Origin of the sequence: Gordonia sp. SL306, from assembly GCF_026625785.1 — a bacterium.
Taxonomy (GTDB): domain Bacteria; phylum Actinomycetota; class Actinomycetes; order Mycobacteriales; family Mycobacteriaceae; genus Gordonia.
Window position 1 is genome coordinate 5103950 of the sequence record NZ_CP113063.1, and the last position, 57671, is coordinate 5161620.

Sequence of the window (57671 nt, forward strand, 5' to 3'; positions counted from 1 at the left end):
TGAGGAGTCCCCGGCCGCGCTCGACGTGCTCGCACCCGAAGCGTTCCGGCAGGAATTGATGAAGGCAGTCGTGAAGGACCGCGACCGGATGCGGTCGGACGCCCGCCGTTCACGAGACGAACTCGGCCGGATCCTCGACAGCTACGACGAAGAGTTCCCCGACGCGATCCCGAACGACAGCGACGACTTCGATGAGCGCGTGCACGACTACGTCGCGTTGAGCCGCCGGATCGATGAACGCGAACTTCCCGCCGCCTACGAGCGCATGCGACGTCTGATCACCGAGCAGGCGCCCGGGGCGATCCTCAACCTGCACATGACCGCCGACGCAGAGGAACGACGCATCGTCGACCAGATCGAGCGGGTCAACACCGGTCTGGCCGCGGTGGCGTTCAACCGCGGCACCCGACTTCGGCTCCATCCCGGACGAAAGAACCTTGCCGCGGTCGCGGACCTCACCGAGAAGGCGCGGCAGATCTCGCAGCGAACCACAGCCGTCAGCTTCGGCGACGAGCAGGCGATCCTCGAGCAGTACGCCGACATCCTGCTGCTGCGCGAACGACTCGGAGGCACCACACCCGAAGATCGGCAATGGACCCGCGACGCGCTCGACGTACGTAACCGCTTCGATTTCTACTGCGAAGAACATGACGCCGTCACCGGGGAGACGATCCGCACCTACAGCAACGCCGGCGACAATTCCGGCGGTGAGCAGGAGAAGCTGATGGCCTTCTGCCTTGCCGGCGCCCTCAGCTTCAATCTCGCGAGCCCCCAGGGCGACGACAACCGACCGATCTTCGCTCAACTCATGCTCGACGAAGCCTTCTCCAAGTCGGATCCACAGTTCGCGCAGCAGGCACTGTCGGCGTTCCGCAAGTTCGGTTTCCAACTGATCATCGTCGCAACAGTGCAGAACACCAGCACCATTCAGCCGTACATCGACAACGTGATCATGGTGTCCAAGACCGAGGGGGCCGGCGCCCGACCCGTCGCCACCGCCATGTCGACGTCGATCCAGGCCTTCTCGGACCTGCGCAGATCGACAGGGGGACAGCTACCGGTGTGAGCTTCTACAGGCGAGCGGCGACGTATCGCGCGGCGTCGAAGGTCATGCCGTTCACCGTGTAGAGAACATGTAGACCGTTCGGCTGCCCGACCGGGGCACCGTTGCAGATGGTGTCGCCCGGGATGCAGTAGCGGATCGTCCGGTTCGCGAGTCGCGGATCGATCGTGATCGGAGGCGCCCCGACATCGCGGAGGAAGCGATCCGACGGCGGTCCGAACATGACGATGGCCGCCACCTTGCTCGCGGCCGCCGCGGGCAAGGGCGGCGGGATCTTGGACGTGTACTGCGCATATCGCGCCGGCAGCGAGATACCTGCATTGGCTGCGTAGCCGGCCACCACGGCGCCCTGCGAATAGCCGCCGAGCACGATCTTGGTTCGCGGGCACCTCGACGCCATGTACTTGACGCGTGCCTGTGCGTTGTTCACCCCGTTCACAACCGTCTGGGCGAACGCGAGTCGATTGTTGAAGTTGCTGCTCGCCGGGTAGTTCACCCCGTACACGGCGACCGATTTGCCTGCCAGCTGGGCCCGGAGGGCCGCGTCGAAAGCAAGACCGGTCAATCCGACCGGCGGCGCGGGTTCAGCGGTACCGCGCGCGAACACGACCTCCACGTCGGGACACGTCTGGGCCTCCGCTCGCGGGGCCTGCGCCGTCAGGGTCGCGGCGCCGACCATGGCCACGCCGAGGAGAACCAGGAGCGAGCGTTTGATCATGCTGTTGGATGCTACGGCGTTCTGACCGGCACGTCTGCGGTTCGTCGCACCCTGGAGGCGGAGTAACGGTAAGCGGATACTTACCGTTCGTGGAGACGAACGGACCGATGGCCGAGCCCTGGGCCATCCTCGCCGATGCGTCACGCAGGCAGATCCTGGTTGCGCTCGCGGTGCGACCCGTATCGGTCGGTGAGCTGGCAGACCAGCTGCCCATCAGTAGACCCGCAGTCTCCCAACACTTTCGAGTACTCAAGCAGACCGGCGTCGTGGTCGACGTCGAGCACGGAACGCGGCGGGTCTACCACGTGGATCCGGTGGCCCTGACGGCATTGAAAGATCAACTCGACACTTTCTGGCAGCGCACGTTGACCGGTTTCGCCGACAGTCGACGCGTTGTCGAACGACGCGGAAAAGGAGAGCGACGATGAGTGAGATGGACTCGAGCATCGCCACCTCAACCGCCATGGGACGGGCTGGGAATCACTCCGCAACGGAAGACAGCGACCAGGATGGCCTCTCTACCTTCGCAGATACCGCCGGCTGGTCACGACGTAGCCGTCGCGAACCCACGCCTCATCGCGTCGCCTCCGACGACCTCGAAATCTCTTGTCGCCGAAGCGTCTTTCATCTCGCCGAGCTCCGGGATCGTGATCACACGATCCTCCAGAGCGTCCGGCCCGACCAGATCGACCCACCAGGAGACGTTCTGCGCCTGCTTCGCGCGTGTGGGCTGCTCGTGCCACCTCTGGCGGGCAGGCGCCGCGATGTACAGGGGAGTCGCTGGATCCTTCGCGACCTCGAGCAACCGCGATTGGCCCTTGTGCCGCTTCACCTGTACGCCACCCCGCTTGATGCCGAAGCAGAGCCTGACCACGTTGACGAATCGATACGCCCACGTCAACGAGTCGTGTGGTGCGTAGCACGCATCCTCCACAGCCGGCCTCTCTGCCTGGGCGCCGGGTAGGCGTCCGCGATCGAACCGGAGTCCCTGCCCCTCTGCTTCGGAGACCATCCACGCGAGCGTGAGATCCGAGGGCGCCGATCGATCGAGGCCCCCACCGATGTCCGAATGCACGCCTTCGAACCAGACCTGCTGCAGATCGGTGTCGGGGTCGGCCTTCTTCTCCCACACACAGGGCTCGAAGGTGAGCCGCCGTTCGTCGATCGCCAGCGCCTGGCGCGCGCAATCGACCTGATCACTCAGTTCGACGTCGTGGAATGCGTAGTTCGATCGAGTCAAGCCCGGGATTCCCAGGGCTCCCACCGTGTCGAACACCCCGATGAAGGTGATGCGGGGGAGTTTCTCAGGTGATGTGAATCCATACGTGTACTTCTGGACGGCTCGCTGCTGTGCCCCACGGGTGGCGCCCTGGGCCCGGTAGGCCTGCAGCGCATCGTCCAGGAGATTCGACGAGGTCGAGGGCGGGCACGCGAGATTGTCGGCCGTCAGCAATCCGACCCTCGAGATCATGCCGACCAGACTGCGAGCGGTGTAAGCACCGCGGCTGAATCCGAAGACGTAGATCTCATCACCCGGCTCGTAGTTCAAGGCGAGGTAGCGATAGGCGTCGAGGAGGCTGATGTCCAGACCGCGGCCGAGCGCACCGCCGAGCACACGGTCATACCAGCTCCCGGCGGTACCGACGCCGCTGCAGTAGTGCACCAACTGAATCGTGTCGTCGTGAGTTCGGGTCGTGATGGCTCGCGCGATCTTCTCGATGTTGGAGATCCGGGGGTCCTTCGATGATTTCCACGTGCCGTCACAGCACACAACCAGACGCTTCAACGGACTTCTCCTCCTGCATTTGCCTCGTTGTCGGACACGATCACCATGACAACCCGGCCGAGTTCGGACATGAGTAGCGCGCTACCCGAGTGCCGTGCGGTTTACTACTCAGATGCCGATGCACACCTGTTCACGGCCGAAGCGCGCGATTCTGTCGGCGGTGATCGTCGGGGCGATCGGACTGTTCTCGGTCGTGTCCGGGTCCGATGCGAATGCCGCGACCGACACGGCGGGACTGGATCCGGTGCTCGCAACGTCATACACCCACGCGGCGGATTCGGCCCACAGGCAGGGCATCCCGCTGTCGATCACCTCAGGGAGGCGGACCGTCGGCGAGCAGGAGCGGCTCTGGCGGAACGGGATCGCCACCTACGGCAGTCCGCGGGCCGCGCGCCGTTGGGTACTCCCGCCACGGGAGTCCACACACGTGACCGGTCACGCGATCGACGTCGGACCTCGTTCCGGGGCGGCGTGGCTGGCGGCACGCGGCTGGCGCTGGGGCCTGTGCCGCACGTTCGTCAACGAGTGGTGGCATTTCGAGGTGGCCACGGTGCCGGGCACGCGCTGCCCACCGATGTGGCCCGATGCCGCTGCACGCAGACGCTGACCGCCGCTACGGAAACGGCACTCAGAGCGCTTCCGCCCATCGAATCGGCACCCAGGCGTTGTGGACCGGGTGGTCGGCGTGAACGGTCTGCAGATGGGTGACAAGTGCATGCAGCGACGCGTTGGGATTGTCGCGCGCCCAGACGATCGACATCGGATAAACGGGCGTCGGATCGACGATGGGGATTCGCCGGAGGTCATAGTGCGCCGGCCAGAGATAGCGTGAACCTTCGCCGACGAAGGTACAGAGATCCGGTGAGTCGGCGATCTCAGCGAGCAGCACCTCGCCGCCGAAGTTCGGGCCGAGCACGTCGATCCGGAGTCCGAAAGTGGTCGCGAGTTCCGCATAGTACGCACCCCAGTCGGTCGTCGAGGGCAGACCGGGCATCCAGACCGGATGCCGTTCCAGCTCGGCCAACGCGATGACATCGTTGTCGGCCAACGGATGTCGGGGCCCGACGAGTAGCTGATGCGCGTCGTCGATGACATGAGCCGAACGGAGCGCTCGTGGTAATCGCTTCGTGTTCCGCACGGTTCGGAACGTTGCGTCCACGGCTCCGTTGGCGACAGATTCGAAGGCCGCGTCGGTGTCGATGTCCGGGAGGGCGACCACGTCCAGCGTGATATCGGGATGCTGCCGATAGAAGGCGTGTACCCGAACGGCCGGTGCGATGCGTCGGTTGATCACGTCGATGCGCAGGGGACGCCGCTGCGGTGTCACCGACGCCAGCGCGCGGTCCTCGGCCCGGAGCAACTCACGGGCGTGGGGGAGCAGGGCCTGCCCGTCGACGCTGAGCGCGACACCGCGAGCGTTGCGCGTGAGCAGTTGCACTCCCAGGCCGCGCTCGAGCGCCGCCATGCGTTTCGACACCGCCTGCTGAGTGATGGAGAGACGGTCGGCGGCCGCCTGGAACTGTCCGCCATCGACGATCGCGACGAAGGTGCGCACCCCGTCAAGGTCCATGCGACCCACCGTAATGAACAACCAATGGTTGTGCCGCGCCGCTCGCCCAGTTGTTTGTGAGTCCGCTTGTATCGGCGTTTCATCGGTCGTGGTTCGAACCTGTTTGCAGCGGAGGGGGGCGGCGTGGGCGTCAGGCGCGCTCTCGGGCGACCGTTCGAGTGGCTGTGGGCGGCCTATGCGGTGAGCACCTTCGGCACCTGGATCGGATTCGGTGCACTGTCGGTTGTCGCGATCACGGTCTTGGACGCGGGACCGGCCGAGGTTGCGGCGTTGTCTGCGGCGGGCCTCGCGGTGGGCGCGGTGGTCGCCGTGCCCCTGGGGCCCTGGGTGGAGTTTCGTCGCAAGCGGCCCGTGATGATCGCCACGGATCTGATCCGGTTGTGTGCATTCGCGTCGCTGCCGCTCGCATACGCGCTCGACGTGTTGACGATCGGCCAACTGATCGCGGTCTCCGTGGTCGCGACGGCGTCGAAGATCGCCTTCGACGCGGCGAGCGCACCTCTGGTCAAGACGCTTGTCCATCCCGACGACCTGCTGACCGCGAACAGCCGATTCGAGTCGACCAGGTGGTCGGCGACCGTCGTCGGCCCCACGCTCGGGGGCGCCCTGATCGGACTGTTCGGGCCATTCGTGACCATCTGCGTCGACGCGACGAGCTACCTGCTCTCGGCGCTGGGAGTCTCTGGCATGCGCGTGTCGGAGGAAACGCGGAGAAGAGCGAACCCGCCACGGTTGTCCGATCTCGTCGACGGATGGCGGATCATCATCGGCCACCGCACCCTGCGCCGGTTGTTCGCCAACACCGTGCTGGTCAACGGTCTCATCATGGCGGGGGAACCCGTCCTCGCCGTTCTGATGCTCGGCCACCTGGGTTTCCCGACATGGCAATACGGTCTGGCGTTCTCGTTGCCGTGCATCGGCGGACTGATCGGGTCGCGACTGGCGGGCGCCGTCGTCAACCGGCTGGGCCGATCCACGGCGTTGCTCGTCACCGGCGTACTGCGCGCATGCTGGCCGATCGGCCTGGCGTTGGTGGGACCCGGCATCGGCGGCCTGGCGGTCGTCATGGTCATCGAGCTGGGCCTGATCTTCTGCTGCAGCGTGTTCAACCCCGTATACGTGACCTACCGACAGCAACTGATCGAGACGGAGCAACTCTCTCGGGTCATCGCGGCCTGGTCGATCAGTACCAGCCTGTGCATCGCGGCGCTCACCGCAGCCGGTGGCCTTCTCGCGGCGATCACCACTCCGCGCACCGCCTTGGTGGTGGCGGGAGTCGTCCTGCTCACCACTCCCGCCCTGCTGATCCGACGCCCCGCCGACGTCGCCGTCTCACCCGAGGCGCGGTCGGCCGACGCCTCCGGAGTCCACTGACGGGATCCACGCCTCAGCTACGGCGAAATGCGAGGACCGGAATCGTCCGGACCCCGGCGGTCTTCTTCTCGTAGTCGGCAAATCCCGGGTAGCGCCGGGCCTGCTCCCCGTAGATGCGATCGCGGTCTTCGCCGGTCACCTCGCTCACCGTGACCGTCTGGGTCTCGGTGCCGAGTTCGATCTGGGCCTGCCCAGCCGTGGTGGCGTTGTAGTACCACGCCGGGTTGCTCGGCGCGCCCGCCTTCGATGCGAAGACGTACATGGTGGCGTCGTCTTTCTCGTCGGGCAGGTACATCATCGGCGTGACGGTCTCGCGACCCGACTTGCGGCCGACGTGGTGGAGCAACAGCATGGGAGCTCCCTCGAAGTTGCCGCCGACCTTGCCTTCGTTCGCGCGGAACTCGTTGATTATCTGGGTGTTCCAGTCGTCGTATTCGCTCATGCCCACAATCTCCTGTCGAAGGTCTGGTGCCCTCGAGCCTACGGCCCGTGCCCGCTCGGCGGGTGAACTCCGCGAGCCGTGGTAACGTACTGAAACACTCGTTTCAGTGACGACGGTGCGCACGTCCGCTCCAGTTCAGAAAGGGCGACGATGAGTGATACACGATCGGGTCAGGCCACGAGCGTTTCGACGGACGCAGACGCGGTCACCATCCGAGCGATGGACCACCCCGGGGACCTCGGTTGGGTGATCCAGACTCACGGTGAGGTCTACGCACGGGAGTACGGCTGGGATGCCACCTTCGAAGGCCTCGTCGCCACGATCGCCGCCGACTATGCGACCGGGCACGACCCACGGCGCGAAGCCGCCTGGATCGCCGAACTCGAGGGCAGGCGTGCCGGCTGTGTCCTCTGTGTGGCCGGTGACGCCGCCGACACCGCACAGTTGCGCGTACTCCTCGTGGACCCTGCCGCTCGCGGACACGCACTGGGAACTCGACTCGTCGACACCTGCCTCGATTTCGCCCGCGCCGCCGGATACCGTCGGATCACGTTGTGGACCAACGACGTCCTGACATCGGCTCGCCGCATATACCAGGCCGCCGGCTTCACCCTCGTCGACGAGGAGCGCCACCACAGTTTCGGTCACGACCTGCTGGGCCAGAACTGGGCACGAGACCTCTGACTTGTCCACCAACGCCACGCCGTCGGCCCGCGAGTCCGAGCTTCTCGAAGCGGCATACGACTACGTCCTCCAGCACGGACTGACCGACTTCTCGCTTCGCCCGCTGGCCGCCGCCATCGGCTCCAGTCCGCGAGTGCTGCTCTATCTCTTCGACAGCAAAGACGGCCTCATCCGGGCGATCCTCACGCGTGCGCGCCGCGACGAACTCGAACTCCTCGCCGGACTCCGCGATCACGAACCCACCGACGAGACCCTCACCGAGGTCGCCCGCCAGATCTGGTCCTGGCTCGCCGCCCCGGAGCATCGCCCCGTGCTGGCGCTCTGGGTGGAGGCGTATGCGCGATCCCTGATCGACCCGGACGGGCCCTGGGCGCGATTCGCCGCGGACACCGTCGACGACTGGCTCACCGTCCTCGCATCCGCACAGCCGGTCCCTGGCACCCGCGAGGCGGAGAATCGACGGACCGGCGTCCTCGCGGTGCTACGGGGCGCCCTGTTGGACCTGTTGGCAACCGGAGACGCCGAACGAACCACGGCAGCAGCACATGCCACTCTCGATCGCATCGCCGCGCCCTCAGGCAGGTCCATCAACCGTTCACGCCATCGGGGCCCGTGACCGGTCGGCCGTCGCGATCGCGACGGTCGACCGGTACGAACATCAGCCTCGTGCCGACTCCAGCGCCTCGTTGAACGTCTTGCTCGGTCGCATCACCGCAGCGGTCATCTCGGGGTCGGGTGCGTAGTAGCCCCCGATGTCCACCGCGCTGCCCTGCACCTCGTTCAGTTCTGCGACGATGGCGTCCTCGTTCTCGGCCAGCGTCTCGGCCAGCGGGCCGAAGCGCTTCTGCAGTTCCTCATCGTCGGTCTGCGCGGCCAACTCCTGCGCCCAGTACATCGCGAGGTAGTACTGGCTCCCACGATTGTCGAGTTCACCGGAGGTGCGCGACGGACCCTTGTCGTTCTCCAGCAGCTTGCCGGTCGCCGCGTCGAGAGTCCTCGCCAGGATCTCGGCGCGCTTGTCCCCGGTCTTCTTCCCGAGATCCTCCAGACTGACGGCCAACGCCAGGAACTCGCCGAGCGAATCCCAACGCAGGTGATTCTCCTCGATGAGCTGCTTGACGTGCTTGGGTGCGGAACCACCCGCTCCGGTCTCGTACAGACCGCCACCGGCCATCAGCGGCACGATCGAGAGCATCTTCGCGCTGGTGCCCAGTTCGAGGATCGGGAACAGGTCGGTCAGGTAGTCGCGCAAGATGTTTCCGGTCGCGGCGATGGTGTCCATCCCGCGGATCACCCGTTCGAGCGTGTACCGCATCGCTCGGACCTGCGACATGATCTGGATGTCGAGACCGTCGGTGTCGTGATCCTTCAGATACGTGTTGACCTTCGTGATCAACTCGTTCTCGTGCGGGCGGTAGGGGTCGAGCCAGAACAGCACCGGCATCCCCGAATCCCGTGCGCGCGTGACAGCGAGTTTGACCCAATCGCGGATAGGCGCATCCTTGACGATGCACAACCGCCAGATGTCACCCTCCTCGACGTTCTGCGTCAGGAGGACCTCACCGGTCGCGATGTCGGTGATGTTCGCGACGCCCGTCTGCGGGACCTCGAACGTCTTGTCGTGCGAGCCGTACTCCTCGGCCTTCTGCGCCATGAGGCCCACGTTGGGCACGGTCCCCATGGTCGTCGGATCGAACGCACCGTTGGTCTTGCAGAAGTTGATCATCTCCTGGTAGATGCGCGAGAAGGTCGACTCGGGATTGACTGCCTTGGTGTCCTTCATCCGGCCGTCCGCGCCGTACATCTTTCCGCCCGCGCGGATCATCGCCGGCATCGATGCGTCGACGATGACATCACTGGGGGAGTGGAAGTTCGAGATGCCCCGCGCCGAGTCGACCATCGCCAGCTCGGGACGGTGCTCGTGGCACTTGTGCAGGTCGTCGATGATCTCCTCGCGTTGCGCGCTCGGCAGCGACTCGATCTTGCTGTACAGATCCGACAAACCGTTGTTGACGTTCACGCCCAGTTCGTCGAACAGTTCACCGTGCTTGGCGAAGGCGTCCTTGTAGAAGACCTTCACGGCGTGGCCGAACACGATCGGGTGCGACACGCGCATCATGGTCGCCTTGACGTGCAGGGAGAACATCACGCCGGTCTTGTAGGCGTCCTCGATCTGCTCTTCGTAGAACTCGACCAGCGCCTTCTTGCTCATGAACATGCTGTCGATCACGTCGCCGTCGTCGAGTGTCACCTTCGGCTTGAGCACGAGTGTCTCGCCGCTCTCGGTGATCAGCTCCATCTTGACCTCACGGTCGCCGTCGACCGTCATCGACTTCTCGCCGTGGTAGAAGTCGCCCTCCGTCATGTGCGCGACATGTGTCCGCGATGCCATCGACCACTCGCCCATGCTGTGGGGATGCTTACGCGCGTACGCCTTGACGGCCTTGGGTGCGCGGCGATCGGAATTGCCCTCACGCAGCACCGGATTCACGGCACTGCCCAAACACTTGGTGTATCGATCCCGGATGGTTGCCTCGTCGTCGGTTTTGGGATTCCCGGTGTAGTCGGGGATCGCGTACCCCTTCTCCTGGAGTTCCTTGATCGCGGCGAGCAACTGCGGAACCGACGCGCTGATGTTCGGCAGCTTGATGATGTTGGTGGCCGGGTCCTGCGTGAGGCGCCCGAGCTCGGCCAGGTTGTCCGGCAGCCGCTGTTCCTCGGTGAGGTAGTCGGAGAACTCGGCGAGGATCCGTGCCGCCACCGAGATGTCACTGGTCTCGACGTTGATGTCGGCCGCATCGGCGAACGCGCGGATGACCGGCAGAAAAGCCTGCGTCGCGAGCATCGGCGCCTCGTCGGTCAGTGTGTAGATGATGGTCGGCTGCTCCGCGCTCATAATCCTGCCTTCGTCTTCAGTTTCGGTCACGCAACACATCGGTCTGCTTGCCTCAGCTTTACCAGTATCACGCCGGAGGACGCTGGGTGCCCACCAATGAGAGCGATGGCGGTCATCGCTCGGTGATAGATCACCTACGGTCTTACAAGAACCGACAATCGCTTCGACACCCGGGGGAACAATGGCGCGTGATGACGAGGTGAACCCACCGACGATCGCAGAGCTACTCAAGCGGGCCGCGCGGGAGTTCGGGGACGTCGCCTACACCGTCTCACCCAGTGACCGCATGACCTATGTCGAGGCAGAGGAGCGCTCCGCGCTGGTTGCCCGGTGGCTGCTCACCCAGCATGTCGGCAAGGGGTGCCGGGTCGGTCTGTTCTTCACCAGCGGCGTCGAATGGACCGTCTGGTGGCTGGCCGTGAGCCGGATCGGCGCGGTCGCCGTTCCGCTGAGCACGCTGTATCCGCCGGCCGAGCTGGCGCGGGTGCTCCGCCTCGCGGACGTGCAGGTGTTGGTCGCGCCGACCGCGATCCTCGGCGTCGACATCCCCGACAAGTTCGAGGCAGCACTGCCCGGCCTCGACGATCAGAGCCGCGGTCGGATCCAGCTCACCGCCACCCCCTTCCTGCGTGACATCGTGCTCACCGGCCCGTCCGAACGGTCCTGGGCGACCCGTTGGCAGCGCGACGACACGTCGTTGGTCGCCCAGGCGCTCCTCGACTCCGTCGAGAGCGAGGTCTCGCCCGCAGACGTCGCGCTGATGATCCACACCTCGGGCTCCACGGCCCTCCCCAAAGGAGTGGTGCACACCCACGGCACCGTGGTCCGGCAGACCTCGCAGTGGGCCAGATGCTGCAGGCGAGCAACGGCGGTGCAGCGATGCCGGTTGTGCTGTGCGCGATGCCGGTGTTCTGGATCGGCGGCATCCTGGCCGCCGCCGGCGCACTGCACGCCCCTGCGACGGTGCTGACCGTTCCGCGTCACGATCCCGGTCCGGCACTCGACCTCATCGAGCGTGAACGCGCCACCGGGTACGTCGGGTGGCCGGCGTTCATCCAGCAATTGCGGGGCGATCCGTCCTTCGCCGAGCGTGACCTGTCGCGCGCCCCGCTCCTGCGCGACGGCCCGGCCGACATCGCCATGATCAACTCACCGCTCGGTCATCCGATCCACCGCACCATGACCGAGACGGCAGGCGGTTGGGCGGCCACCGAGAAGCGGATCGTCGACGACGACGGTGCTGTCGTGCCCGTGGGCGAGATCGGGGAGCTCTGGATCCGTGGCACCGGCGTCATGGCCGGATACAACAAGCGCGAGCGGTCGGAGGTCTTCGATCCCGACGGGTGGTTCCACACCGGCGATCAGGTCTATGAACTGCCCGACGACCCACGGCTGTTCTACGTGGGACGCGACACCGAGATGATCAAGGCGGCGGGTTCGAACGTCTCACCTCGGGAGGTCGAGGCCGTCATCGAAGAGTTCCCGGATGTGGCTCATTGCCTCGTCGTCGGAATCGATCATCCGACCCGGGGCGAGGAGGTGGTCGCTGTCGTGGTGCCGGCGGGCGGCGACGTCGATGCCGCCGACCTCGATCGCCGCACCCGCGACCAACTGTCCCGGTACAAGGTGCCGACCACGTGGTTCACGGCGTACCTCGACGAACTCCCTTTGTTCCCGACCGGGAAGCCGGATCGGCGCGCCCTCCGGGAGAGAATGATGGCGGGCGTTCTGGGCCGTCGGCTCGAGCGGTGATCGGCCCCCAGCCGCGACGGTTCCCGTCATCCGCGACCCGGAAATGGCGTCGCGGATGACGGGAACCGTCGCGGCTGGGTAACCTACCGCAATGCGTCGGCGATCCGCCGCCACTGCGCGCGCGGGACCGCACGCTGGTCTGCCTGCAGCACCTGCAGGCAGACATGGTCGGCGCCCGCGGCGCGATGTTGGTCGATCCGGGCGAGCACGGCCGACTCGTCTCCCCACGCGATGGTCGCGTCGAAGAGCCGGTCGCTGACGGAATCCAGATCGTCGTCGGAGAACCCGAGGCGGCGTAGGTTGTTCGCATAATTCGGCATTGCCAGGTAGCCGCGCAGCCATGGGGTGCCGATCGAGCGGGCCTCGTCGCGGTCGGTGGTCAGGACCACGGTCTGTTCCGGCGCGAGCAGGGGACCGTCGCCGAGAGCCGATCGAGCGACCGCGGTGTGCTCCGGTGTCACCAGGTACGGGTGCGCGCCGCGGCTGCGTTCCGCTGACAAGGCCAGCATCTTGGGGCCGAGCGCCGCCAGCACCCGACTGTCGGTCGGCACCGGTTCCTCGGCACTATCGAGACCGTCCAAGAAGGTCTTGGTGGTCGCCAACGGCTTTCGGTAACGCCCGGCTTCCTGCGCGTCGATCAGGGGAGCGTGACTGATCCCGAGACCGAGCAGGAACCGCGGGCCGTGCTCGGCCGTCAGTCGCGCATGCGCCGCAGCCACATCGTGCGGCTCGTGCATCCACATGTTGAGAATCCCGGTCGCGACCACGACATTCGACGTCGCACCGAGCAGATTGGCGACCGAGTCCAGCACCGGTCCGCCGACATCGGGGATCCACAGGGCCGTGAAGCCCAGCTCATCCAGTTCCGATGCAGCGTCTGCGGCCTCGCTCGGATCTCCGTAGCGCAATGGCGAACTCCAGATACCTACCCCGTTGAGATTCACGTACCCGACCCTACTGGTCGACGGAGCCCGATTCCGGGCGGAATCTCCTATCCCGATCTGACGAAAGACTTGAAGATGAAGCCGACTTCAACTATACCTCGATAGGACTCCGATCACAGTCACTGATTCCTCCGCAATGCGTCACACCGAGCGCGCTGGCGGTCATGGCGCACTCATCAACGAAAGTGGTGTCCCACGTGAGCTGTTCACGGCCCGGTGCGCGACCGCACCGTCGAGTCCTCGATCGCGTGACGACTCGTGTTGGAGTGTCGAGGTGACCCCGCCCCAGGAGCCCGGGCAGGCCATGTCGCTTTTCGACGTCGCCGGGAAGTCAGTCGTCGTCACCGGCGGGACCCGCGGCATCGGGCTGATGATCGCGCGGGGCTTCCTGCAGGCAGGCGCGCGTGTGATCATCTGCTCCCGCAAGGCTGAAGCCTGCGAGCGGGCGCGCGCCGAATTGTCCGACTCGGGCGATGTGGCTGCACTGGCCGCCGATCTGTCCACCCCGGCCGGGGTCGAAGCGTTGTCCCGGTTCGTGGCAGACGAATTCGATCGCGTCGACGTGCTCGTCAACAATGCGGGCGCCACCTGGGGAGCACCAGTCGACGAGTTCCCACAGTCGGGCTTCGACAAGGTCCTCAATCTCAACATCACGTCCGTGTTCGAGGTGACGCAGGCACTACTGCCGATGCTCCGTGCCGCCCCTTCCGACGGCCCGGCACGGGTGATCAACATCGGATCCATCGACGGCATGGTTGTCTCGCACACCGACAACTTCTCCTACGGAGCGTCAAAGGCGGCCGTCCACGGGCTCACCCGCAAGCTGGCGGCCGCTCTGGCGCCGGAGCAGATAACCGTCAACGCGATTGCGCCAGGACCGTTTCCGTCGAAGATGACGGCGTTCATGCTCGACGACCCCGACATGCGGTCCCAGGTGGAAGCCGGTGTCCCGCTCGGACGCGTCGGCACGCCCGACGACATCGCAGGTACGGCGATCTTCTTGTCGTCACGGGCCGGGGCTTACCTCACCGGCGTGGTCATACCGGTCGACGGAGGAATGAGCGGCACCCGATGACCACGTGAGTCGCACCGACTCGAACATCCCGACAACGACTTCCGGAGAACAGGTTTCGCGAACCTGTCGGATAAGCCCCGACCCCAATTCGATCCTTGCAGACGGGAAAACGCGTGACACAGACCAACGCAGAACGAGATGCGGCACAAATCGCGGGCTCGCCGAAAGGCGGCCTGCACTCGCTCTGGGACCGCAAGCTCGATCACTATCCACTGCCTGCGGCACGATACCGATACCTCGCCATCACGGTGCTGGCGACAGTCATCTTGTACTACCAGCTCTACATCCAGGGCGCCGTGGCAACCAAGATCATCACGTCGTTCGGCATGACCTTCACCCAGTTCGTCGTGGTGTCGATCGTCGGCAACCTCCTGGGCGCCTTCGCTTCTTTGGCAGCCGGGCTGGCGGACCGCTGGGGCCGCGCCAACCTGGTGGTCATCGGCCTGTTCATCACCGGCCTGCTGGTGCTGTTCGCGCTCCCGCATGCGCCGAACACCTTGTGGTACATCATCTTCTTCGCAGTCTTGAGCATTGTCGAGGGCATGATCCTGGTGGCGACACCTGCGTTGATCCGTGACTTCTCGCCACAGGTCGGACGTGCTCAGGCGATGGGATTCTGGACGATGGGCCCGGTACTCGGCAGCCTCGTCGTGACCATGGTGTCGAGCAATACACTCGACAGCCACCCGGATTGGCGGTTCCAGTTCTATGTCTGCGGGATCGCGGGTCTGGTCGTCGCGGTCATCGCGCTGGTCGGCCTCCGCGAGTTGTCGCCAGGGCTTCGTGACCAGCTGATGGTCAGCCTGAACGAACGGGCGTTGATCGAGGCGCGGGCCGGTGGTCTCGACACCGAGACCGCCCTGCACGGGCATTGGCGCCAGATGATGAGGTTCGACATCGTCGGACCGGCCATCGCGATCAGCCTGTTCCTCATGTTCTATTACATCGCGGTCGGGTTCTTCGTCGTCTACTTCGCCACCACATTCGGCTACTCGGAGGCTCGTGCCAACGCCTTGGCGAACTGGTATTGGATCGCCAACGCGATCGCCCTCATCGTCGCCGGCGTGGTCTCCGACAAGATCCGGGTCCGCAAGCCGCTCATGGCCATCGGGACCGTGATCTCCGTGATCGGCACCGCGATCTTCGCGATGCTCAGCACCCGTCCCGATACGGGCTACTACACCTTCGCGCTCGTGCTCGTGGTCATCGCCGTGGGTGGCGGCATCGCCTACTGCGCATGGATGGCCAGTTTCACCGAGACCGTCGAGCGCCACAATCCGGCCGCCACCGCGACCGGTCTGGCGATCTGGGGGTGGACTGTCCGCATCACGGTGACGCTGGCACTCATCGTGCTGACCTTCGTGGTGCCGGCCACCTCGACCCTGGTCGACCAGGGCACGCGCGTTTCCCACATCGTCGCCGAGTATCCCGAACAGGTCGCGACCGCGAGTGCTGTCGAGCCGGCTACCCTGAGCGCGCTGGCCGCGAATCCACGCGATGCGCGGGCCGGCGTGGCCGCCGTCGGACAGTTGATGGGTGCGGGCCTCGCGGCGACCCCGCGGGAGGCAGCTGCTCGACTGCAGCAGTTGAGCACCGATCCGATTCCGCCGGGGGACCAGGCGTTCCTGGCCGAACATGCGGCCGATGTCGAGCAGGCGCAGTCGGACAATCCGGGTCAGTGGAAGATCTGGTGGTGGATCTGCGTCGTCGCCCAGATCCTGTTCGTGCCGTTCATCTTTGTGCTGAGCGGGCGATGGAATCCACGCCGGGCTCGGGAGGACGCACTTGCCCACGAATCGATGATCCAACGCGAACTCGCCGCGCTGCACCACGACTGACCACGACGACGCGAGATCACCGGAGGGTCTCGAGCAGTGCGGTCCGGAACTCCGGGGTCCCGACCGCACCCAGGTGGTTCCCGGGCACTCGGATCAGTGTGGCCGACAACTCTTTCGCGAGGACCTCGGGTCGGTACGCGAGATCGTCGTCGACACCGGCGATGACCACGGCGACCTCGGCGGAGATCTTTTCGAAGGCGATGGGTTCGGTGTTGACCGCCTCGGCCTGCGCCGCCAGCGCGAGCCGGTCGTTGTCGGATGCGTCGGCGAACAGCCGGAATCGGCGGGCGGCCGGGTCGGTCACGGTCGCCGGGTCTTCGGCACGCAGAGCGTCGGCCAGAGCGCGCTGGTCGATCACCCGGGTGTCGACACCACCGAGGTCCACCACGCCCGCACCGACACCGCCGATGACGAGCCGGCGGATCCGATTGTCGTGCACCGCGGTCAGCAACGAGACGATCGCACCCATCGAATAACCGACCAGATCCACTTCCGCGATGTCCAGCGAGTCGAACAACTCCACGAGGTCCCGCGCCATGCGGCCCTCACCGTAACGGCCGGGATCATGGGGTTTGTCCGATTCGCCGTGCCCGCGCGCGTCGACCACGATCACCCGATGACCCTCGGCGACAAGAGCATCCACCAGTCCGGCTGCCATCCAGTTCTGTGCACCACTGGACGCGAAGCCGTGCTGCAGGACAACCGGTGGTCGGCCGGAAGCGTCCCCGCCAGAACCGTCCCCGAACGTGCGATAGGAGATGGCGATCTGGTCGCCGGCAATGAGTCGATGCGGTGACGTGTTCACGCATCGCACCTTAGCGATGGTTCTCGGTCTGAACCATCGTCGGCGTCGCCACCCCTCCCGCCCGCGTAGGCTCGGATCATGATGCGCGCCGTCGTACTCGATGCACCGGGCCCGCCGGAATCCATGACCATCCGCTCGGTTCCGACTCCCACACCCACCGTCGGCTGGGTTCTCATCCGGGTCAAGGCATTTGGCTTGAACCGATCAGAGTTGCATTTTCGGCGGGGGATGGGATCGTTCGGATCCTTCCCCCGTATTCCCGGGCTCGAGGCGGTGGGGGTGGTTGTCGAATGCCCCGGTGGTGAGCTTGCGCCCGAGACCCAGGTGGCGGCGTTGATGGGCGGCATGGGCCGCACCATCGACGGCGGGTACGCGCAGTTCGTGTGCGTACCGGTGTCCTCGGTGGTGCCCTTCGCCAGCGAGCTGCCGTGGGACGTGCTGGGCGCAGTGCCGGAGATGGTGCAGACCGCTCATGGCTCGCTCACGATCGGTGCCGGTGTTGCCGCAGGCGAGTCATTGCTCATCCGCGGGGGCACCTCATCGGTCGGCCTGGCCCTGGCCGTCCTCGCCCGGCGCGCGGGTTGCGTGGTCGTGTCGACAACGCGCAACGAGGCCCGGGTGGACTTCCTCCGCGAGTTCGCCGATCACGTTGTCGTCGACGACGGCGCGATCAGCGAGGCGGTCCGCGATATCGTGCCGGACGGGGTGCACGGAGCCGTCGAACTCGTTGGAGTCAACACACTGCCGGACACCTTGCGTGCCACGCGCGCCAAGGGGACCGTGTGCTTCACCGGTATGTTGTCCGACCAATGGACCATCGCCGAGTTCTATCCGATGGACTATCTGCCCACTGGAGTCCGACTGACCGCCTACTCGGGTGGATCCAGCGATTTGCCGCCGCGAGTCCTGCAGCAGTTTCTCGACGACGTCGCGGCCGGCAGTGCCACCGTCCCGATCGGTCACGTCTATCAACTCGATGAGATCGCCTCGGCGCACCGCGACATGGAAGACGGCACGCTCCTCGGCAAGGGCGTTGTCCTGACGGAATGACCGACAGACCGGGGCGCGAGCCGGCGCGTCGCGGTGGGCCGGCCGGCCCCTCAGTCGGTGAGAGAGACCCGGGCGATCTCGGAGAGCGCGCGGTCTTCGCGTGGCTGTTCGAAGACGACGCGGGCGGTGCGCCCGTCCGTCATCAGTGTGGCAATGGTGTTGCCGAACAACGGACCGCCGACGTCGGACCAGTTGATCGGCAACGGGGGAGATCCCAGATGCCGGGCCCACGCGCGGGTCACACGTGCGGCCCGCGGCGACCACGCATACTCCAGTACCGGCTTGACGTACCCGGGGACATGATTGTGAACGGGCGAGCACACCAGCTGATGAACTGCGGTCGCCGTCGTACCCGGGTGGTCGGCCCGTGCCACATAGCTGTGATGGACGTCGCCGGAGAGCACGGAGACGGTGGCGGGCGCACGGCCGGGCCGCGTGGCCACACCGATGATCAGGTCACTGAGCTTCCGGAACGATTCCATGAACGCAGGCCAGTGCTCGAAATCGGTCGCCTGACGGATCTTTTCGGCGAGTCGCCCGCGGAAGCCGGTCCGGTTGGCCGCGATCTCGTTGATCGTCTGCAGGTCACCGAGCGCAGGCGGAAGCAGCCAGGGCAGCGATGACCCCAGGATCAAGTGGTCGACGCGGTCGACGCCGTCTGTCATCTGCTCCTCGAGCCAGTCGAACTCCCGGTCACTCAACATCTTTCGAGAACCCCCGGACAGAATTCGACCGTTGCGCGAGTCGATCATGACGAGTCTGGCCGTTCCCATGTCCCATCGGTAGCTGAACCGCAGACCCTTCTCTCCGTCGGCGTCGTCATCGGCGCGGTCGGCGAGATCAACCAGCAATGGCCAGCAGTCGCCGGTGGAGTCGATCACCTTTCGATAATCGTCGTCGGCGGCGAGTTCGGTGGGACTGAGATTGCCCAGATGCTGATACACCCAGTACGACGCGAGTCCCGCCCGGATCCGGTCCCGCCACCATGGCACGGACTTCATCGACGCGCGCCACGCGGCGGAGGTGTTCCAGTCGTCGCGGATGTCGTGGTCGTCGAAGATCATCGCGATGGGCACGGTGGACATGAGCCATCGGATCTCCGGATCGCCCCACGTGTGCCGATAGAGCCCCTCGTACTCGGTGAAGCTCACGACCTCGTCGGGTGGACGTTTGGTACGGACCGAGCCGCTGCGGCGGCCGGCAAGGTGCCGACGCGCCTCGGGGGTCAGTTCGTCGGCGTAAACCTGGTCGCCGAGCAGGATGACGACGTCGGGCAGCGCCGACACGGGTTGCCCGGTCAATCGTGTGGCGTAGCAGTCCAGTGCATCGGAACCGAGCTTTTCGTCCAGGGCGGCGTCGCCGGTCTTGGGGTAGCGACACGACCCGAAGACCACCCGAAGACTCCCGTCGCGGTCGGCTCCCCGTGTCCGGATAACGCTCGGTGGGTACCGGGACTCCGCAGGCGGCCACTCCTGCGTCCCGTCGACGTGGAGTCGGTACTCGGTGGTCGAGCCCGGCGTCAGACCGTCGACCACGACCAGCGCGTAGTGGCAGCCCTCGACCTCGAACGTCGACGCGCGACAGCCCAGCACCTCGACGTCGGCGCGGTTGTCGGTCTGAACCCAGATGATTGCGGTGGTCTCGCCTACGTGACGCAAGATCGGACCGAGAACGAGAGCCATCGGTACAGCCTAGGTGCGTGCTCGACGGGCCACCGTACGAACAGCGCGCACCCACCTCGCAGCCGCGCACGTCGCGACGTGCGCAGAACGACAGCGGGTTCGCGTGAGCATTGCGGACCTGCGCCCGCACGGCCCCGATGTGCAGGTCAGGGTGCATCATCCACGTCCCGGACGAAAACGTCACACTGCCCGTACTCGCGCGTAGGGAAACGATTCGCCACAATCATGCGAGGTGCGTCGCCGGCATCCAGCGCCGGCACGGAGCACACCGACCCCGTACTCGGGCGTAACCGTCGAGACGGGCGCCGCGACCTCCGCGGCCGACACGTACGAATCGAAGAGATTGGAGTCGGTGATGTTCACACGCATTGCCATCGTGAACCGCGGCGAGTCCGCCATGCGACTCATCCATGCCGTCCGCGGCCTGTCCGCGGAGACCGGACAGCCGATCGAGGTCGTCGCGCTCTACACCGACGCCGATCGCAACGCGACATTCGTGCGTGAAGCCGACGTCGCCTACGACCTGGGGCCCGCGGCCGCTCGGCCCTATCTGAACCTCGAGGTCCTCGAGCGCGCACTCCTCGCGACCGGTGTCGACGCGGCATGGGTCGGCTGGGGCTTCGTCGCGGAGGATCCACTCTTCGCCGAACTGTGCGAGCGCATCGGCGTCACCTTCGTCGGGCCTTCGCCGGAAGCGATGCGCAAACTCGGCGACAAGATCGGCGCCAAGCTGATCGCCGAAGAGGTCGGCGTCCCCGTGGCGCCCTGGAGCCGTGGAGCCGTCGAGACCATCGACGAGGCCGTGGCGGCGTCGGCCGAGATCGGCTACCCGTTGATGCTCAAGGCCACCGCGGGCGGCGGCGGCCGGGGTATCCGGGTCGTGACGAACGACGGCGATCTCCGCGAGGCCTATGAGCGGACCCGCGACGAGGCGGCCCGAGCCTTCGGCAGCGGCGTCGTGTTCCTCGAACGCCTCGTCACCGGCGCCCGCCACGTCGAGGTGCAGGTGATCGCCGATGGTCAGGGCACCGCCTGGGCACTGGGCGTCCGTGACTGTTCGGTCCAGCGACGAAACCAGAAGGTCATCGAGGAGTCCGCATCGCCGGTCCTCTCCGAGGCGCAGGTCGCCGAACTCAAGACGTCAGCCGAACGACTGGCCGTGGCCGTTGGCTATCGGGGCGCGGCCACTGTCGAGTTCCTCTATCACCCCGGTGAGCAGCTGTTCGCGTTCCTCGAGGTCAACACCCGTCTGCAGGTCGAGCATCCGATCACCGAGGCCACCACCGGCTTCGATCTGGTCCGGGCTCAATTGCACGTGGCCTCGGGCGGACGTCTCGAAGGCGAGCCACCGGCGGAACGTGGTCACGCGATCGAGGCCCGTCTGAACGCCGAGGATCCCGACCGCGACTTCGCGCCGTCCCCCGGCCGCATCGCGCGCCTCGAACTGCCCGCCGGGCCGGGCATCCGCGTCGACACCGGGGTCAGCGAGGGCGACACCATTCCCGCCGACTTCGACTCGATGATCGCCAAGATCATCGCCTACGGCCGCGACCGCGACGAGGCGCTCGGGCGTCTGCGCCGGGCGATGGTTCAGACGCGGGTGATCATCGAAGGCGGCGCAACCAACAAGAGCTTCGTCCTCGAATTGCTCAACCAGCCCGAGGTGATCGACGGCAGCGCCGATACCGGCTGGATCGATCGGGTGCGCGCCGAGGGTCGACTCGTCGCCCATCGTCACTCCGCGGTCGCGTTGGCCGCCGCGGCCATCGACGCCTATGAAGAGGGCGAGTCGGTGGAGCGTCACCGGCTGCTGTCCACCGCGTCGGGTGGTCGGCCACAGGTGCAGCACGACAGCGGTCGTCCGCTCGATCTGAAACTGCGTGGTATCGGTTACCGCGTCCGCGTCGCGCGCATCGGCGCGCACCGTTTCCGCATCGGCATCGAAGCCGGTGACCACACCCGCACCGCCGACGTCGATCTCGAACGCTTCGACGAGCACACCGCGCAGATCGTCCTCAACGGCGTCCGCTACCGACTGGTGACCGACACCCACGGACCGATCCACCTCGTCGACGTCGACGGGGTGACTCATCGGGTCAGTCGCGACGAAGGTGGCGTCGTCCGCTCGCCGGCCCCCGCACTGGTCGTCGCCACTCCGCTGGAGGTGGGCGCCGAGGTCGAGGCAGGCGCACCCGTGCTGGTGTTGGAGAGCATGAAGATGGAGACGGTGCTGCGAGCGCCGGTCCGGAGCCGGTTGAAGGAAAGCCTGGTGTCGGTCGGCACCCAGGTGGAGACAGGTGTGCCGCTGCTGCGCCTGGAACCCCTCAGCGACGACGACGAGGCCGAGACGCCCGACGACGCGACCGACGACGTCGACATCGAACTGCCCGACGAGCCCGTCGACGTGTCACCGCAAGAGCGCACCGGCCGCAGCCTCGAGGATCTGCGCAGCCTGCTGCTCGGGTACGACGTCGACCCACACGACCGCACCCGACTGCTCGACGACTACCTCGCCACCCGCCGCGTGGCGATCGAGAGCGGTCGTCGCCCGCTCGCCGACGAACTCGAACTGATCACCGTGTTCGCCGACCTCGCCAAGCTGAGTCAGAACCGGCCGTCGGGGGAGGCCATCGGCGACGAGCGCGTGCACAGCTCACGCGAGAGTTTCCACACCTATCTGCAGAGCCTCGACGTCGAGCGCGACGGCCTGCCGGAGGCGTTCCACGCACAACTCGGAAGGGCACTCGCCCACTACGGGGTGACCGATCTCGATCGCACCCCTGAACTCGAGGCTGCCGTCTTCCGGATCTTCCTGGCCTTGCAGAATCCCGGCGACTCGGTCACCGTGCTCACCACCCTGCTGCGCGAGTGGCTCGGGGAACCGACCCCGCGCGAGGAGTTGAGGGATTCCGTCGGCACCGCGCTCGATCGGCTGGTGGCCGCGACTCAGGTGCGGTTCCCGGTCATCGCCGATCTCGCGCGTGGGCTCATCTACGCGTGGTACGGACAGGAGCTGCTGCGTCGCAATCGCGCACGCGTCTACGACAATGTTCGCGATCATCTGCTCTATCTCGACGACAACCCCGCCGCCGCTGACCGCGCCGAACGAATCTCGGAGATGGTCCGCAGCACCGAGCCCCTGGTCCGGCTCCTCGCGCAGCAGGTGATGCACGGCAAGGCCGACAACACCGTGATGCTCGAGGTCCTGACCCGCCGCTACTACGGGAACAAGGGACTCACCGATGTGCGGATCCAGCAGGCGGGCGGCGCCCGTTTCGTGGTCGCAGAGCGGGAGAGCGCGAAGCTGGCGTCGGCGGCGGTGAGCTTCGACAATCTGGGACCTGCGCTGGCCGGTCTCGCCGAGCTGGCCCGCGACACCCCGTCCATCGATGCCGACATCTACTTGAGCTGGGAACAACAACCCGAGGATTTCGACGCGATGGCGTCGGCGCTGCACGAGGTCATCGCGGCGACCCCGATGCCCAGCCAGGTACACCGCATCACCACCACGGTTGCCGGCAGTGGTGATGCACTGATGCATCACCACTTCACCTTCCGGCCGTCCGCGACCGGTATGGCGGAAGAACGTCTGATCCGTGGCCTGCATCCTCACATCGCGCAGCGCATGCAGATGGAGCGCCTGCACAAATTCGATCTCACCCGGCTGAGCTCGTCCGACGACGAGGAGGTCTACCTCTTCCGGTGCGTCGCCCGCGACAACCCGTCCGACGACCGCCTCATCGCGTTCGCACAGGTGCGCGACCTCACCGCGGTGCGCGAACACGACGGCCGACTGCTGGCTCTGCCGACCGCCGAGACGATCCTGGCGTCGTGTGTCGATTCGATCCGACGGGCGCAGCGCCCGTCCGGCCGGACCGCCGACACCAACCGCATCATCATGTACATCTGGCCGCCGATGGACGTCACCGCCGAGGAACTCGCAGCGATCGCCGGATACATCCGTGCCATCGCTGCCGGCGTCGGACTCGAGGAGGTTCAGCTGATCGCGCGTCGACGCGACCACGACACCGGGATCTTGTCGAAGGTCGCCGTGCGATTCTCGATCAACGCCACGGGTGGCTTCGACGTCAGCGTCGGAGAGCCTTCCGACGAGCCGATCGAACCCGTCGACGGGTATCGCCAGAAAGTGCTGCGCGCAGCGAAGCGCAACACCGTCTACCCCTACGAGCTGGCCGGCCTGCTCGGCGAGTTCTCCGAGTACGACCTGAATGCCGAACAGGTCCTGGTGCCGGTCGATCGTCCGAAGGGCGGCAACACGGCCGCCATGGTGGTCGGCGTGGTCACCACCCCGACCGACAAGTACCCGCAGGGTGTCACCCGAGTCGTGCTGCTCGGAGATCCGACGAAATCGCTTGGTGCGCTGTCGGAGCCGGAATGCAGTCGGGTGATCGGAGCGCTGGACCTCGCCGAACGGATGCAGGTTCCGCTCGAGTGGTTTGCGCTGTCGTCGGGTGCCCGGATCTCCATGGACTCGGGAACCGAGAACATGGACTGGGTGGCGCGCGCCCTCAAGCGCGTCGTCGAATTCACGCAGGCGGGTGGCGAGATCAACATCGTCGTGGCGGGTATCAACGTCGGCGCGCAGCCGTACTGGAATGCCGAGGCCACGATGCTGATGCACACCAAGGGCATTCTGGTGATGACGCCGGATTCGGCGATGGTGCTCACCGGCAAGCAGTCCCTCGACTTCTCCGGTGGCGTGTCCGCCGAGGACAATTTCGGCATCGGCGGATACGACCGCGTGATGGGCCCCAACGGACAGGCACAGTACTGGGTGCCGAACCTGGGTGCGGCCAAGGATCTGCTGATGAGCCACTACGACCACACCTATGTCGTACCCGGCGAACAGACGCCGCGGCGGTCACTGACCAGCGACCCGGCCGATCGGGACATCTCCGACTATCCGCACGTTCTTGCGGGCAGTGACTTCACCACCGTCGGACACATCTTCTCGGCCGAGACCAACCCGGATCGCAAGAAGCCCTTCGACATTCGGACGGTGATGCGCGCACTGGCCGACCAGGACCACGTGGTGCTGGAACGCTGGGCGGGCATGGCCGACGCCGAGACGGCCGTGGTCTGCGATGTCCACCTGGGCGGTATCCCGGTGTGCCTGCTCGGGATCGAATCGCGGGAGGTGCAGCGACGCGGCTACAAGCCGACCGACGGTCCGGACACCTACACCGCGGGCACGCTGTTTCCCCAGTCCTCGAAGAAGGCCGCGCGGGCGATCAACGTTGCCAGCGGCAACCGTCCGCTGGTGGTGCTCGCCAATCTGTCCGGTTTCGACGGTTCTCCCGAGTCGCTGCGGAAGCTGCAGCTGGAATACGGTGCGGAGATCGGTCGCGCGATCGTGAACTTCCAAGGGCCCATTGTGTTCTGCGTGATCTCGCGGTACCACGGCGGCGCCTTCGTGGTGTTCTCCAAGGCGCTGAACCCGAACATGACCGTGCTGGCCATCGAAGGCTCGTACGCGTCGGTGCTCGGCGGGGCCCCGGCCGCGGCGGTGGTGTTCGCCGGCGAGGTGGGCAAACGCACCTCGGCCGACTCCCGCATCCGCGACCTCGAGACCCGGGTGGCGGAAGCGTCCGGCACCGACCGCTCGACGTTGAGCGCCGAGCTCGCGGAGATGCGGCAGTCTGTCCGGGCCGAGAAGATCGGTGAGGTCGCCGCGGAGTTCGACGCCGTCCACAGCATCGCGCGTGCCGTCGAGGTCGGCTCCGTCGACGCGGTGATCCGTGCCGACGAGCTGCGTCCCCAGATCATCGGGGCGATCGAGGCGAGTACCGCTTGGTCGGGACAGGGTGCCCAGGTGGGCGTTTCGTAAACCGAGAGCCTGTGGACAGATGCCACGTTCCGGTAGACGGAGCGTGGCATCTGTTCGTCTGTCTAGTGTTGGGTCATGAGGATCCTGATCGTCGGAGCCAGTGGGGCAGTTGGTGGCGTCGTCAACGAATCTCTTCGCCGGATGGGTCATTCGACCACCGCGACCAGCCGGTCACGGCGAGCGGACACGACGACCATCCGGCTCGACACGACTGCCGGACTCGAGGATTTCTCGTCGGCGGCGGCCGACCACGACGTCGTCGTCAACACGTCCGGCGTCGAGGACACCGCGGTCCGTCGTGCGTGTGCCGATGTCCCGTTCGTCGACATCTCGGCCTCCGGCGCCTACCTCGATGCACTGGCCGGCGTCGACGGCCGGGCCACCACGGTGCTCGGCGCCGGGCTCGCTCCCGGCCTGACCACCGTCCTCGTCGAGGCGCTGCACAATCGGCCGGGGGACGACGTCGATGTCGCGATCATGCTCGGCTCCGGTGAACGGCACGGTGCCGCGGCGGTCGAGTGGACGGCCGGACTGGTCGGGCGCGAGATCTACGCCGCGGGTGAGGGTTCACCGGTGCTCAACTACCGAGAGCGACGCGGTTTCGACATGGCGGACGGCCAACGCACCTACCTCCGCACCGACTTTCCCGACCACGTGCTGATCGGGACCGGCCGGGGCATTCGGATACGCAGCTATCTGGCGCTCGACGATCGCGTCTCCACCGCCGGTCTGGCGCTCGTCGGGCGGTTCCCCGCACTCCGGCCGGCGTTGACGCGGGCGCCGCACCGGGGCAGCGACCGGTGGCACATCATGGTGCGCAACCGCGCTACCGCGCAACAGGCCACCGCCCACGGTGCCGGACAGTCGGCGACGACGGGCGAGTTGGTCGCGCGGGCCGTCGTCGCGGCCGCCACGTCACCGTCGTCGGGGACGGTTACAGTAGCCGACCTGGCGACACCTGAGGACCTTCGGGCGACACCCGGCATCTCGGAGATCATCATCGATTGACCGTGGGAGGCACGAGACTCGGCGAGTTGTGCCGGCCTCGAGTCGGGGTTCCTACCAGATTCGACGACCGACCACGGCGAGCCTCGTCGCGCCCTACCGTGTAATCGAGGCCACCTCGCGACAACACGAGAACCTCCGAACCGCTTCCGACCACCAGGAGATCGAACATGACCGTCACCACCGAGTCGACCAGTGACCTCGTGGCCGAGCCGATGCGTTCGCGCCGTAACCACTGGAACAACCAGGTGCGCCGGCATGCGTTCATGACGCCCGACCGCACCGCGGTGACGTACCTCGACACGGCGAGAACCTGGCGAGAGCTCGACGAACGGTCGCGCGCCTTCGCCGCCGCATTGCACCGCCGCGGCGTGCGGTTCGGCGATCGTGTCCTGATGGCGCTGCTCAATCGCACCGAGTACATCGAAGCGGTGTTGGGCGCCAACCTGATCGGCGCCATCCCGGTCCCGGTGAACATCCGGATGAGCCCAGCCGAGGTCGCGTATCTCGTCACCGACAGCGGTGCCAGGGTGATCGTCACCGAGAAGCTGCTCGCACCGGTGGCGGAGGCGGTCAGTACGTCAACGGGCGCCATCGACACCACGATCGTCGTCGATGGCGGCGACAGTGGCGCGCAGCTCGACTACGAAACCCTCATCGCCGAGGATCCGACAGATCTGCCGGAGATCGATGTCCCGGAGGACACCGTCGCCGTGATCATGTACACCTCGGGAACAACCGGAAAACCCAAGGGTGCCATGCTGACCCACACAAATCTGCAGGCGCAGGCGGTGACCACGATCAGCGCGTCGCAGGGGAGCACCGACGACGACGTCGCCTCGGTGGTACCGCCCATCTTCCACATCGCCGGCCTTGCGGCATTCGCGCCGGTGTTCTATCGGGGTATCCGGTCGGTGATCCATCCGCTCGGCGCGTTCGATCCCGAGGCGATGCTCGACACACTCGAGCGCGAGGGCACCACGTCGGTCTTCATGGTCCCGGCCCAATGGCAGGCCGTGTGTGCCGCGCAACAGGTCCGCCCCCGCGATCTCAAGCTCCGGACGATCAGTTGGGGAGCGGCTCCGGCGTCGGACTCCGTGCTCAACGCGATGAACGAGAACTTTCCCGCCGCACTCAACATGACAGCCTTCGGACAAACCGAGATGTCTCCTGTCACATGCATTCTCGAAGGCAAGGATGCGTTACGCAAGGTCGGCTCGATCGGCAAGGTCGTGCCGGCGGTGACCGCCCGCATCGTCGACCCGATGATGAACGACGTGAAACCCGGCGAGGTCGGCGAGATCGTCTACCGCGGCCCGAACATGATGAAGGGCTACTGGCAGAATCCCCAGGCCACCGCTGATGCGTTCCGTGGCGGATGGTTCCACTCCGGCGACCTGGTGCGCCAGGACGAGGAGGGCTTCCTCTACGTCGTCGACCGGGCCAAGGACATGATCATCTCCGGCGGCGAGAACATCTACTGCGCCGAGGTCGAGAACGTGCTGTACGGCCATCCCAAGATCGCCGAGGCAGCCATCATCGGCCGTGCGGACGACCGGTGGGGAGAGGTGCCGGTGGGGATCGTCGTCCTCGCCGACGGAGTCGACGATCTCACCCTCGCAGAACTCGAGCCCTACCTCAATGACAATCTGGCGCGTTTCAAGCATCCGAAGGATCTCGTCATCCTCGACGAACTGCCGCGAAACGCGGGCGGCAAGGTGGTGAAACCCAGGCTGCGCGAAGCTTATGGCAGCAAGGACGCCGGGCTGGCCGACTGATCGCGAACGACGTGTGAGTCAGCGGCGGGCCTCGACCAGATGCCGGGTCGAATGCGCGACGAAAGGCCGGCCGGCACGCATGTGCGCGTCCATCTCGCGCAATTCGTCCTCATAGGCGTCAATCGAGAAGTCGGGCACCCACCACACGCATTTGCGCAGAATCCACACCACAGCGCCCACATCGAAGAACTCCATTCGGCAACGCGCTCGCTGCAGATTCACGACATCGAGCCCGGCCTGTTCAGCGGCGAGGACCTCACGTTCAGGGTCCCGTCCGCGACGCTGCTCGGGGAGGGGACCGAGGAAGAACTCGATGAGCTCGAACGCCGATGCCGGCCCGACATGCTGGGCGAAGTAGTGGCCGCCGAGCGCCAGCACCCGGCGAATCTCCGCCCAGTCCGGCCGGACCGGATGGCGTGCCGTCACCAATTCGAATGACTCGTCGGGAAACGGCAACCGACCACCGTCGGTCGTCTCGACCACCCGCGCTCCGCGCGGGCTCAGCGAGTCACGAGCTCGTCGTGCGTTGGGCGGCCAGCCCTCGGTCACGACCATCGTGGGTGGGAGGACGGGCGCTTGCGCCACGACTTCGCCACCGCCGGTGTCGATGTCCAACGCCGACCGTACCCGGCCGAGACGGTCGGCCAACTGACGCGAGAACCCCCAAGGTGGGCGACCGGCCGAGACGGTCGGCCAACTGACGCGAGAACCCCCAAGGTGGGCGTTGTTCGGTTGCGCGGCCGTTCAGCCAATCGAAGCCCCACCCGCTCACGTCGGCGGATGCGGCCTCCGCGACGAGCGTCCCGAAGGACCGCATCCCGTCACCGAATCCGCTACTTCGAGTAGTCGTAGAACCCCTTACCGGCCTTCTTGCCGAGATACCCGGCATCGACCATCCGCTGCAGCAGCGGCGGCGGAGCGAGGTGAGGTTCGCGGAACTCCTGATACAGCGATTCGGCGACGTCGAGGACCACGTCGAGACCGACGGTGTCGCTCAGCGTGAGCGGTCCCATCGGGTGGGCGCAGCCGTTGATCATGCCGGCGTCGATGTCTTCCTTTGTCGCATAACCGCTCTCGTACATACGAATCGCGCTGACGAGATAGGGGATGAGCAAGGCGTTGACGACGAACCCGCCGCGGTCACCGGCCTGGATGGTCCGCTTGCCGAGGTGGTCGCGGGCATACGTGGTGACCGTGTCGATCGCCTCGGTCGAGCTGGCGAGACTCGCGATGATCTCGACCAGGGGCATCACCGGCACCGGATTGAAGAAGTGCACGCCCACCACCCGGGAGGGATCGGCCACATTCTTCGCGACGCGGATGATCGGGATGGACGAGGTGTTGGTCGCGAGAATCGCGTCTGCGGCAGTCACCTGATCGAGCTCCGAGAAGAAGTCGACCTTGAGTGACTCGATCTCCGGCAGCGCCTCGATCACCAGTTCCCGATCACCGAAGTCGGCGATGGACGTGGTGGTCCGCAGCCGGGCGAGCGACTCCGTGGCCTGCTCCTCGGTGATCTTTCCTGCCTTGGCTCCGCGTGCCAACGACTTCTCGATCCGGGCGCGCGCGGCGTCGGCCGCGTCCTGGTCACGCTCGAGAACCAGAACCTCGTCACCCGCGCGTGCGGCCACCTCGGCGATCCCGGCGCCCATCGTCCCGCCGCCTACTACTCCCAGGTGTGTCACGTGTAAAGCCTCCCGTGTCGAGATCGGATATCGGAGGTCGATGGCTCTGCGCCGTCGACGCGCTCTGAAGACAACCTAACGGGCTCGGCCCGGCGCGTCTCGATCGGATCGGGCAAGTGGCGGCCCGGCCGCGGAACTTTTCATCGCATGGCCGCATCCAACCCAGTGTTCACACCAACCCGTAACGACGCGAGGGGCCAGAAGATGACAAGCAGCACCATCATTGACGAGCCGAGCACCGAGCTCGATCGCACCGACGATCCGTGCGTGGTGCGCAGGCACCCGCCGGAAAGGTTACGCAAGCTGGTGGGCGCGGCTCTGACCATGACCGCGCTGCTGATGGGTCTGGGTCTGTCGACAGCGGCTCCGGCATCGGCAGGCCCGGTGGATTGCTCGACGTTGCCGGCCCGGATCGCCACCCACAATCAGGAGGTCGCTCAGCTCTCCGCCTATGCGCGGTCGGTGAACGCCTCGGGCGGTGGCACGCCGGCGCAGATCGCCCAGTACGAGGCGCAGAAGGCGCAGGTCAACGCCCGGCAGGGGGCACTGGAGGCGGAGCGGGCCGAGTGCGGGGGACGGGCCGGCCAACAGGCCCAGGAGAGGGGTCGTGAGGCGGCTGTCCCGCGGCCGGAGTGGCCCGCTGCAGGTCATGCGAATCAGCTTCCCAAGTCGGGCAGTACGCCCTACGTTCCGCCGAAGAGTGCGCACGGCAGACCCAAGTCGGTCCGGAACGGCGGATTCATCGACAACAAGGGCCGCACCTGGACATGGGACAAGTCCCGTCACGGTGGGGAACACTGGGATGTGGTGGATCGCAGCGGTCACCATGTGAACGTGTATCCCAACGGCCACGTCCGCGGTTAGGTGAGACAGGAACAGGTGATGGAACTTCTGACAGGCGTGGATCCCCGCCTCCTTCCGGATTGGGTCGATCCGAGGCTGGTCGTCCGGATCAGCGGGCACGGCGATTCCCTCTTCGCGATCGTGGGGAACCCCCACACCTTCCGCGGCCTCCTCGCGATCAACGATCTCGCCATGGGGCAGAACATGTCGGTGCGGCCATCACAGATTCGCGAGGCCACCGGGTTTGCCCAGGGCTGGCTCGAGGGATACCTCAGCGGCAACGAACCCTCGCCGCCGCCCAACGATGCGCTGGAAGAGTTGCGCTGGGATCGTGAACGGGCGTTGTTCCACATGTACGAACGCGAAATGCCGCCTTCATCTCAGGGCCGGTACGTCGTGGACGCCATCCGATCCACGGACGGCATCCCAGAGGTCGAGGCATATCGGGCGGTCGCGTCGGTGTTCGCCGAACTGTCTGTCTCGCACGCACTGTGGCGTCACAGCGGCTGGCTCCCGGTGACCGCCGATCGCGCGTCGCTACCAGCGATCGGGATGACGACCGCCGACGACGTGGCCGCCGCCTTCCGGTATGTCAATCCCGCGTACGCGATCGACGGCACGATCGACACGTGGCAGAGGTCGCTGCGTGTGATCAACGACCACACCGGTGCGGGCATCGCAGGACTCGTCGAGATCCTCATCGACCTCGACACCAGCGGGCCCTCGGTCGATCGGCTCCACATCGTGGTCAATGTGGAACGGCCGGATCAGATCGCCGCCGCCGACGGCACGACGTCCGAGAGTCTGCTCGAAGACGTGCTCAGGGCGATCATCGTCGGCGTCGATCCCGACGTGGCGTCCGTGGCCCACGGTGCCGCTCTCTACGAAGGGGAGCCGTTCTCGATCGAGCCGCCCGACGAGTCCGAAGACCCGACACCGCCGATACTGCCCGGATCCCTGACCTACGTGGCCGCGCGACTGCAACCCGATCTGGAACCGATCGCCGCACTCCCGTTCGATCGTCAACCGGCCGGTTCTGGAGTCCTCATCCGGCACCGAGGTGGCCTCACCATGACCGGTGAGACCGCGAATGAGCTTTCCCGGGCGTTGAACTCGCGTACATCGGCGCGACGATGACGACACCGGCACGACACCCGACGACTCACAGACAGCGCCGTCGCAGCGCATCGAGAGCGTTCTCGGCGTCGGCGATCTCATCGACCATGCCGGATTCGCCGCGAAGGGGTTCGAGGGCGGCCAGCCAGTCCGGGATCCGTTGCGCGAGAACGGCGCGGTCAGGCGATGCCGCGGGGACCGAACTCAGGGTGGTCGCGAACTGCATGACGTGGTAGGGCCAATGGGTTCTGGTATTCCATTGCGACACAGCCAGATCGATCCCGCCCGGAGTATCGAGAGCGGAGCCCGGCATGACATACCCCCCGTACGCCTGCGCGACCCTGCCGGACGCATGATCCTCGGCCGACCAGTCGGCGATCTCGGCGATCGGCATCGTCTCACGCGTCCGCCGACGTTGTCGATCGGACGGTCGAGAACACGGTAGGACAACCCCCGATCGGAAATGCAGAATCCACCGAGCACCCAGCCGACGTGGCGGCCGTCTCCCAGGCGCCGGAAGGTCGTCTCACGCCAGACCTCACCGTCCGGGGTGATCACCGTCGGAGGGTTGCCCCACGCCCACGCGCCGTCACGGTAGCCCCATCCGATGTACGCGCTGCGGTTGCCGATGTCGGCCGGCCGAACAGCACGCAGGATCATTCCCGAGCCTGATTGGAACGCGGTGGATATCACGTAGACCCACCCGTCGTCCGGGTCGAAATCCCAGGTCCACGACTGCGCCAAGCCGTCGTGGAGATCTGCCGCGAACGTGGCGTCGGGGCCCATGTGTCCCCAGGTGACACCGTTGTCAGACGATCGCCAGATCTCCGTCCAGTGCACGGTGGGGAAACCTCGTACGACGATGGCGTGCAGGTAGAGATCATCTCCCACACGAAGCAGATCGCTCGGGATCACCGTGGAGAAGCCACCGCGATGCCACGGGGGAGAGTCGTGGATGTAGGGCCACAGCTGGCGGGCATAGGTCGGATCCGGTCCGCCGGCGCGTTCCCACACCACCCGGCCCTCGCGGTTCCGGTTTCCGATCAACACCACCGGCGAACGCCAGTCCGACGATCCGGCCCGCGCTTTGCGATACGTGTCACCGAAGACGGCGACGATGTCGCCGTTGGGAGCCTCCACCATCGCTCCGAGATCGGCAGCGCCCACACCGAACTGGGTGGACAGGCCCGGTCCGGTGAGGTTCCCGACCTTCATGCCCTCGTCTGGCCGACGGCCTCGTTTGAATCGCATCAGTGCTGCCTCGGTGTTTCATCACGGGTTCGGCTGGCATCTGGCCGCGAGCCTACGCCGCGCACCGCATGTCGTTCGAACAGTGATACCGGGGTTGACATACAACCAAATGGTTGTATGTTTGAGAAGTGACCGATACGGACGAGGACAGGGCAGACGCCCTGTTCCACGCGCTCTCCGATCGCACACGACGCGACATCATGCGTCGTGTGTTGACCGGCGAGCACTCGGTCTCGGTATTGGCGGCCGAGTACGACATGAGCTTTGCCGCCGTACAAAAGCATGTCGCCGTGCTCGAACGCGCCGGCCTGCTCACCAAACGTCGCCACGGCCGTGAGCAACTCGCGACCGGCGACGTCACCGCGGTGCGCGCGGTGGCGACCCTGCTCACCGAGCTCGAGGCGGTCTGGCGGGGCCGGATCGCACGCATCGACGAACTCATCGCAACGGAATCACCACAGGAGGACTGATCAATGCCTGTCACCAATGTCACCCACGACATCGACTCCCGCACGCTCACCATCACCGCCGAGTTCGCCGCACCGGCGGCACGCATCTGGCGGCTGTACGCCGACCCGCGCCAGCTCGAAAAGATCTGGGGCCCACCGACGTATCCTGCGACTGTTGTCGAGCACGACTTCACCCCGGGGGGTCGCGTCACGTATTACATGACGAGCCCCGAAGGCGAGAAGTTCGGCGGCTACTGGGTGCTCAAGACCATCGACGAACCGAACGGGTTCAGTTTCGAAGACGGCTTCGCCGACGACGACTTCAAGCCGATCGAGTCCATGCCGGTGTCGACGAACACCTATGCGTTCGAAGAACGGGACGGCCATACCGTCGCGACCTATGTCAGCGCATACGACACCGCCGAGGCGTTGGAGAAGGTCCTCGAGATGGGCATCGTCGAAGGCGCGTCCGGAGCGATCAATCAGATCGACGCCCTGCTCGCCGGATAGATTCTCGTCTCACCACGCAGAATGCATCTGTCGCGCCGTGCCGCGATGTCCGAGCCCTTGAACCGAGTAGTCGTTGTCCCGATGAGTTCGGCGCTGCGGATCGGTCTGCCTACTACAGACCGACAACCTTGAGGAGCTCACCATGACTGCGACCACTCGAGTGATCAGCGTTTCCGTCCCGGTTCAGGATCAGGACAAAGCGATCGAGTTCTACACCCAGACCCTGGGGTGCGATTTGGTCACCGACATGGAGCTGTGGCCGGGAGTACGACTTGTGGAGGTCCGTCCACCCCGTTCGAGCGTGTCGCTGCTCCTCCTTCCACCGGACAGCGAGATCCCGGTGGCCGTCCGGCTCGGTACGACCGATGCGGATGAGGCGCATGCCCGCCTCACCGCAGCGGGTGCCACTGTGCACAATGACGAGCCGCTTCGCTGGGAGGGTGTCCCGCCGATGTTCGCCTTTGCCGACGGTGACGGCAACACGCTCGTGTACCTCGAAGAGGGCGAGCTGACGGGCGCCTGACATCCGCGAATGTCAGTCGAGCAGCAGCACGATCTTTCCTCGGACGTGCCCCGCCTCGCCGAAGCGGTGTGCCTCGGCGATCTCCGTCAACGGGAACGTCTGTGCCACAGGGAGAGTGAAACGTCCGGAGTCGATCAGGTCGGCGATCCCGGCGAGCGCAAGAAGGGCGCGCCCGGAGTCGCCTCGGCTGAATCGCACGCCATGATCCTGTGCGCCGGCGAAATCGGCGAGGGTGACGACATGGTCTGCACCACCGGCGAGCTCGATGAGCTCGGGCAGGACACCGCTTCCGGCCACGTCGAGCGCGAGGTCGACACCTCCGGGCGACATCGCACGCACCCGCTCGACGAGTCCGTCGCCGTAGGCGAGCGGCTCAGCCCCCAACGACCGGAGGTACTCGTGATTCGCTGGACTCGCGGTCCCGATCACACGCGCGTCGCGGGCCACCGCGAGCTGGACCGCAGCACTCCCGACGCTGCCAGAGGCGCCGCTGATGAGCACCGTGCTACCGCTGCCGACACCGAGTTGGTCGAGCGAACGTGTGGCTGTCTCGACGGCGGCGGGCAGAGCTGCCGCCCGGCAAAATCGAGGGCTGCCGGGATGGGGGCGTAGTTCGACAACACGGCCAGTTCCGCTTGGCTTGCACCGTCATCGGAGAATCCGTACACGCGATCCCCGAGGGCCACGTCGTCGACGCCGTCACCGATCTCGTCGACGACACCCGCCGCCTCGTAGCCGATGGTCTGCGGCAGCTCCGGATCCATCTGACCGCTGCGCTTCTTCCGATCACTCGCGTTCACACCGACCGCACGCACCGCAATCCGAATCTGGCCCGGACCCGCGTGGGGGTCCGGAAGATCCGCGATCTCCAGGACCTCGGGACCGCCGAACCTGCTGAAACGTGCTGCCTTCATAGCTCGCTCCGATCTCGCCCCGGCCGTCGAACCACCCGTGACTCAACCGTACCGGCTCTCAACCAGGGGTCAGTCCGGAGACGGCGGCGAATATGACACCGAGCTCGTCGTGGGCGATCGCACCGATGTACCCATCCGGGCGGATCAGAAGCATGGTGTCCGAGGTGATCCCGTAGGTTGTCGCGAAATCACCGGCGACGTCCGCGAGGACCACTGTCGAGGCGTCGAGTTCGGCCTGTGCTGAATTGATGGCCACAGTGCGCAGTTGCGCACCGATATTCGGCCATTTGATCTGGCCGAGATGCTCGGCGGCGGTGGGCCCGTGACCCACCAATGTGAAGTGCGGGCCCGCGTAGAGCTCGAAGAGGCGCATCGGACCGCCACCGTCGGCTCTCAACAGCCGGGAGTCGGGGGCCCGGTCGCCGACCCGCAGTGTGTGGGTGGACTCTGCGTGCACCGGGGCCAGTGGCCCGCCCCGATACGTGATGCCCAGCTGGCGTTCGTCGTCGTCCCGCTTGAGTGCTGAGGGGTCGAGCTTGTTGAGCTTTTCGTAGTTCCTGGTCGACAGCCCGAGTACGTGCGCGGCGATCGGTTGTCGTTCGGCCTCATAGGTATCGAGCAGACTTGCCGGTGCCCCGGTCAGCACCTGGGACAGTTTCCAGCCGAGGTTGTACGCATCTTGGACACCGGTGTTGAGGCCTTGGGCCCCGGCCGGGGTGTGGACGTGGGCGGCGTCGCCGGCGAGAAACACGCGCCGGTCACGATAGCGCTGTGCGAGCCGGATATTGGGACGAAACACCGATTTCCAGAAGATCTCACCGAGCTGTATCCGACTGTTGCGGGTGCGGGTGCGGGTGCGGGTGCGGATGAGATCAGTGAGTGCGTCGTCGGCGAGATCGGCGGCGTCGTCGTCGCGGATGCGAATCATCCATTGGAACTCCTCGGAATTCGGCAATGGGCATGCGCCGGTGAATGTGCCTCCCAGAGCGGGCCAGATATGCCAGCGGTCGCGCCGCAGTCCGTGTGTCACGGCGTCGAAGATGATCATCCGGTCCGCGTCATCCGTGGTTCCCTCGAACGGGATCGACTGCGATTTCCGGACACTGCTACCGCCGCCGTCCGCACCCACCACGAACCGTGCGCGGGTCTCTGTGGTGCCGTCAGCGCCGGCGATGGTGGCCGTCACCGATTCATCGTTCTGGTCGATGCCTAAGAGTTCGGAGCGATATTCCACCGTGGTACCGAGGGTGACGAGTCGTGCATGAAGGGCGGCGACGGTGCTGTGCTGGGCAATGAGCCAGGTACTGGGGTAGGGCACGTCGGTGCTCGGGTCTTGAACGGGGACCATTCGCTTCGGAATGGTGAGTGGGCCGAGGTGGATTCCCATCGGTGGGTAGGTACTGCCTGCGGCTTCGATCACGTCGATGACGCCGAGGTCGGCGAACACCTCGAGGCTGCGCGGTTGAATCCCCTTGGCGCGCGAGCCTTCGAAGCCGCCGGGGGCGCGATCGATGATCCGGACTGTGTGGCCGCGGCGGACGATATCGATCGCGAGCGTGGTGCCGGTCGGCCCTGCTCCGACGATCAGGACGTCGACGGGTTCGTTGGAGGTCATCGGGATTCAGTGCTCCGAGAGTGAGGTGAGGAATGTGGTGAAGACGTCGGCGACGTCGGCGGGCCGCTCGTAGGAAGCCATATGTCCACAGTTCTCGATGACGTGGGTGCGTGCGGGCCCGAGTAGTGCCTCCACTTCGGGCAGTCGGCGGACCGGCGTGAGCATCCTCGGCGCCCCAGATCAGCAGAGTGGGGATACCCGACGGCTGCTGGTGACGATACAGGTCGTGCCGATTGACGAGGGGGTAGTCGGCGACTGTCGAGCAGAGGGAGTAAGGCCCCAGACGATGCAGGCAGAATCCGGAGCACCTCGAACGCCAAGGCGGCGCAGAAATTGACGACTGAATCCCTCACTGATGATCGAATACTGGCACATCCGACGTCGGCGCGGCCAGTGGCAGCAATGCCACCCGATCAACAACGAGCAGGCGCTCAAACCGCCACTGACGGCGCTGTGAAGCGATAGCGTTGGTCATCACGCATCATCTCTGTGAGGAGTGCAGATGTCCGCTGACTTCGCCGATCGCACCGACTTCGACAACGCCAACCGCGGCCTCGTCGCCACACTGGAACCCGCTCAGATCCACGCCGATGACGGTCGACTGGTGTACGACGCCGCGGGCTTCGCCTCGGCGACCACCGGGGAGTGTCCCGACACCGTGAACCCGAGCCTGTGGCGCCAGGCGCAACTGACCGCGATCCACGGCCTCTTCGAGGTCACTGCCGGCATCTACCAGATCCGCGGCTACGACCTGTCGAATATGACCCTCGTCGAGGGTGACACGGGTGTTGTCGTCATCGACCCGCTGGTGTCCGCCGAGTGTGCGTCGGCCGGTCTTGCCCTCTATCGCGAACATCGCGGTGACCGTCCGGTCGCCGCCGTCATCTACACGCATTCCCACATCGATCACTTCGGCGGTGTACTCGGCGTCGTCGATGCCGACACCGACGTGCCGATCGTGGCGCCCGAGCATTTTCTCGAGCATGCGGTCTCCGAGAATGTCTACGCCGGCGGAGCCATGCTGCGGCGCGGGATGTTTCACACCGGCATCGTGCTCCCGGTCGGCGCAACCGGCACGCTGGGCGCAGGTCTCGGATCGGGCACATCCACCGGGTCCGTCGGCCTCCTCGCCCCCACGCTCGACATCACGCACACCGGGCAGGAGGAAACGTTCGATGGCGTGCGCATGGTGTTTCAGGTGACCCCCGGCACCGAGGCCCCGTCGGAGATGAACTTCTACTTCCCTGATCACCGCGCGCTCTGCCTTGCGGAAAACGCGACACACAACCTTCACAACCTGCTCACGTTGCGGGGGGCAGAGGTGCGCGATGCCCGCAATTGGTCGCGGTACCTCGCCGAGGCCATCGAGATGTTCGCCTACGACTCGGACGTCGCGTTTGCCTCGCACCACTGGCCGACCTGGGGTACCGACGACCTGATCCGATACCTCACAGAACAGCGCGACCTCTACGCATACCTGCACGACCAGACGCTGCGCCAGCTGAACCAAGGCCTTGTCGGCACCGAGATCGCCGAGGACTTCCAGATGCCGCCGGCGCTGGACGCGGCGTGGCACACCCACGGGTATTACGGCTCGGTCAGCCACAATGTGAAGGCCATCTATCAGCGCTATCTCGGCTGGTACGACGGCAATCCGGCGCATCTGTGGCAACACCCGCCGGAGGCGTCGGGAGCCCGATATGTCCGCGCGATCGGAGGGGTCGACGCAGCTGTCGCGAAAGCGAAAGAGTTCGCCGACGAGGGCGATCTGCGCTTCGCCGCCGAACTCGCGAGTCACGCAGTTTTCGCCGAGCCAGGTCACGCGGGCGCGAAGGAGGTGCTCACGGACGCATTGACGCGGCTCGGCTACGGGTCCGAATGCGCGACATGGCGTAACAATTATCTCGTCGGGGCGAGTGAGGTCAATGGTCCACCCCATCCCGCGGAGGTCAGCTCGGCAGGGATGGCGACGGCACTCACCATCACTCAGGTCTTCGACAGCTTCGCCATCCGGATCGATGGACCGCGTGCCTGGGATGTGACGGCGACCATCCGCTGGCACTTCACCGACGTCGACGAGACCTACCGGATGGAGTTGTCCAACGGTGTCCTGGTCCACCATCCGACGCGCCGGTCCGATCCGGCAGACCTCGTGGTGACGCTGACAAAGCCACAGTTGCTCGGTCTCCTGGCCGGCGCCGGAACCGATGGAATCTCCATGGATGGCGACGCGACCGCGATCACGAGGATCGTCGAACTGACCGACGACGCCGACCCCGGCTTCGCGATCGTCACACCCTGATCACACCCGGTTTCGCCGATCGCCCCGTCTCACGCCGTCGGGGTGATCAAAGTCCCTTGTCGCCGAGCCACGTCAGTGCTGCGCTCGCGACCTCTTCCCAGCCGTCGTCGATCGTGAGTGAGTGCCCGCGACCTTCGAACTCCTGATACTCGGTGACCGATACGCCGCCGGAATACATCTCGAACACCTCGCGAGTGACCTTTGCCGGGACAGTGTGGTCATCGGAGCCAGAGGTCAACAGCAGCGGCCCCCGAACTGCATCATGGGTCTCCACAGCAGCCGGTGATGCACGGTGGAAGTTTGCGGTGGCGTCCTCGAACAGCGGGCGGCCCGGTCCCGGGATCGTCCACTTCTCGAACAGCTCGTCCGACGCCTCCTCGCTGAGGGTGTTCCCGAACCCGTAGTGAAACTGCTTGGCCGTCAACGACACGGCCTTCTTTCGGTTACCCGGATTCGACAACACCGGGAACGCCGCCTTCAACTGGGAGAAGGGGAGGGCCTTGACGCCCTTGATGGGCGCGGGATCGATCGCCACCGCCGCCGCGACCAGATCGTTGGCGAGCAACTCCTGCGCGATCAGCCCTCCGAACGAGTGCCCGATCGCGATCGGCTTGACGTCCGATGTCCCTATCAGGTCGGCATAGTGCTCACATATCTCTTGTATCCCAACGTCATTCATGCCGTCGGGGTTGGCGCGCGTCAGCTCCACCGTGTCGCCGTCGCCTGGCCATCCGGGGGCCGTGGCAGCGTAGCCATGCTTGCCGAAGTAATCGATCCAGGGGGCCCAGGCACTCGAGTGGATCCACAGGCCGTGGATGAACAGAATCGGGTTGCTCTTGTTCACGCTGGCGCTCATGAGTTCGGTCCGATCGTCGATGGGTTGGGCGAAGTGGTGAAGGGTCTTGTGGTCCGGTCGATCACAGCGTGGTGATCAACCCGCCGTCGATCGTGAAGTCGGCGCCGGTCACGTTCGCCGACCTGTCGCTCGCCAGGTACACGACGAGGTCGGCCACTTCTTGCGGCGTGGTGAAACGTCCCGTCACGGACTCTGCCGCCGCATGCTGCGCAACGTCGTCGGCCGATCCGCCTGCGGCGCGTGCGATCGACTCGGCCACCCCGCCTTTACCGAGCCACAGCGAGGTCGCGACGGGCCCCGGGCTGATCGTGTTCACCCGAATATTTTGCGCGCCGTACTCTTTCGACAGGGATTTGCAGAGGTTTGTCACCGCAGCCTTGACGGCGCTGTAGTCGACCACGCCGGGATCCGGCAGGAACGCGTTGACCGAACCGACCGTGACCACCGATCCACCACCGCGTCTGATCAGCTGCGGTATCGCAGCCCTGGTGGTTCGGACCGTTGCCATCACCCCGAGTGTCCAGGACGCCAGCCACTGTTCGTCTGTGACACTGATGAACCCATCGGGACGCGGTGTCACCGCGCCGGCATTGTTGACGAGGATGTCGACACCGCCCAGCTCTTCGGCGCGGTTGATCAGCTCGATCGGCCCCTCTGGCGTCGACAGATCGACCGCCGCATAGGTGACGAGGCCCGCGTCCTCCAGTGTCGCCAGTTCGGGGCCCCGGCTTCGTGAACCGGCGACGACGTGAACTCCCTCGTCGGTCAACGCGGTTGTCACTTCCAGTCCAATGCCCTTGCTCGCTCCGGTGACAACTGCGAGCCTTCCAGCAAGACCGAGGTCCATCCCATATCCGCCCGTCGAAGGTGGTTGTTCGGTGGGCCACCCGGGTATCGCGGCGACCAGGCATAGAGCGGTCGGTCGGGTGCTCAATCCGCCCTGGCGCGACTACATATTGGGGACTTTAGCCTGCTTCCGGGCACGAGGAGCACCAACTCGAGAGATCGCCTTCATCGGGCCGAAAGCAGCGGCATCTCGCACTCTCGCAGACGATTACGCAGAGTTCGTTTCGCGAGGCGAAAGACGAATGCGCCCCATCCGCGTCAGATGCGGATGGGGCGCAGACTGAGATCGACCGCTACTGAGGCGGCACCACGGTGCCGTTGACGGTGACCTCCACCTGATCGGTTGATTCGGTCCAAGTGATCTTGCCATGTTCGAACGTCGACGTCTTGACGCCATCCGCGTCGGTTTCGTCGCTGGTGGCGACGCCGAGTGGTCCTTGCGAGCCGCCCTTGCCATCCGGCGCAGGCTTGCCCGTCTCGTCGCGCGTGACGTTCCACGCATCGCGAATCTTGCCCCATGTGATGTACGCAGGTGTACCGGCGTCAGCGTTCTTGGCGGTGATGACCCCGCCGTCGAACTGCTGGAACACCACACCGTTGTCCCCGGTGCCCGAGGCATCCGCGCCGGTCTTCGGAGCGCCGAGGTCGGTCTTCTGCTTCTCCGTGGCCGTCTGATACTTCGCCGCGATCGGGCCGGACAGCGTCACCTTGGTGCCGTCGGCAGCTGTCAGTTCGACGGAACCGTTCGCACCGGAGGCCTCGCCGGATGCCTCGGCGGAGCCCGATGCCCCCGACTCCGAACCCATCACCGCCGACGACGCCGACGACGCCGACGAGTCGCTGCTGCTGTCGTCGCTACAACCTGCGACGCCCAGCGCCGCGATGGAGGCAGCCGCGGCGACCGCGACGACCCGTCGAATGGTTTGCTTCATGATTTCCCTTTCGGTTTCTCAGAGCACTTACCTGTGGGTCGACGCACGACGCGCACCCGGAAGGACCGTAACCAGAAAATTCATCTACGGCAAATATGTGGTTTGCCAGAGAGAATCAATCACCCGGAACGGGTTGCCGGATCAAGCGGTGTGGTTGAGCAGCCGGTTGCCGGCCCCTCGGCTGCGGCGAAGCTCCGAATCCTCTTGCTGCACACACCGGTTTCGAACGTGACTCGCTATCCGCCACCAGGCGGGTGGAAATCGTAGGCGGACTCAGCATGCTGGCCGTCGTCGATTCCGTCGATCTCGTGCTCGCGGTCGGCCCGCAGCCCGATCGTGTATCTGAGGGCCAGCGCGATGACACACGTGACCGCAGCGGCGTACGCGAGTACGGCGACCACCGCGACGGCCTGCCGCCACAGTTGATCGACACCGCCACCGTAGAAGAGTCCGTCGACACCGGCCGGCGCCGAATGCGAGGCGACGAGCCCGATCATCAGCATGCCGACGACGCCGCTGACGAAATGCACGCCGACCACGTCGAGCGAGTCGTCATACCGCCAGCGGAACTTCAATTCGATCGCGTACGAACTGACCGCACCCGCCACCGCCCCGACTGCCAGCGCGCCCAGGGGAGTCACCGCCGAACAGGAGGGTGTGATCGCGACGAGGCCCGCGATCACACCCGATGCCGCACCGAAGGATGTCGGACGGCCGTGGCGTACCTGCTCGACGACGAGCCACGCAACCATCGATGCGGCGCCGGCCCCCAGCGTGTTGACCGCGATCATCGCGGCCGAACCGTTCGCCTCCAACGCCGAACCCGCATTGAAGCCGAACCATCCGAACCACAGGAGACCGGCACCGAGCATGACGAACGGGAGGTTGTGCGGTCGCATCGGATCCTTGGGCCAGCCGCGGCGGCGCCCCAGGAACAGTGCCAGGATCAGCGCCGAAGCACCCGAATTGATCTCGACCGCCGTCCCACCGGCGAAGTCGATCGCCTTGAGGTGGGAGACGATCCAGCCGCCGCTCCCTTCGGTCAGGCCGGGCGCGCTGAACACCCAATGGGCAATCGGGATGTAGACGACCAATGACCAGACCGCAGCGAAGATCACCCACGAGACGAAACGCATACGGTCGGCGACGGCACCCGCGATCAGCGCGACCGTCACCATCGCGAAGCCGGCCTGGAATGCGACGAAGAGGATTGCCGGGATCGTCCCGACGAGGGGTATACCCGTCGGGTGCGCGGGATCGTGGCCGTACGTGTGATGGAGGCCGGGGAAGGAGCCGAAGCTACCGATCAGCCCGGCGTGATCGTCGCCGAACGCGAGTGAGTAGCCCACCACGACCCAGATGATCCAGACGATCGGGATCGCCGACAGGCACATCATCATCATGTTCAGGACGCTCTTGGACCTGACCATGCCGCCGTAGAACAAGGCGAGGGCAGGGGTCATGAGCAGTACGAGCGCGAACGCCGTGAGCATCCATGCCGTGTTGGCGCTGTCGGGGACACCGTACTTCGGGAACATGGCTGCCTTCCGTCGCGTGCGAGCGTCGCGAGTCTATCGGCTCGATGACGTTGCGCGGCAGTTGGTTAGACCGGCACGAACCCGACAATCGGTACATAACGGGCGCAAACGCATTCCGGCCGCACCTCCTGAATCCGGCTTCGAGCCGAAATTGCGGCCAGAACGCGGAACTGCGGCCAGAAGAGCCGGCCGCTCAAACGTGCGATCCGCGGTCACTCGAATCCCGACACCGAGATCGTCTGCCACAGTGAATGGTCACCGCCGGCGGGCACCTCGACCACATCTGGTCCCGCGTTGGCGGCCTCCACGCAGATGAACTCCCGCCAATGGGGCCCGACGTCGGCCATGCCCGACGCGACTTCCTCACCTGGATTCCACACCACGGCGGTCTGCCCGCCCCGCACCGACACCTCGATCGTTCGTCGGAGACCCGGATCGACGAGTCGGTAGTGGCCCGGGGCGCCAGGGTATACCCGGTCGCTGCGTGGGTCATCGTGCGGGAGAGCCCAATCGCCGCGCTGAGGGTGGGATCGCAAGTCATCGAACTTGTCCAGGTAGGTCAGTCCGTCGAGACCTTCGACACGGACACGTCCGACGTCGGACACACGGAAGTAGTTGTGGAACGCCTCGGTCATCGCGACCGTCGCGTCACCTGGGTTGTGGGTGTGCAGTCCCTGCTCCAACGTGACACCGACACGAACCGTCATGCGCAGCGTCAGGGGGAGGTGCCCCAGACCCTCGGGTTCCAGTTCGAGTTCTGTACCGCCGGATTCGGTCGTGTGTCCGGCGACGATCGACCACCGCGCGGTGCGCGCGTAGCCGTGCGAGGGCACGTCACCGGTCTGCCCTTCACGCGCGAAATACGGCCAACACACCGGTGTTCCACCGCGAATAGGCGTCGGCGGGGGAGCGACGAGCGGGGACACCCAGACCACGTCATCGGCCGTGCCTGCCGGGACGAACGACAGCACCTGACCGCCGAACACCGAGATGGCAGCCGTGGCATGCGGGGTGGCAACGAGGATCGCATCGAGCCCATGGACCGAGCCGAGTCGCACGCCGTCGAGATCATCTGCTGCCGTCACGAATCCCAGCATGGCACAGCATCGCGTGCCCAGCGCCTATGTTCGCGTTCGCGCGGTGTGGGCACCGCCTAATGCTGTTCGTCGCTCCCATCGGCGTCGGATCGGTCGTCGTCGGGGTCCTGGTGTTCGGGCGTCCTGCCGGTGGCAGGATTGTCGAAACTCACGTCGATCTCCTGGAATCCCTTGCTGCGCTGGGCCTGCGCTTGCGCCGAGTAGGCCGCCTCGTCTCCGGGCATGAGGACCACGTTGTCGGTGAACGGGGTCAGCAGCGACCTCGGATAGAGGCGGTCGACCCGCACTGCATTGAACTCGAGGCAGATCACCACCATCACCGCGGCCAGATAGAGGAATGCGAGCAGACCGAGCACGACTGCGAAAACGCCGTTGGTGGCACTGGCATTGGCGATGACGCGCTGGACGAAGACACTGCCGAACGTCTGCAACACCTGCCACCCGACAGCAGCGGCCAGCGCTCCCGGGAACACGTCCCGGATACTCACCGGGCGAGCGGTGCCGAACCGGAACCCGACGACGAACACGGCGGTGTAGAGGATCAACGACCCGAGCATCGCGAGCACTCGACCGTCGCCTCCGAGGTCGATGGCGGCGGTGACGCCGTTGAGCACCGTCAGGCCGATGACCGCCAAGCCCACCGTCGACAGCAGCATCGAGCCCTTGATCCGTACGCGGATCGGATTCGGCCGCTCGTTGCGTGGGACGGCCCATACGATGTTCATCGCGTTCTGAATCGCCACGGAGACGCCGAGGGCGCCGTATATCGCGCTCACCACGCCGATGGTCACCGCGGTCGAACTGCCGCTCAATTGTCCTGATTCGCCCAACTGCTCGCCCACGACCGGGATCTGCGAGAGTGCCGAGTCGACGATCCGTTCCTGGAGGTCCGGGTTGTCCTCGAGCAAGAAACCGAGCACCGAGGTGAGTACCAGCAGCAGCGGAAACAGCGAGATGAATCCGTAGTAGGTGATGAGCGCGGCAAGATAGCCGCCCTGGTCGTCGAAGAATTTGTAGGCGACGGCCAACGGAAAACCGGACTTCGGGTACCTGCGCTGGAAATTGTCGATGCGGTCTGACAACGACACCCGCGCCACCTTTCCGTCGAACCCAACGCGTTCACCGCCGCAGCCGTCTGACAGGCGCCGGCAATCGGGGGCCGTGGCGGCGCCGAGTCTACGGGGTTTGCCTCGCTGAACGCGCAGTACACGCCGGTGGCAGCGATGCCGACAACTCAGTGGGGCAATGACGCCCGGCGATCATGTCACCCCGGTGACACAGGTGCGGTCCAGACGCCCACCAGCAAGTCGACGAGGCCGAGGGCGAGCTCGTCCCAGGTGGTTCGAGCTGTGGGGGTTCCGGCGGCGCGTGCACGTTCGAAGTCCGCGCACATCCCGACGGTGAGGAAGAAGGCACACTCCGCGCGCTCGGCACGCAGCTGCGGTGGCAGAAACGGCAGCGTCTCCACCAGTCCCTGGTAAGTGAGCAGATTGGTCGGAGACGACACCAGCGATTCGTCGAGCAGGATGCTGCGCAGTTCGGGGTCAGCGATGAGTTGGGCACAGAATCTGGCGAAGTAGGACGTCGCCCCGAGCTCGTCGAATCCGCCGGTGAAGGGGAGCACCTGACATTCGATCCACTGGCGGATACCTGCACGGCGATCCATTCGATCGACCATTGCCTCGCGCTCGACCTCGATGCGCAGGTTGAACCTCTCGACCAAGGCGCGAACCAGATCGAGTCGGCTGTCGAAGTAATAGCCGACCACCGCCGGATTGCCCTGGCCGGCCGCGTCGGCTATCTGCCGGTTCGACACTGCATATATTCCACGCTCGGCAAACAGCCGTTCTGCTGTGTCCAGGAGCAGTTCCGTCGTTGCCCGGGCCTTGCGACCGCGCGTCGTCGTTTGCCCCTCGGCGTTACCGCCGACCTCGACCGTGTCCGTCATACATCTACGTTCCCACGCGAATCGCCCGGCGAGTCCCCAGAACCTCGAAAAGCCCCGGGAGCGGTCGTCGCGCCCGGGCCGACGAGTGGCACGGGCCGGATCCGGTGGGTGCGCCTGAGCCTCGCGCGGACAGACGCTGTCTACCGTTGTCACATGACTGAACCGCATGGATGGTCCGCGGAGTTCACGGCCAGGGCCGCGCGCCGGACGGCCGCGCCCGAGCCCGACTGGACGCATGCATCCCGATTACACCCCGCGGTGGTGCGGAGCGTGCAGAAGTTTCAGGTCGGAGAAAGCGGCGACGGCGCCCACCTGATCGCCAACGCGGCGACCGTGGGCGATCGCGATTACGAAACCGCCATACGACTGTTTGTCGCCGAGGAACAGAACCACGCACGAATGCTTGCCGGGATACTTCGGTCCGCCGGAGCCCCGACGAAGAGGGCGCATTGGTCGGATACCGTGTTCGTTCACCTTCGCCGACTCTTGGGCTTGAAGCTCGAGCTGATGGTACTAGCAATCGCCGAGATCGTTGCGCTGCGTTACTACCGTGCGCTGGCCGACGGTGGAAACGATGAGCTGCTGACAGATGTGTCCGAGCGGATCCTCGACGACGAGCGACACCACGTCCCGTTCCAGTGCCGTCGGCTCAACGTGGCCTTCGACGGAATGCGGGCGCCGGCCAGGATTCTTGTCAAACACGCATGGCGCACACTCGCCCTGGGCGTCGTGGTGGTGGTGGCAGTGGACCACGGTTCTGCACTTCGCGCGTGCGGAGTCACCCGGCGAACCTTTGTCGTCGACACGATGCAGCTGTTCGACGACGCCGCCGCGTCCGTCTTCGACGGCGTCCCGATGAGGGTCTAGAGCTACGACGAATCCAACGCCTTCAGTCATCCACGCTCGATGACACCGATTCGGGTAGTCGATTACTCACGACGCCGACGTTCCGCCAGGTCAGCCTTGACTTGCGTCGCGCATCAGCGTGGCGCCGACGAAAGGCAGGACCATGAACAAGTACCAGGTCGTCTCAGGTGACACGTTGTCGGCGATCGCCCGGCGCTTCTATGGCGACGGGCGACTGTTCCGCGTGATCAGCGCGATCAACAAGATCAAGAATCCCGATCAGATCTCGATCGGTCAGACGTTGGAGATCCCGTACGTCACATTCCGCCACCAAGTCTCCGCCGGAGAGACCAAACGCATTCTGGCCCAGCGCTTCTACCACGACGAGTCGATGAGCCAGGTCTTCGAGATCCCGAACGGCGCGGCGCAGCGAGACCTGATCCTCGGCGAGTGGCTGGTGATCCCCGACCTCGCCGACGTCGGGCACCACACGGTGGTCTTGGGGGAGACGTGGGAAAGGCTGGCCGAGCGATGGTACGGCGACGCCCACCTGTGGACGATGCTCGCCATCGCCAATCACCAGGTGAACGGAGAACCCCAGCACGGTCAGGTCGTCATCCGGCCTCGCCTGAATCGTCGCCACACCGTGGTCGTCGGGGACACTCTGTGGCGGATCGTTGAGCACAATTACGGTGAAGGGGGAGACGAGCGAACACGCACCTTGATCGAGATGGTGGCAGCCACCAATTTCCTCGCCAACGCAGATCTCATCAATGTTGTTCAGCGCCTGTGGCTTCCGTCCTTCGACTAGTCGCGCGCGATGCCCCACGCCATCGGCCGGTACCTCTGGGCACCTCCGCGGAGTAGAGTCCGTGAAACAAGCCCGTCCTTGTCTGTCGCCCGAGGGGGACGGTTCAGTCGAGGAGGCAGCCATGTCGACCACCGACCGCGGGACAGCGACCGCATTCGCCGATGTGACGGAATACGTGTCCGGCCCTTACGCACCGGTCGCCGACGAGATCACTGCATTCGATCTTCCTGTCGACGGGGAGTTGCCTGCCGAGCTGAACGGACGGTACGTCCGCAACGGGCCCAACCCCACCGACATCAGATCCCTCGATCTGCGCGCACACCATTGGTTCGTCGGGGACGGCATGGTGCACGGAATCCGGCTGCGCGACGGCAAGGCGGACTGGTATCGCAATCGTCTCGTCGGGTCGGCGAAGATCTCCGCCGCTCGGAGCCTTCCGGATATCTCCGGCCCCAATTGGAGCGGGAACCAGGTTGGGCCGAACACGAATGTGGCCGGGTTCGCCGGTACCACCTGGGCAGTGATGGAAGCCGGTAGCTGCCCGGTCGAACTCGACTACGAGTTGGAGACCTTGGGCCGCAACGACTTCTACGGAACTCTTCCGGGTGCGTTCACCGCCCACCCGAAGCGGGATCCGAACACCGGAGAGCTGCATGCGATGGTCTACGCGTGGGCGCAGTGGATGGATCACGTCCAGTACGTCGTCGTGGGCGCCGATGGCAGAGTGCGTCACACGCTCGACATCCCGCTACCGGGCATGACCATGCTCCACGACATGTCCCTGACCCCCAACTGGGCGATCGTCTACGACCAGCCCTGCACGGTTGACATCGACATCGCCATGACCGGGCGGTTCCCCTTCCGGTGGAATCCCGACTACGGCAACCGGATCGGTCTGCTGCCGCGCATCGGTGATGGCGGTACTGGTGCCGCCGCAGCAGATATCGTCTGGATCGACGTCCCGCTCGGCTATGTCTTTCACCCCATGAACGCGTTCGAGCGCGCCGACGGCACCGTGGTGATCGACGTCTGCAACTACCAGAAGATGTTCGCAGCAGATGTTTTCGGCCCGTTCGGGGATGGACTCAGCCGGCTGGAGCGCTGGGAGGTCAATCCGCGACGACGCTCCTGTTCGGTAACCGTGATCGACGAGACACCCAATGAATTTCCGGTGCACCGGGGATCGGTGGGCCTCCAGGAGCACCGGTACGGCTACTGCTCGGCACCGACACTGGACCGTTCGCAGGGCTGGCCCACGCTCAAACACGACCTCCTGACCGGCGAACGGCGCGTATTCGACCACGGGCCCGGCCGAGCCGCCGGCGAGCCTGCCTTCGTGGGGCGCCCCGGTGGCAACGACGAGGACGACGGTTGGCTCATCACGTTCGTCCACGACATCGAGGCGGCGACGGCCGAGTTCGTCGTCATGGACGCACAAGAGTTCGACCGCCGTGGGTATGTCGCACGAGTGGCAATGCCACAACGCATTCCGTTCGGATTCCACGGCAATTGGATCAGCGACGAATCGGTCCCGCCGCCGGTGTGAGGTGCTCCGACGCCGTCTCAGTCCGGGTCGGCGTAGTGAGCGTCTCGACGCTCCATGCCGGCAGCGACCGCCTCGAGTTGGTTGGCCGAACCCATGAGTCCGACCTGCAGCTCGCTCTCGAGCATCAGTGCGGTTGCCGTGTCCGCCCCGCTCCACGTCTCGTCGTAGAGTCGTTTGGCCGCGCGTACCGCATGCGGCGATTTGCGGGCGATCTCGTGGGCCAGCTCGAGTGCCGCGGCCAGGGGGTCGTCGACGACGCGGGTCACGAGCCCCAAGGTGCCGGCCTCGGTACCCGAGATGATGCGGCCGGTGAAGGTGAGCTCCTTCGCGACATCGGCAGCGACCAGACGGGGGAGCGTCTGCGTGATGCCCATGTCCGGCACCAGCCCCCATTTGACCTCCATGATCGACAGCCGGGCATCTGGTGTCGCATAACGGATGTCGGCGCCGAGGGCTATCTGTAATCCGCCACCGAAGCAGTTGCCGGTGATCGCAGCGATGACGGGCGCGTGAACTCGCGCCCAGTCGGTCGAGACGCGCTGTGCATGGTTGGCCAGATGACCTGCCTCCCGGGTCAGCAACGACACTGATCCGCCGCCCTGGCCGAGCGCCGAGATGTCCAATCCGGAGCAGAAGCTCTTGCCCGCACCGTGAAGGACCACGGCGCGGACTCGACGATCAACTGCCAGTGTTTCGGTCGTCTCCAGGATCGCATCGAACATCGCGGGATCCAGTGCGTTGTGCTTCTCGCCACGATCCAAGGTCACTGTTGCGACGCCGTCATCGCTGACGTCGACGCGAACCCGGTGTTCGCCCATCGCCGATCTCCTCGTGTTGATTCCGTCAAGCCGTGTCGCACGTGTCTCGTCGCGTGCTCGGCCATTCTATGGATTGCGGCAGTCGAGCCGTCTGCAAATGCGTGATCAGGCATGACAGGACCGCGGCAACGTTCTCGCCGTTCCGTCGGCCGCGCCTGGGTTCTGCCTGGTCATCAGGTTCCCCCGACCACGACAGCCCGCGACAGCCGGGCGTCAGCGCGTGGCAGAACCACGACAGCGACGGTCCCTAGCGTTGGCATCAATTCCGCTATCCCCGCCCGGGAAGGAGATCCCGATGACCACCACCACACGGACCGCGCCGTCGACACCATCGCGCACCTACACCTCACTCGCTGCAGCGTGGATTCCGCTCGCCGCCCTCTGTCTGGCCTTCTTCGTCGAGATGGTCGACAACACACTGCTGTCGATTGCGTTGCCGACGATCGGGCGCGACCTGGGCGGTAGCACCACTGCGCTGCAGTGGGTGACCGGTGCATACTCACTGACCTTCGGTGGCCTACTACTGACTGCAGGGTCGATCGCCGACCGATTCGGACGTCGGCGGGTGCTATTGGTCGGGCTCGCCGCATTCGGAATACTGAGCCTTCTCGTCGTGGCCGTGTCCACCACCGGCGAACTCATTGCGCTGCGCGCCGCACTCGGTATCGCCGCCGCGGCGATGGCCCCGATCACCAACTCACTCGTGTTCCGTCTCTTCGACGACGAGAAGCTACGGATGCGTGCGATGACGGTGATGATCGTCGTGGGTATGGCCGGCTTCGTCCTCGGTCCGCTACTCGGTGGCACAGCGCTGGCACACGTGCGGTGGGAGTGGCTTCTGGTCGTGAATGCCCCGATCGCATTGATTGCCGCGATCGGCGTTCGATTGGGCGTGGCCGCCGACCGACCCGACGGCCTCACCAAGGATGCGCTCGACCTTCCCGGCGCGCTCCTCAGCATCACCACGATCGGGCTCGCGTGCTGGTCGATGACCAGCGGCGTCGAGCATGGCTGGCTGTCTCCGCTCACCATCGGCTCCGTCGTCGGCGCCGCCATCGCCGGCGCGGTGTTCGTGTGGCACGAGCTGCGGACCGCATCGCCGATGCTGGACGTGCGACTGTTCACCAACGGCACTGTCCGCGGTGCCACCATTGCTCAGGCCGGCACTGCGATCGCGATGGCCGCCACCATGTTCGGACTCATCTTGCACTTCCAGTACGCCTACGGCTGGAGCCCGGTCAAGGCCGGCCTGGCGAACCTACCGATCATCATCACGATGCTCGTCGCGTCACCGCTCTCGGAGTGGCTCGCCGCACGTTTCGGTCATCGCATAGCCTGCCTGATCGGCGCGCTCTGCCTCGCCGGCTCGATGGGCGGCCTCGCCTGGGGCGTCGAACACGGCTACGCCGCAATCGCGGCCTCGATGGTCGTGATGACCATCGGTCTGCGCACCGTGATGACCATCTGCGCCGTTGCGCTGGTCAACGCGATGCCGGCCAACCGCACGTCGATCGGCACCGCTCTCAACGACACAGCGCAGGAAGTCGGTACCAGCCTGGGCACCGCCGTCGTCGGCACTCTCATCGCCGCTCTGGTGACCACCCAACTACCCGCCGGCATCTGGAGCAGTGATCTCGTCGAGTCCTTCTTCCACGGCGAACGGATCACCTACGCCATCTTGGCCATCGTCGTGGGGCTGATCACCGGGGTTGGCGCTCTCACGCTGACCAATTCGCGTGCCACCGAAGAATGACGCTGCGACGAGGACACGACATCGAGAGCCTCAAGACACGAGTTCAGCGCCCGGCCCGCAGGATGCGGCTCGCTCGCAATGCATGCGGCGGGTCGCTCTCGAATTCCGCTGACCCGTCGAGATAGCTGTCGATGAGCTCGGCGGCGGAATGGTCCTCGATGTCGGTGAAGCCAAGGGCACGCAGGTGGGCGGTGATGTCGGTGAAGCCAAGGGCACGCAGGTGGGCGGTGATGTCGGCGGGGGTGAAGTAGCTGAACCAGGGCTCGCCGGCCGCGGCCACGCGATTCGCACGGTCCTGCAACTGCGCTCGATCCTCGTCGGTGTCGGCCGGCTGCAGGTAGTCGAAGATGACTTCGGTCGGCGGGGTCTGACCGGCGATGTAGTCGAGGGTGGCGTGCACGGCATCCGAGGTCAGATAGAACACGACGCCCAGCCACACGAACACGGCCGGATCAGTTCTGCTGAATCCGGCGGACTCCAATTCTGTTGACAAGAGATCGTTTTCGAAGTCGACGGGGATGAAGGCCAGGGTCTGGGGAGCCTCGATTCCGGCCGCGACGAGGCGATCACGTTTCCACGCTTGGGTTGCGGGATGGTCGACCTCGAAGATGCGCACGCCCGGGTGCGGGTTGCGATAGGCGAACGTGTCGAGACCTGCGCCCAGGATCACGACCTGCCGCACGCCCGCTGCGGCGGCCGCGCCCACGTGGTCTTCCGCAAATCGAGTACGCGCAGCAAAGAACAGGCGACGCGGTCGAAAGGTGGCGCCGCTTCCGGGACGATCCTCGGTGGGCTCGGCAAGATCGGACAGTTCGTCGGCGGTCACACCGACGAGGCGCGCTACGAGTGGATCGGTGAGGATTGGTGGCCGGTCCGCGATTTGGTGGTACGCGCGAGCGTAGGCGGTCGCGAGCGCCGTCCGGCTGGGCTGCACGTCATCCATGGTCACGAACCTACTCACGACCGTCGACTGCAGCCGGCCACCGCGCGTCGAGATTGTCCTGCACTCTCAGATCCTCGTGCCCGTGCCCGTGCCGATCTCAGCTCGGCGACGTCGAGACCTTCTCCAGGAACTCGACCGCGACGTTGTGCTGGGGTTCCCCGCAGTTGGGGCATTCAGCGCCGCCACCCGGAATGTTGAGCCAGTATCCGGTGGCACCGGCGGTTTTCGCGGCGTTGTAGACCTCGATCATGTCGTCGGCGGTGACCTGCCGGCCGTTCGGATTCGTACTCACCCCGACCAGCACCGGTGCGCCGTCCGGATTGGCGGCGTGAGCGGCCGCCACGGCTGCCGTGACGAACGAGGTCGCATACTCGGTCGCCTCCGTACGCTGCGCCTGGATCTCGAAACCGTCGGCGATCGCGGCGCCGGGTGTGACCAACCGGTCGATGAACGCCCGGTAGAGCGCATCCCCCGACAACCCGGGTGCGAGCACGTTCATCAAACTGACGGCGGGCGCGAAGATCACGCCCTTGCCGTACCGATGGGCCACATCCTCGGCACGACGCAGCGCGCCGATCGGGTCGCGCTGCTCCGATTTCGGCGTCAACGACCACGCCTCCAGATCCAGCAGCAGCCAATGCATGGAATCGGGGACCTGCCCGGTGTTCAGCGCCGTCGCCAGGTCGGTCGCGCTGCGAAAGTTGAAGGTCGGGGTGGCGTCCGGAAGATGGCTATTGGCATGGACCTTCCGCATCAGCATCAACGTCGACGGAGTGTCCAGATTGTCGAGCTCCGACTTGGGCAGCCCGGCTTCCACCAGGCCGGGTACCGACCCGGAGACCACGATCCAACGCGGGGAGGGCACGGACGGCGCCGACGGGGCGGCGTCCGCGCACGCCCAGACCGCGTTCGCCGCAAGGACCAGCACGAGCGCAGCCACCAGCAAACGCCGCCTTCGTGCCACCACAGACTCCCAACAATGCCCGGCGAAATGTCTGACCAGACGGTCACGACGCCCACATCGGTAGTGCCAGTGACCTTACCGGCCGTACACAGGCTTGGAAGCGCTATCGTTACATCCCGTTTGTGAAACGCAGGCGATCTACGAATCAGCCTGATGGACAATCTCGTTCGACTCGGACATGCGATGAGACGAGGAGGACAGGCGACGTCACGCGACCAGTCACCTTCACTCGACGGGATCGGGGGGTACGTTGCGCGCAGCCGCAGGTCTACGTACTCACCGTAGGTGGCTCGTCGTCAGGGTCAGCGTCTCGTTGCTCTTCTGCCCGGCGTTGTTCGCGCGCAGCTTGACGTTGCTGTTCGGCCCGATCGCGTAGTCGTTGCAGAAACTCGCGATCGGCGTCGGGGTCTTCGGGGATGTAGCGTCCGGGCCGGTTGTACTCGGGAAACTCACCGGCCGCACCGGGACGGTCACGACGGGGGAGGTCGTCAGCCGTGGGGCGGCCGAGGGCGAGCCACAACAACGCACCGACCAGGGGCACGATCACAACCAGCAATGCCCATGCCAGCTTCGGCATACCGCGCACCATCACGCTGTCAGTGCTGAGGATGTCGACCAGCGCGATCACGAGAATGACCACGTAGATCAGTCCGAGATAGGGCATCCGCTCTCACCTCCGGGGCGCGACGTCGTGACTGCGGTCCAATCGAACCGCTCGTCCTGACCTTCCTGCGCCTGCGTCGTCATTCGACGAACACCCCCGCAGGGGCTACCGACACCGTTCACGCACACCGTTCCTCCGCCGAGGCTTCAGCGCGCGCACGCCCGTCAGCCACCATCACCGTCTCCCCACCGAGATCGCCCGCGCGCTCCAGCGCGTTACCGAGCGTTGCCTGGCACTCTCAGATGTGGGTGTCCCATGACCGCGGGGGCCATAACGCCTCGCCTGTCAGCGAGTCGGTGCCCAGTTCGCGGGATACGCCCGATAGGTACCGAATGGCAGTCGGGCGTCGTACACCATTTTTCCGGAGGGTGTGAATTCGGAAATATGTGGCGCCATTCCCCACCCGACGAGAGTGTTCCCGTTCGGGATCGGCTGCGCGTCTCCCATCGCGAAGGCCACCAGGTTGCCGGGGTGGGTCTGGTTGCGTACCAGGGTGGCCTGGTGGGTCGCGTGGTTGAGGTGGATCCACTGCACACTCGACAGGCCGTCGGTCTCGAAACCGCTCGAGTTGTTGTTGAACAGCCGAATGGTGTTCGGGCCTGCGAATTCGGCGTCGTGCTGAAAGGCGAACTGCACTCCGCGCCCGAGATTGAAGGTCGAGCGCTTACCGCCGAGGCGCCACTTGATCGCGCCGCTCGCGATGTCGACGTCGTAGACCGTGGAAGTGTCCCGCATCGAGATCACCAGGTCCCCTTCGGGATCGAGGGCGATCGAGTTGATGTGGTAGGGGTCGTAGGTGTCGTTGCCGGGCAGTTTGTCGGTGGCGGTGGAGTCGGTCAACGGCACATGCTGCGCAGCGCTCCAGCGCATGAGCACGCGTTTGGTGGCGACATCGACGACCGAGGCGACGGCGTCGTACATCTTGCCGTTCTTCGGGCCACCGATCGCGGTGAGATCGGCGTCGACCTCGTGGTAGGAGGTGACCAGCGCCCGGCCATCGGGGGTAAGCCGGAACTCGTGCACATCGGTGGGAGCGCCACCGGCATCGAGCTTTTCGATCACCCGGCCGTGCTCGTCGGCGATGTAGTCGGCGCCCGAGCCATGTCCGCCGACGGTCTCGCCCTGCCACCAGGTCAGCACCCGCTTACCACGGTAGGTCTGAGTGCGGAAGTTGGAGACGTCCTGACCGGCAGGCGGGTCGTAGCGCCAGACCTCACGCCCAGCTTTGTCGACGACGATGTTGGCCGACGCGGCAGCCGGAATTCCCGAGACCGCTTTGCTGACACCGGGCACGAGCGCGGCTGCGCTGATGCCGCTGCTGTAGTAGATGTAGCCGGGCGTGGCGCCCGCGTTCACATCAACGGTGTACTTCGGCGCTCCGATGGGCAGAGTGGGCAGCGGTGTTGCCGTCGCGCTTCCGGCAAGCTGCGCGACGCCGACGCCGATCGACAGGGCCATCGTGGCGGCAGCGGTGCGACGGAGTCGTCGGAAGATCCGGGCCATGGTCGTTCCTCACTGGGTTGATGCGGGTGCGTCGCATATTCGCCTCCCTGAGAGGGCCGGCGCTGGTCGTCGCACCATAAGAGTGATACCACCCGCGGCTGAGAGGCCGTCGTCACACGTGGCCGGCGGAGTCGCTCGGCGAACACGGGGGACTTTCGGCCCTATGGGGTGGTTGCGGTTCGTGCGTAACGTGGTGATCGCCGAACGGATGGTCCACCTCCCCCCGGGTGAGCCATCCCGAGGACGCACCGCCTTCGTTGATCTCTTCGCGCATGCGAAGAGATCCGGGGGCGGCGCCTACCTCACAGAAGTGCGGCGACCGTCTTCGCCGTCTCCTTGGCCGACCCCGGGTTCTGTCCGGTCACCAGATTTCCGTCGACGACCGCATAGGAGACAAACGGCAGCTTGGCCTTCTGAAACGATGTCGCCACGTTCGAAGATCTCTCGGGTGATCCGTTGCAGGCCTACACTGTTGGGGGAGTCGTACATGACGGCGTGCCCACCGGTGAAGAAGATGGCGTCGTAGTCGGCGGAGTTGATCTCATCAGGGGAGGACGTGCTCTCCAACAAGAATCCGTGGTCCTCGAACACGTGCCAGGCGTGGGTGAGCTTGGACAACCACAATCCGGTCCGGTGGGAAGGATCCACGACCGCACTTCGTCGACTCGCACAAGTGTGCGAATATAGTCGGCGTGAAGTCGCGCAAAAGCCCCGGATTGACTCCCGACGACCTCGAATCTCTGTCCGCAGGACTCGCCGCAGGCAAGCGGGTCACCGTCTACCTCCGTGATCCGATGCCATCGCTGAACCTCGACGCCGGAACATCGGCACGGGTGGTGTCCATCGATGGCTCCACGCTGACGGTGAGCCCGAAAGGCGTCGACGATCAATTGCCGTTCGAGGCCGACGAACTGCAGAAGACTCGTGTGACACCGACTCCCGCCACACCGTCGCGCCGGCCACCGAGCAGGGCGACGCCGGCTCCGGTACGTCCGGCGAATTCATCGAGAACCGTTACGACGGAATCGAAGTCGGAACCCGAGACCGCCCCAGAAGCCAAATCCGCGACAACGAACCCAGCGCAGCCG

At 65.7% G+C, this 57671-nt stretch carries 52 protein-coding genes and 3 pseudogenes (2 of these 55 running past the window's edge); 26 read left to right on the forward strand and 29 right to left on the reverse strand.

All coding sequences use genetic code 11. From position 1 onward, the window contains the following. Positions 1-1066, forward strand: the 3' portion of a protein-coding gene (locus OVA31_RS23385) for an ATP-binding protein (protein WP_267628922.1). It extends 2279 nt beyond the left edge of the window; only the last 1066 of its 3345 coding nucleotides appear in the window; its start codon lies beyond the left edge, outside the window; it ends in the stop codon at positions 1064-1066. A 4-nt stretch (positions 1067-1070) separates the two neighbouring features. On the opposite strand, the gene OVA31_RS23390 is transcribed toward OVA31_RS23385, so the two are convergent. After that, entirely contained in the window at positions 1071-1781 is a 711-nt protein-coding gene (locus OVA31_RS23390; RefSeq protein ID WP_267628923.1) for a cutinase family protein, read from the reverse strand. A gap of 107 nt (positions 1782-1888) precedes the next feature. Here OVA31_RS23390 and OVA31_RS23395 point away from each other — a divergent pair, with 107 nt between their 5' ends. Further along, positions 1889-2209, forward strand: coding sequence for an ArsR/SmtB family transcription factor (locus OVA31_RS23395; protein ID WP_267631676.1), 321 nt, complete (start codon positions 1889-1891; stop codon positions 2207-2209). Positions 2210-2219: 10 nt separating this feature from the next. After that, positions 2220-2336: pseudogene (locus tag OVA31_RS23400) on the forward strand (ATPase); the annotation flags it as partial. Here the strand turns inward: OVA31_RS23400 and OVA31_RS23405 are convergent. Continuing rightward, a complete protein-coding gene (locus OVA31_RS23405; protein WP_267628924.1) occupies positions 2326-3567 on the reverse strand; it encodes a DUF2235 domain-containing protein in 1242 nt (413 codons plus the stop codon). The pseudogene OVA31_RS23400 and the gene OVA31_RS23405 overlap by 11 nt on opposite strands. Positions 3568-3679: 112 nt before the next feature. On the opposite strand from OVA31_RS23405, the gene OVA31_RS23410 reads away from it, so the two are divergent. After that, entirely contained in the window at positions 3680-4174 is a 495-nt protein-coding gene (locus OVA31_RS23410; protein WP_420714108.1) for a M15 family metallopeptidase, read from the forward strand. Between the two features lie 21 nt (positions 4175-4195). Here the strand turns inward: OVA31_RS23410 and OVA31_RS23415 are convergent, their stop codons facing one another. Next, complete coding sequence (locus OVA31_RS23415) at positions 4196-5137, reverse strand: LysR family transcriptional regulator (RefSeq protein WP_267628925.1); 942 nt, start codon at positions 5135-5137, stop codon at positions 4196-4198. Positions 5138-5260: 123 nt separating this feature from the next. On the opposite strand from OVA31_RS23415, the gene OVA31_RS23420 reads away from it, so the two are divergent. Next, complete coding sequence (locus OVA31_RS23420; RefSeq protein ID WP_267628926.1) at positions 5261-6511, forward strand: MFS transporter; 1251 nt, start codon at positions 5261-5263, stop codon at positions 6509-6511. Between the two features lie 13 nt (positions 6512-6524). On the opposite strand, the gene OVA31_RS23425 is transcribed toward OVA31_RS23420, so the two are convergent. Further along, complete coding sequence (locus tag OVA31_RS23425; RefSeq protein ID WP_267628927.1) at positions 6525-6953, reverse strand: nitroreductase/quinone reductase family protein; 429 nt, start codon at positions 6951-6953, stop codon at positions 6525-6527. A 219-nt stretch (positions 6954-7172) separates the two neighbouring features. Between OVA31_RS23425 and OVA31_RS23430 the strand changes: the two genes are divergently transcribed. After that, complete coding sequence (locus tag OVA31_RS23430) at positions 7173-7637, forward strand: GNAT family N-acetyltransferase (RefSeq protein ID WP_267628928.1); 465 nt, start codon at positions 7173-7175, stop codon at positions 7635-7637. Between the two features lies 1 nt (position 7638). Next, positions 7639-8253: a TetR/AcrR family transcriptional regulator gene (locus OVA31_RS23435; RefSeq protein ID WP_267628929.1), complete on the forward strand. Its 615-nt coding sequence runs from the start codon at positions 7639-7641 to the stop codon at positions 8251-8253. A 42-nt stretch (positions 8254-8295) separates the two neighbouring features. Here OVA31_RS23435 and OVA31_RS23440 read toward each other — a convergent pair whose 3' ends face one another. Continuing rightward, positions 8296-10533 carry an NADP-dependent isocitrate dehydrogenase gene (locus tag OVA31_RS23440; RefSeq protein WP_267628930.1) on the reverse strand — a complete coding sequence of 746 codons (2238 nt, stop codon included), beginning with the start codon at positions 10531-10533 and terminating at the stop codon, positions 8296-8298. A gap of 181 nt (positions 10534-10714) precedes the next feature. On the opposite strand from OVA31_RS23440, the gene OVA31_RS24790 reads away from it, so the two are divergent. Together OVA31_RS24790 and OVA31_RS24795 are read left to right on the forward strand one after the other, a co-directional pair. Then, positions 10715-11503, forward strand: coding sequence for an AMP-binding protein (locus OVA31_RS24790; protein ID WP_420714109.1), 789 nt, complete (start codon positions 10715-10717; stop codon positions 11501-11503). Beyond that, positions 11413-12285, forward strand: a complete 873-nt coding sequence (locus OVA31_RS24795) for an ANL family adenylate-forming protein (RefSeq protein ID WP_420714110.1) — start codon at positions 11413-11415, stop codon at positions 12283-12285. The genes OVA31_RS24790 and OVA31_RS24795 overlap by 91 nt, the downstream gene beginning before the upstream one ends. A gap of 83 nt (positions 12286-12368) precedes the next feature. Here OVA31_RS24795 and OVA31_RS23450 read toward each other — a convergent pair whose 3' ends face one another. Continuing rightward, the gene (locus tag OVA31_RS23450; RefSeq protein WP_267628931.1) at positions 12369-13229 is read right to left on the reverse strand and encodes an LLM class F420-dependent oxidoreductase; all 861 of its coding nucleotides are present in this window, start codon (positions 13227-13229) and stop codon (positions 12369-12371) included. A 304-nt stretch (positions 13230-13533) separates the two neighbouring features. On the opposite strand from OVA31_RS23450, the gene OVA31_RS23455 reads away from it, so the two are divergent. Both OVA31_RS23455 and OVA31_RS23460 read left to right on the forward strand, forming a co-directional pair. Continuing rightward, positions 13534-14304, forward strand: coding sequence for a glucose 1-dehydrogenase (locus OVA31_RS23455; protein WP_267631678.1), 771 nt, complete (start codon positions 13534-13536; stop codon positions 14302-14304). A 113-nt stretch (positions 14305-14417) separates the two neighbouring features. Further along, positions 14418-16142 (forward strand): MFS transporter, encoded by a 1725-nt coding sequence (locus OVA31_RS23460; RefSeq protein WP_267628932.1) that lies wholly within the window; start codon positions 14418-14420, stop codon positions 16140-16142. Between the two features lie 16 nt (positions 16143-16158). Here the strand turns inward: OVA31_RS23460 and OVA31_RS23465 are convergent, their stop codons facing one another. Further along, positions 16159-16947, reverse strand: a complete 789-nt coding sequence (locus tag OVA31_RS23465; protein WP_267628933.1) for an alpha/beta fold hydrolase — start codon at positions 16945-16947, stop codon at positions 16159-16161. Between the two features lie 78 nt (positions 16948-17025). Between OVA31_RS23465 and OVA31_RS23470 the strand changes: the two genes are divergently transcribed. Further along, complete coding sequence (locus OVA31_RS23470; protein WP_324290149.1) at positions 17026-17997, forward strand: zinc-binding dehydrogenase; 972 nt, start codon at positions 17026-17028, stop codon at positions 17995-17997. A 50-nt stretch (positions 17998-18047) separates the two neighbouring features. Here the strand turns inward: OVA31_RS23470 and OVA31_RS23475 are convergent, their stop codons facing one another. Continuing rightward, positions 18048-19679, reverse strand: a complete 1632-nt coding sequence (locus OVA31_RS23475; protein ID WP_267628934.1) for an alkaline phosphatase D family protein — start codon at positions 19677-19679, stop codon at positions 18048-18050. A gap of 355 nt (positions 19680-20034) precedes the next feature. Here OVA31_RS23475 and OVA31_RS23480 point away from each other — a divergent pair, with 355 nt between their 5' ends. The 3 genes from OVA31_RS23480 to fadD5 all read left to right on the forward strand — a co-directional run bounded on the left by OVA31_RS23480 (position 20035) and on the right by fadD5 (position 28310). Next, entirely contained in the window at positions 20035-25527 is a 5493-nt protein-coding gene (locus OVA31_RS23480; protein ID WP_267628935.1) for a carboxyl transferase domain-containing protein, read from the forward strand. A 75-nt stretch (positions 25528-25602) separates the two neighbouring features. Continuing rightward, complete coding sequence (locus OVA31_RS23485) at positions 25603-26535, forward strand: saccharopine dehydrogenase (RefSeq protein ID WP_267628936.1); 933 nt, start codon at positions 25603-25605, stop codon at positions 26533-26535. 167 nt (positions 26536-26702) lie between these two features. Continuing rightward, positions 26703-28310 (forward strand): fatty-acid--CoA ligase FadD5, encoded by a 1608-nt coding sequence (gene fadD5, locus OVA31_RS23490; protein WP_267628937.1) that lies wholly within the window; start codon positions 26703-26705, stop codon positions 28308-28310. An 18-nt stretch (positions 28311-28328) separates the two neighbouring features. On the opposite strand, the gene OVA31_RS23495 is transcribed toward fadD5, so the two are convergent. Together OVA31_RS23495 and OVA31_RS23500 are read right to left on the reverse strand one after the other, a co-directional pair. Next, on the reverse strand, positions 28329-28925 hold the full coding sequence (locus OVA31_RS23495; RefSeq protein WP_420714111.1) for a methyltransferase domain-containing protein: 597 nt from the start codon (positions 28923-28925) through the stop codon (positions 28329-28331). 218 nt (positions 28926-29143) lie between these two features. Then, on the reverse strand, positions 29144-29995 hold the full coding sequence (locus OVA31_RS23500) for a 3-hydroxybutyryl-CoA dehydrogenase (protein WP_164309749.1): 852 nt from the start codon (positions 29993-29995) through the stop codon (positions 29144-29146). A 204-nt stretch (positions 29996-30199) separates the two neighbouring features. On the opposite strand from OVA31_RS23500, the gene OVA31_RS23505 reads away from it, so the two are divergent. Next, positions 30200-30859, forward strand: a complete 660-nt coding sequence (locus OVA31_RS23505; protein WP_267628938.1) for a polymorphic toxin type 37 domain-containing protein — start codon at positions 30200-30202, stop codon at positions 30857-30859. Between the two features lie 18 nt (positions 30860-30877). Beyond that, positions 30878-31975: a hypothetical protein gene (locus OVA31_RS23510; RefSeq protein ID WP_267628939.1), complete on the forward strand. Its 1098-nt coding sequence runs from the start codon at positions 30878-30880 to the stop codon at positions 31973-31975. A gap of 25 nt (positions 31976-32000) precedes the next feature. Here OVA31_RS23510 and OVA31_RS24725 read toward each other — a convergent pair whose 3' ends face one another. After that, a complete protein-coding gene (locus OVA31_RS24725; RefSeq protein ID WP_324290150.1) occupies positions 32001-32180 on the reverse strand; it encodes a hypothetical protein in 180 nt (59 codons plus the stop codon). Next, positions 32159-33205: a DUF4185 domain-containing protein gene (locus OVA31_RS23515; RefSeq protein ID WP_324290151.1), complete on the reverse strand. Its 1047-nt coding sequence runs from the start codon at positions 33203-33205 to the stop codon at positions 32159-32161. Before OVA31_RS23515 ends, OVA31_RS24725 begins: the two co-directional genes overlap by 22 nt. Before the next feature lie 128 nt (positions 33206-33333). Between OVA31_RS23515 and OVA31_RS23520 the strand changes: the two genes are divergently transcribed. The 3 genes from OVA31_RS23520 (at position 33334) to OVA31_RS23530 (ending at position 34687) form a co-directional block, all read left to right on the forward strand. Continuing rightward, on the forward strand, positions 33334-33675 hold the full coding sequence (locus tag OVA31_RS23520; RefSeq protein WP_267628940.1) for an ArsR/SmtB family transcription factor: 342 nt from the start codon (positions 33334-33336) through the stop codon (positions 33673-33675). 3 nt (positions 33676-33678) lie between these two features. Beyond that, positions 33679-34164, forward strand: a complete 486-nt coding sequence (locus OVA31_RS23525) for an SRPBCC family protein (RefSeq protein ID WP_267628941.1) — start codon at positions 33679-33681, stop codon at positions 34162-34164. A gap of 142 nt (positions 34165-34306) precedes the next feature. Beyond that, positions 34307-34687 (forward strand): VOC family protein, encoded by a 381-nt coding sequence (locus OVA31_RS23530; RefSeq protein WP_267628942.1) that lies wholly within the window; start codon positions 34307-34309, stop codon positions 34685-34687. Positions 34688-34699: 12 nt separating this feature from the next. Here the strand turns inward: OVA31_RS23530 and OVA31_RS24800 are convergent. The 4 genes and pseudogenes from OVA31_RS24800 to OVA31_RS23555 form a co-directional block, all read right to left on the reverse strand. Continuing rightward, a pseudogene (locus tag OVA31_RS24800) lies at positions 34700-35601 on the reverse strand (NADP-dependent oxidoreductase). A 58-nt stretch (positions 35602-35659) separates the two neighbouring features. Next, positions 35660-37216 (reverse strand): FAD-dependent monooxygenase, encoded by a 1557-nt coding sequence (locus OVA31_RS23545; protein ID WP_267628944.1) that lies wholly within the window; start codon positions 37214-37216, stop codon positions 35660-35662. Positions 37217-37222: 6 nt separating this feature from the next. Then, the gene (locus tag OVA31_RS23550) at positions 37223-37381 is read right to left on the reverse strand and encodes an alpha/beta fold hydrolase (protein WP_267628945.1); all 159 of its coding nucleotides are present in this window, start codon (positions 37379-37381) and stop codon (positions 37223-37225) included. A 184-nt stretch (positions 37382-37565) separates the two neighbouring features. Then, positions 37566-37691 (reverse strand): hypothetical protein, encoded by a 126-nt coding sequence (locus OVA31_RS23555; protein WP_267628946.1) that lies wholly within the window; start codon positions 37689-37691, stop codon positions 37566-37568. Between the two features lie 27 nt (positions 37692-37718). On the opposite strand from OVA31_RS23555, the gene OVA31_RS23560 reads away from it, so the two are divergent. Beyond that, positions 37719-39518: an alkyl/aryl-sulfatase gene (locus OVA31_RS23560; RefSeq protein WP_267628947.1), complete on the forward strand. Its 1800-nt coding sequence runs from the start codon at positions 37719-37721 to the stop codon at positions 39516-39518. A gap of 46 nt (positions 39519-39564) precedes the next feature. Here OVA31_RS23560 and OVA31_RS23565 read toward each other — a convergent pair whose 3' ends face one another. The 7 genes from OVA31_RS23565 to OVA31_RS23595 all read right to left on the reverse strand — a co-directional run bounded on the left by OVA31_RS23565 (position 39565) and on the right by OVA31_RS23595 (position 46735). Next, positions 39565-40374 (reverse strand): alpha/beta hydrolase, encoded by an 810-nt coding sequence (locus tag OVA31_RS23565; RefSeq protein ID WP_267628948.1) that lies wholly within the window; start codon positions 40372-40374, stop codon positions 39565-39567. Positions 40375-40435: 61 nt separating this feature from the next. Continuing rightward, complete coding sequence (locus OVA31_RS23570) at positions 40436-41221, reverse strand: SDR family NAD(P)-dependent oxidoreductase (protein ID WP_267628949.1); 786 nt, start codon at positions 41219-41221, stop codon at positions 40436-40438. Positions 41222-41513: 292 nt separating this feature from the next. Next, the gene (locus OVA31_RS23575) at positions 41514-42152 is read right to left on the reverse strand and encodes an LGFP repeat-containing protein (protein WP_267628950.1); all 639 of its coding nucleotides are present in this window, start codon (positions 42150-42152) and stop codon (positions 41514-41516) included. A 236-nt stretch (positions 42153-42388) separates the two neighbouring features. Next, positions 42389-43690, reverse strand: a complete 1302-nt coding sequence (locus tag OVA31_RS23580; RefSeq protein ID WP_267628951.1) for an ammonium transporter — start codon at positions 43688-43690, stop codon at positions 42389-42391. Between the two features lie 212 nt (positions 43691-43902). Further along, the gene (locus OVA31_RS23585) at positions 43903-44775 is read right to left on the reverse strand and encodes a D-hexose-6-phosphate mutarotase (protein WP_267628952.1); all 873 of its coding nucleotides are present in this window, start codon (positions 44773-44775) and stop codon (positions 43903-43905) included. Positions 44776-44843: 68 nt separating this feature from the next. After that, positions 44844-45875, reverse strand: a complete 1032-nt coding sequence (locus OVA31_RS23590) for a YihY/virulence factor BrkB family protein (protein WP_267628953.1) — start codon at positions 45873-45875, stop codon at positions 44844-44846. Between the two features lie 176 nt (positions 45876-46051). Then, a complete protein-coding gene (locus OVA31_RS23595; protein WP_267628954.1) occupies positions 46052-46735 on the reverse strand; it encodes a TetR/AcrR family transcriptional regulator in 684 nt (227 codons plus the stop codon). A gap of 153 nt (positions 46736-46888) precedes the next feature. On the opposite strand from OVA31_RS23595, the gene OVA31_RS23600 reads away from it, so the two are divergent. The 3 genes from OVA31_RS23600 to OVA31_RS23610 all read left to right on the forward strand — a co-directional run bounded on the left by OVA31_RS23600 (position 46889) and on the right by OVA31_RS23610 (position 49938). Beyond that, entirely contained in the window at positions 46889-47602 is a 714-nt protein-coding gene (locus tag OVA31_RS23600) for a ferritin-like domain-containing protein (RefSeq protein WP_267628955.1), read from the forward strand. A gap of 142 nt (positions 47603-47744) precedes the next feature. Further along, positions 47745-48392 carry a LysM peptidoglycan-binding domain-containing protein gene (locus tag OVA31_RS23605; RefSeq protein ID WP_267628956.1) on the forward strand — a complete coding sequence of 216 codons (648 nt, stop codon included), beginning with the start codon at positions 47745-47747 and terminating at the stop codon, positions 48390-48392. A 121-nt stretch (positions 48393-48513) separates the two neighbouring features. Then, positions 48514-49938: a carotenoid oxygenase family protein gene (locus tag OVA31_RS23610; RefSeq protein ID WP_267628957.1), complete on the forward strand. Its 1425-nt coding sequence runs from the start codon at positions 48514-48516 to the stop codon at positions 49936-49938. 17 nt (positions 49939-49955) lie between these two features. Here OVA31_RS23610 and OVA31_RS23615 read toward each other — a convergent pair whose 3' ends face one another. Further along, positions 49956-50756 (reverse strand): crotonase/enoyl-CoA hydratase family protein, encoded by an 801-nt coding sequence (locus OVA31_RS23615; protein WP_267628958.1) that lies wholly within the window; start codon positions 50754-50756, stop codon positions 49956-49958. A 295-nt stretch (positions 50757-51051) separates the two neighbouring features. On the opposite strand from OVA31_RS23615, the gene OVA31_RS23620 reads away from it, so the two are divergent. Beyond that, positions 51052-52509: an MFS transporter gene (locus OVA31_RS23620; protein ID WP_267628959.1), complete on the forward strand. Its 1458-nt coding sequence runs from the start codon at positions 51052-51054 to the stop codon at positions 52507-52509. Positions 52510-52552: 43 nt separating this feature from the next. On the opposite strand, the gene OVA31_RS23625 is transcribed toward OVA31_RS23620, so the two are convergent. The 5 genes and pseudogenes from OVA31_RS23625 to OVA31_RS23645 all read right to left on the reverse strand — a co-directional run bounded on the left by OVA31_RS23625 (position 52553) and on the right by OVA31_RS23645 (position 57231). Next, positions 52553-53452, reverse strand: a complete 900-nt coding sequence (locus OVA31_RS23625; RefSeq protein WP_267628960.1) for a class I SAM-dependent methyltransferase — start codon at positions 53450-53452, stop codon at positions 52553-52555. A 97-nt stretch (positions 53453-53549) separates the two neighbouring features. Beyond that, a complete protein-coding gene (locus OVA31_RS23630) occupies positions 53550-54416 on the reverse strand; it encodes a hypothetical protein (protein ID WP_267628961.1) in 867 nt (288 codons plus the stop codon). A 268-nt stretch (positions 54417-54684) separates the two neighbouring features. Next, entirely contained in the window at positions 54685-55080 is a 396-nt protein-coding gene (locus tag OVA31_RS23635) for a PLD nuclease N-terminal domain-containing protein (RefSeq protein WP_267628962.1), read from the reverse strand. Positions 55081-55365: 285 nt separating this feature from the next. Beyond that, positions 55366-56583, reverse strand: coding sequence for an arylsulfotransferase family protein (locus OVA31_RS23640; protein WP_267628963.1), 1218 nt, complete (start codon positions 56581-56583; stop codon positions 55366-55368). A 302-nt stretch (positions 56584-56885) separates the two neighbouring features. Further along, a pseudogene (locus tag OVA31_RS23645) lies at positions 56886-57231 on the reverse strand (hypothetical protein). A gap of 44 nt (positions 57232-57275) precedes the next feature. Between OVA31_RS23645 and OVA31_RS23650 the strand changes: the two are divergent. Further along, on the forward strand, positions 57276-57671 hold the 5' portion of the coding sequence (locus OVA31_RS23650; protein ID WP_420714112.1) for a DUF6319 family protein. Its footprint extends 324 nt past the window's final position; the window shows 396 of its 720 coding nt (coding positions 1-396); it begins with the start codon at positions 57276-57278; the stop codon falls past the right edge of the window.

Excerpts from the sequence above, each read along its gene's own strand:
- OVA31_RS23390 (WP_267628923.1), bottom strand. The coding sequence starts at position 1,781 with ATGATCAAACGCTCGCTCCTGGTTCTCCTCGGCGTGGCCATGGTCGGC.
- OVA31_RS23395 (WP_267631676.1), top strand. The coding sequence starts at position 1,889 with ATGGCCGAGCCCTGGGCCATCCTCGCCGATGCGTCACGCAGGCAGATC.
- OVA31_RS23410 (WP_420714108.1), top strand. The coding sequence starts at position 3,680 with ATGCCGATGCACACCTGTTCACGGCCGAAGCGCGCGATTCTGTCGGCG.
- OVA31_RS23415 (WP_267628925.1), bottom strand. The coding sequence starts at position 5,137 with ATGGACCTTGACGGGGTGCGCACCTTCGTCGCGATCGTCGATGGCGGA.
- OVA31_RS23425 (WP_267628927.1), bottom strand. The coding sequence starts at position 6,953 with ATGAGCGAATACGACGACTGGAACACCCAGATAATCAACGAGTTCCGC.
- OVA31_RS23430 (WP_267628928.1), top strand. The coding sequence starts at position 7,173 with ATGGACCACCCCGGGGACCTCGGTTGGGTGATCCAGACTCACGGTGAG.
- OVA31_RS23440 (WP_267628930.1), bottom strand. The coding sequence starts at position 10,533 with ATGAGCGCGGAGCAGCCGACCATCATCTACACACTGACCGACGAGGCG.
- OVA31_RS24790 (WP_420714109.1), top strand. The coding sequence starts at position 10,715 with ATGGCGCGTGATGACGAGGTGAACCCACCGACGATCGCAGAGCTACTC.
- OVA31_RS24795 (WP_420714110.1), top strand. The coding sequence starts at position 11,413 with ATGCCGGTTGTGCTGTGCGCGATGCCGGTGTTCTGGATCGGCGGCATC.
- OVA31_RS23455 (WP_267631678.1), top strand. The coding sequence starts at position 13,534 with ATGTCGCTTTTCGACGTCGCCGGGAAGTCAGTCGTCGTCACCGGCGGG.
- OVA31_RS23470 (WP_324290149.1), top strand. The coding sequence starts at position 17,026 with ATGATGCGCGCCGTCGTACTCGATGCACCGGGCCCGCCGGAATCCATG.
- OVA31_RS23475 (WP_267628934.1), bottom strand. The coding sequence starts at position 19,679 with ATGGCTCTCGTTCTCGGTCCGATCTTGCGTCACGTAGGCGAGACCACC.
- OVA31_RS23480 (WP_267628935.1), top strand. The coding sequence starts at position 20,035 with ATGTTCACACGCATTGCCATCGTGAACCGCGGCGAGTCCGCCATGCGA.
- OVA31_RS23485 (WP_267628936.1), top strand. The coding sequence starts at position 25,603 with ATGAGGATCCTGATCGTCGGAGCCAGTGGGGCAGTTGGTGGCGTCGTC.
- fadD5 (WP_267628937.1), top strand. The coding sequence starts at position 26,703 with ATGACCGTCACCACCGAGTCGACCAGTGACCTCGTGGCCGAGCCGATG.
- OVA31_RS23505 (WP_267628938.1), top strand. The coding sequence starts at position 30,200 with ATGACAAGCAGCACCATCATTGACGAGCCGAGCACCGAGCTCGATCGC.
- OVA31_RS23510 (WP_267628939.1), top strand. The coding sequence starts at position 30,878 with ATGGAACTTCTGACAGGCGTGGATCCCCGCCTCCTTCCGGATTGGGTC.
- OVA31_RS24725 (WP_324290150.1), bottom strand. The coding sequence starts at position 32,180 with ATGCAGTTCGCGACCACCCTGAGTTCGGTCCCCGCGGCATCGCCTGAC.
- OVA31_RS23515 (WP_324290151.1), bottom strand. The coding sequence starts at position 33,205 with ATGCGATTCAAACGAGGCCGTCGGCCAGACGAGGGCATGAAGGTCGGG.
- OVA31_RS23525 (WP_267628941.1), top strand. The coding sequence starts at position 33,679 with ATGCCTGTCACCAATGTCACCCACGACATCGACTCCCGCACGCTCACC.
- OVA31_RS23530 (WP_267628942.1), top strand. The coding sequence starts at position 34,307 with ATGACTGCGACCACTCGAGTGATCAGCGTTTCCGTCCCGGTTCAGGAT.
- OVA31_RS23545 (WP_267628944.1), bottom strand. The coding sequence starts at position 37,216 with ATGACCTCCAACGAACCCGTCGACGTCCTGATCGTCGGAGCAGGGCCG.
- OVA31_RS23550 (WP_267628945.1), bottom strand. The coding sequence starts at position 37,381 with ATGCTCACGCCGGTCCGCCGACTGCCCGAAGTGGAGGCACTACTCGGG.
- OVA31_RS23555 (WP_267628946.1), bottom strand. The coding sequence starts at position 37,691 with ATGACCAACGCTATCGCTTCACAGCGCCGTCAGTGGCGGTTTGAGCGC.
- OVA31_RS23560 (WP_267628947.1), top strand. The coding sequence starts at position 37,719 with ATGTCCGCTGACTTCGCCGATCGCACCGACTTCGACAACGCCAACCGC.
- OVA31_RS23565 (WP_267628948.1), bottom strand. The coding sequence starts at position 40,374 with ATGAGCGCCAGCGTGAACAAGAGCAACCCGATTCTGTTCATCCACGGC.
- OVA31_RS23570 (WP_267628949.1), bottom strand. The coding sequence starts at position 41,221 with ATGGACCTCGGTCTTGCTGGAAGGCTCGCAGTTGTCACCGGAGCGAGC.
- OVA31_RS23575 (WP_267628950.1), bottom strand. The coding sequence starts at position 42,152 with ATGAAGCAAACCATTCGACGGGTCGTCGCGGTCGCCGCGGCTGCCTCC.
- OVA31_RS23580 (WP_267628951.1), bottom strand. The coding sequence starts at position 43,690 with ATGTTCCCGAAGTACGGTGTCCCCGACAGCGCCAACACGGCATGGATG.
- OVA31_RS23595 (WP_267628954.1), bottom strand. The coding sequence starts at position 46,735 with ATGACGGACACGGTCGAGGTCGGCGGTAACGCCGAGGGGCAAACGACG.
- OVA31_RS23600 (WP_267628955.1), top strand. The coding sequence starts at position 46,889 with ATGACTGAACCGCATGGATGGTCCGCGGAGTTCACGGCCAGGGCCGCG.
- OVA31_RS23605 (WP_267628956.1), top strand. The coding sequence starts at position 47,745 with ATGAACAAGTACCAGGTCGTCTCAGGTGACACGTTGTCGGCGATCGCC.
- OVA31_RS23610 (WP_267628957.1), top strand. The coding sequence starts at position 48,514 with ATGTCGACCACCGACCGCGGGACAGCGACCGCATTCGCCGATGTGACG.
- OVA31_RS23615 (WP_267628958.1), bottom strand. The coding sequence starts at position 50,756 with ATGGGCGAACACCGGGTTCGCGTCGACGTCAGCGATGACGGCGTCGCA.
- OVA31_RS23620 (WP_267628959.1), top strand. The coding sequence starts at position 51,052 with ATGACCACCACCACACGGACCGCGCCGTCGACACCATCGCGCACCTAC.
- OVA31_RS23625 (WP_267628960.1), bottom strand. The coding sequence starts at position 53,452 with ATGGATGACGTGCAGCCCAGCCGGACGGCGCTCGCGACCGCCTACGCT.
- OVA31_RS23635 (WP_267628962.1), bottom strand. The coding sequence starts at position 55,080 with ATGCCCTATCTCGGACTGATCTACGTGGTCATTCTCGTGATCGCGCTG.
- OVA31_RS23640 (WP_267628963.1), bottom strand. The coding sequence starts at position 56,583 with ATGGCCCGGATCTTCCGACGACTCCGTCGCACCGCTGCCGCCACGATG.